Source organism: Pseudomonas sp. BMW13 (assembly GCF_013357275.1).
GTDB classification, from domain to species: Bacteria; Pseudomonadota; Gammaproteobacteria; order Pseudomonadales; family Pseudomonadaceae; genus Aquipseudomonas; species Aquipseudomonas khazarica.
In genome coordinates this window covers 1-54,716 of record NZ_SUKD01000014.1, presented here as the reverse complement: position 1 = coordinate 54,716, position 54,716 = coordinate 1, and the positions used below count along the sequence as shown (strand labels likewise).

The window sequence follows — 54,716 nt, the reverse complement described above, 5'->3', positions numbered from 1 at the left end:
CCCGCTCAGCACTGGCCTTGCTGGCGTACAGGTGGGTGAGGCGCTTGGGGTTGGTCTGGTCGCCGGCGGTGACGGGGTGCTGGGCGCCGGTCTTGTCGTCGCGGTACCAGGCGAGAGCGCCGGTGTAGCCGGCACTGGCGTTGCTGGTGAGGGCGTCGCCGTCTGGTAGCTGGCTGGTCAGCTCCAGGCTGGTGGTGTAGCCGTCGGGGGTGTAGGCGTGCTGCACGTTGCCCCCCAGCCAGACGATGGCGCCGATTTCCGCCTTGATGCCGGTGAGGCTGTAGGTCAGTTCGGGGATCAGTTCGGGGCGGCCCTTGGCGAGCACGTAGCTGAGGGTGGCGGTACCGCGTTGCAGGCGCTGCCATTCCGCCCTTGCTGCGGCCAGGGCGCTGGCCTGGTCGGCATAGGTGTGGCGCAGTTCCTTGAGGTTGTCGCCGCTGCCGGCAATGGCCTCTTTGCGCTGGGCGCTGTTGGTTTCGTAGTAGTAGGCCTTGGCACCGGTGTAGCTGTCGCGGTTGGCGTCCAGGTAGCGGTGCTTGTCGCCGTCCGCCCTTGTCAGGGTGATGTGCGGCAGGGGCAGGCCGCTGGCGGTGCTGGCGGCGCCGGTGGGCAGGAACAGCAGGCGCCCGGCCTTGATGCTGGCGATGGCGTCATGCTCGGCGGCCAGGCGGGTGATGAGGTTGAGGTCGGATTCGCCGGCCTGGTCGATGTGCGGCAGGCCGATGGTGGCGAGGGCGACTTGCACCAGGGGCTGCAGGCCGTACTGGGTGGCGATGGTGGTGAGGATGGCGCCGAGCGTCTGGTCGTGCCAGCTGCGCTCACGCTTCTTGGCCAGCCCCTCGCGCAGATCGGCGCTGCGGGCGCGGATGCTGAGGGTGTCCGGCGCGCCGCTGTGCTCCAGCTCGTCCACCTTGTAGGTGCCTTTGTCCACCAGCCCGGTATCACTCCAGCCGAGCCACAGGCTGATGGTGGCGCCCTTGGGCGGGATGGCGAGCAGCCCGTCGTGGTCGGACAGCTGAATGTCGAGTTGGTCGGCCTCCATGCCGCGATTGTCCTGCAGGTTGATGCTGACCAGGCGGGCGATGACGTCGGCGGTGATGTCGTGGCCGTCGACCACCACGCGGCAGATGGGGTGCGCGTAGGTGAGGGCGGCAGCGGTTTTGCCGGCCTGCTCGCGCAGGATGCGCCCAGCGAGTGGGGCCAGTTCACCGATCACAGCACGCCCCGCAGGATGTCGCCGAGGGCACCGGTGAGGCTGCCGAGCAGATCCACGCGGCTTTCATCCACGCGGGTGAGCTTGAGGGTGAACTCGATACGGCGGGCGGCGCCGTCGCGGAAGAAGTAGGTACGGGTTTCGCTGAGGTCTTCGATGACGTAGATGCCGTAGATGCGCCCGGTGCCCTCGATCAGCGACCAGGCTTTGCCGGTGTCGGCCATGACGCGCAGGGTGTCGAGGCTGAGCACGTTGCCGGCGATTTCGGGCAGCAGCACGCCGGGCAGGGTGATGGTTTCGTCGCCGGGGCCCAGGTACTGGCGCGCCGGGCGGGCGCCGATGCGGCTGGTGCTGCCATGGCGCCAGGCGCTCTGCCGTTGGAACTCCTGGTAGGCAAGGGTTTGCATGCTGAACACGAACATGCCGAGGGCCATCATCATGGCTGGTTACTCCTGGTCGTACAGCGCCGAGCGCATGCGGGCGGCTTTGGCGCGGTCGCGCTCATTTAGCACTTGCTCGAGCATGCGGCGTGTTGCTGCCATATCGCCGCCGCCCTGAATCGTGATGTGGATGGTGTCGCCCTCGACGACGACGGGCCGGCCAGCGTTGCGCCCGGCGCCGGCTGCGGCCAGCGGTGCACGGTTGTCGAAGGCGACTTGACCGCCGATGGTCTGGTTGCCGGCTTGCACCAGGTTGTTGCCGATGCGCTGCAGGGCGCTGAGCGGGTTGCTCTGCTCGGCCAGCAGGCCCTGGCCGTAGCCCTGCATGGTGTAGCCGCCGAGCTGGGCGAACACGCGGGACGGGCTGTGGATGCCGAGTTTCTGCTTGAACCAATCAATGGCGGCGCCGCCGGCGCCGGTGATGGCGTCTTTCACGCGGCCCAGGCCGGCGGTGATGCCGTTCACCAGGCCGTCCATGAGCATGCCGCCGAAGTCGGTGAAGCGGGCAGGGATGTCGACGCCGAAGTAGCTCAGCACGCCCGCCAGCGCGCGGTGAAACAGGCCCAGCGGGCTGAAGTTGAGGATGGTGGCAGCGATGCCGGACAGGCCACCGGAGAAGCCGGCCTTGATTTCGCCCCACAGGCCGGCGAAGTAGGGGCCGATGCGGTCCCAGTTGCTGTAGATGAGCGCGGCGCCGACCGCGATGCCGGTGATGATGGCCAGGATGGGGTTGGCCATGGCCGCCACGGCGAGGGCGCGCAGCCCGGTGGCGACCAGGGGCAGGGCGACTTTGCCGAGGCTGAACAGGGTACTGGCCAGACCGGCGCCACGGATGCCGAACAGCATCATGCCGTAGCGCACCATGGCGAACGGGCCGAGCACGCTGGCCATGGCCAGGGTAAGGCCGCCCATGCCGGCCATGACCAAGCCGAGGCCAGCGGCGGTCTTTACCAGCTGGCTGGCCAATGCGGGGTTCTCAGCGACCCAGGTTTTCACGCTGCCGATAACGCGGGTGATGCCTTGGGTGATGCCGCGCAGGGGGCCGTTCTGCTGCGTCTGTAGCTCAATACCGAAGTTCGCCCAGGCGCTTCCCAGCGCAGTCAGATCGCCTTGTAGGTTGTCGCCTTTGATTCGCGCGACCTCTTCGGCGAGCCCGTTCACCTGGCGTAGGTCAGCGATGAAACCCTGCAGCGCGCCGCTACCCGCCTGATCGACCAGGTAGGACATGCCCTTGACGGCTTCGTCGCCTGCAATCGCCTTGAGGTAGCCGCCTCGGGTCGCTGTGCCCAGCGCCTTGGTCCTGTCGTAGACGTCCTTGAGGATGTCCGGCATGGGGCGCATGTTGCCGGCGGCATCGGCGGTTGTGATGCCAAGCGCTTCCAGCGCTTTGGCCGCTGCCTTGGGTGGAGCCGCCAGGCGGTTCATGATCGCCGAGAGGGCGGTGCCGCCCATGCTGCCCTGGATACCTGCGTCTCCCAGTTTGCCGGCCATGGCAGAGACCGTTTCAAGGTCTACTGCGTAGGTCTTAGCGATGGGGGCGGCGTACTTCATCGTTTCGCCCAGCATCTGCAGGTTGGTGTTGGAGTTGCTGAACGTGGCGGTGAGCACGTCACCGAGGCGCCCCATTTGGTTGGCGCGCATTCCCAAGCCGCTGAGAATGTTCGACGCGATGTCGGCGGTATCGGCGAGCTCTGCGTCACCGGCTTTGGCCAGTGCAAGCATTCCGGGCATTGACGCCAGAATAGAGTCCACCTTGAAGCCGGCCATGGCCAGGAAGCCTTGCGCTTCGGCCGCCTGGACAGCGGTGAACTGTGTGCTGGCTCCAAGCTCACGCGCCTGTTCGCGGAGCGCTGTAAGGCCCGCACTACCTTTCTGTTGCTTCGTTAGCGCCTGCACCTTGCTCATGCTGGCGTCGAAGTCGAGCCCCGGGGCCAGCAGGCGGGCGCCGCTGTAGAGAATGCCGCTACCAGTGGCCAGCCCGCCGGCGCCGGTGGCGGCCATGCTGCCCGCCAGGGCCTGGGTGCGCTGGTATTGGTCCTTTGCCCTGGCCAGGCGTTGCTGCTGGGCGGTGAGGCGCTTGAGCCTGGCCTCTTGTGTGGCCATGGCTTGGTTGGTGGCGGTGACCTTGGCCTTGAGGTCGCGCTCGGCCTGGCCAAGTTGGGCGGTGCTGATGCCGGCGGCACTGAGTTTGCCGCGCAGGCCCTGCAGCTCGCGCTGTTGCTCGGCGTGCTTGGCCTTGAGGCTGGTGGCCTCGCGGATGGCGCGTTGAAACTGCTGGTTGAGCGCCTTGGTTGGCGCCTCGGTGCTGCGCAGCTGTTGCGAGAGTTGCCGCACGCGCTCGCGGCTGGCCTGCATGGCCTTGCCGGTTTGCTCGGTTTGGCCCTTGAGGGCGCGGAAGCTGGAGAGGTCGCTTTGCTGGGCCTGCAGGCCCTTGAGTTCGGCACGGGTGGCCTTGAGGTCGCGGCCCAGGCCAATGGCGCTGCGACCGGCCTCGCGGAAGGGCTTACTGGCGCGGTTAAGCCCTTGTAGTACCACCTGGAGTTTTAGGTCGCGCGCCATGTTGCAGTTCCCATCGTTCTCGGGCGCGCTCGCGCCATTCCATCAGTTCCGCCAGGGGCATGGCGTTCATCTGCTCGGGCCCCCAGTGGAAGACCATGGCGATATCCGCCATGGCATCGTCGACTACTCGGGGGAGGCCTCTGCCGCCGGCTTCTGCGGCGGCGTTTGCAAAAAAACGGCGATTTCATCCGCGCAGCGGGTGAGGTCGTAGGCGTCCAGGGCGGCGGCTTCCTGTTCCACCAGGGTGGGCTGGCTGATGCGGGGCAGCAGGCGGATGACGGCGTTGACGTCGCCCTGCACCAGGTCGGCCAGCTTTAGGCCGCGCAGTTCGCCCGAGCCTGGGCGGCGCAGGGTGATGCTGGTGATCTTGGTTTTGCCGGTGCCGACCGGGGTCGCAAGCTCGATCGGGTCGCTGTAGATGGGTTGGGACATGGGGGGCTCCTTCGATGTTGGGTGCTGGCCAGCGGCGCGGGTGCGCCGTGACCAGCTTCGGGGTGGGTTATGCGGGTTACAGGCCGATGGCGGCGCGTTGTTCGGCGAGGATGTCGACGCCGTTGACCTTGAAGATCATGCCGAGGATGTCGATTTCGATCTCTTCGACGCCGTCTACCACCAGCTTGTAGTAGGTGCAGGCGGTGGTGATGGTGTGCTCGGTGTCTTCACCGGCTTCGGCATCGCCGAAGCTGTAGGTTTCATGCCGGCCACGGGCGACGACTTCGACTTTGGTTACGGCACCGTTGTCGTCTTGCTGGTAGGCCCCGGCCCAGCGCAGGGCCACGCCGCTGGCGTTGGTGATGCCGAACTGGCGCAGGCTGATCAGATCCAGCCCGCCAACGGTCCATTCGATCTTGAGAAGATCGTCACCCATGCCCAAATCGGCGCCGACCCCGCCGTCCATGCCGGCGCCGCGCCACGCTTCCAGCTTGCGGGTGAGGTCCGGCAGGGTGATGGTTTTGGCGATGCCCTGGTAGCTGTTGGCGTCGTTGAAAATGTTCTGATTCTTGAGTTTGCGGGGCATGGCCATGGTCAGGCGCTCCTATGCAATGGTGGCCGATCAGGCGTTGATGCGCGACGGGAAGTCCATCAGGTACGAATCCGTGATGCGCTGCTGGAACACGAGGTTTTCCAGCGGTGGCACGGGGGTGTAGTCGTAGTCGATGGTGAGCTTGCCGACCTGCAGCGTTGCGGCCTCGTTCGATGCGGGGTCGTACCAGCACTGGCCGTCGATGATGTAACCGGCCTGCTTGAGTTCGCGGAATTTGGCGTTGATGCCTTCGATGATGTCGCGCACCAGGGAAGGGTGCATGGGCTTGTCTACGGCCCACATGTGGGCTTCGGCGATGGTGTCGGCCAGCACCTGGGCGGTGCGGGTGGCGCTTTCGAAGGCGAAGAGCGGGTCTTCGCTGCAGGTGCGCGAGCCCCAGAAGCGGAAGCCGCCTTCGCGGATGAGGGTGGTGACTTCGTTCTCGTTGAGGTAGCCGGCGTCGGTCGCTGGGTTCTGCAGATCCCAGAACACCGGTTTGCTGATGCCGGTGACGCCGTTGGCGGCGATGTTGGAGATGGTTTTGTGCCAGCCGACTTGCTCGTCCAGCTTGGCGCGCATGCCGAGGGCGGTGGCGACGGCTGGGCGGATGACGGTGGCGTTCTCGGTTGTGCTCCAGGTTTCGAACTCGGGCCAGATGACCATGACTTCGCGGGCACCGAAGTTGTCGCGGTAGGCGACGGCCTCTTCCTTCGTCGCGCACTCCCAGGCGGAGACGTAGGCGAAGGCGCGCAGCTGCTGGGCGATGCTGATGAGCTCGTTGGCGACGGGCAGGGCGTCGAGCCCCGGCACGCCGAGGATGCGCGGCGTAACGCCGAGTTTGGCCTTGGCGCCCAGCAGGGCCTTGAGGCCGGTGTATTGGCCGTCAGCAGTGACGGTGCCGACCAGCTTGCTGATCTGGTCGGCCTGTTTGGCGGCGTCGTCTGCGCCTTCGCCATCGGCCACACGCACCACGACGGTGAAGGGGCTGGCGTTGGCGGCGATGGCGGCGAGCGATGCGGCGAGTGTACCGAGGGTGCCGGCCTTTCCGATGGCGCTGAGCACGTCAGTGAGCAGTACGGGGGTGTTGAGCGGGAAGAACGCGGCATCAGCATCGGAGGCGGTGGCGACCAGGCCCACGACGGCGGTTGCGATGGTGCGAATGGGGCGGATGCCCTCATTGATCTCGATGACGCGGACGCCGTGATGATATCCGGTTGGCATGGCTGCAGCTCCTGGGCTTGCGGTGATCCAGTGAGCCTTGATGCTGCCGCGCGCGCGTGGCTGCTGCACGCGGCGGGCAGCGTAGCGGGGGGCGGTTCGGCGTGAGGCATAAAAAAGCCCCGCACGGGGCGGGGCAAGTGGTGCAGCAGGCGTGAGGGTCAGGCGTTGTTGCCGATGCCGGCGACGGCGGCCTCGATCGAGGCGATGGTTTGGTCTGCGAGCTGCTGGGCCTGTTCCACCTGGTTGGCGGCCATCAGTGCGCGCACTTGTTCTTTCGCGGCCAGGCGGGTGGTGCGCAGCAGCTCCAGGGCGTTGGTGTAGGCGGCAGCCTCGTTGAGGATGCTGTCGGCCGCTTGCTGCGGCGTGCGGCCGTTGATGGCCCAGGCGGCGACCATGGCAGGCACTTCGCCCTGGTAGTCGGCGGCGGCGAACTGTTCGGCTGCCAGGCGGGCGCGGTCGTACTCCACGGCGCGCAGGGGGTCGCCGGCTACGGCGCGGCGGGCGGCGTCGGCGGCGGTGTCGATGCGTTGGCAGAGTTCGTCGGCGGTCGGTACATGCGCAGCAGGTTCGGTGATGGTTGGGGCGCCGTTGCCGTCAGGATTCAGCTGTTTGCCTGCTGCCAGGGCGTCGAGCAGTTCGATATGGCGGGCGGATTCGATAGCAACGCCGCCGTTGTCGTCAGTGGAGAAGGCAAATCGCCCGTCTGCCTCGATCCATTTTGCATAGATGGTCATGGTTGGCCTCACTTGCCGAACGTAAAGAAGTCGATGTTGCCGGCGATGTTGCTGCCGTTACCCGCCCACTGGTTATCCAGCGTGAAGCCGTTGAGCGTCTTGTCGCGTGGCTGGGCATAGTTGGCGTTCTCTACACGAGTGCCGGTATAGGAGAAGGTGGCAAGCGCCGAGTAGCTCGTTGTGTAAGCGAGCGGCAGCGTCACGGATACGCTTGCGCCGCCTTCCGCCGCAATGGATACCGACCCGCGCTGCAGGATGTAACCGCCCAGCCAGCTGGGCAGTTTGAGGGCCATGTAGGTGCTGGTGACGATTAGGGCGCCGTTGAACAGCTTTTTGGGGGTGACTGCAACGTCATCCAGCGCGCCGGCGTCAACTTCTACCTGCGTAGCCACACGCAGAACGCCGCGCAGCGCTTCGTTGGCGTTGGCAGCTGCTGCGCGCAGGAGCTGCATGCCGCGCAATGGGCTGAGCCAGCGGTTGCCCTGCAGGGCGCCGGCCTCAGCTTCATCTTTTGTCGCTTCCTTGAGGTTCTCCGAGTGCCAGAGTGAGCGCCAGGATGTCCAGATGCCGCCACCCAACAGGCGAAATTTAATAGTTGCAACGCTCGCATCACCTGCCGAGGCATAGGGCATTGCCAGGTGGAGCCTGTTGGTGGAGTGCTTTGCGACCATGTTCCAGTAGTAGTTGACGACACCATTGCCAGTTGCCGGTGCTACTTGTCCATCGGGGTGGTTGGCGTTTCTCGCACCGGCTGCGGCCCCCAGCAAACTGGGGTGCCAGCCAGGCTCCAAGATGGCATCGAAGTCGGTTGCGGCATCTGTCGCCACGGATACGGGCAAGGCGATGCCGCCATCGCTGTCGCCGATTGCCCTGCGCACGAACTCAGTCGTTGCCACCTTCGTTGTTTTGTCGGGGGCCGCTGGCGTTGGTGCTGTCGGTGCTCCTGTGAAGGCCGGTGAGGCGAGTGGCGCGCGAGTCGTATCAGTTGGGTGGCGATGATCAGACCTTGCCGCCTTGGCAGCTGCGCCTGGCGATGCAGCGCCCGCCATGACTGGGTTGGTGTCTGCCAGCAGTGCAGTGACGGTGGTGACTACGTATTCACGGGTGGCCAGCACCACAGACGGGTCGATCTTGAGTTGCACGGCGGCGGTGCTGGCGACGATGAGCACCATGCGCAGCACCTGGGTGCGGCCAGAGCCTTCGGCCAGCAGGGGCTTGTAGCTGGGCGGGCAGTTGGCCACGGCGATCAGGTCCCCATCGGCGTCATAGATGCCCATTTCACGAATCCACCAGCCGCCCACGTTTTCGGGGATTACCAGCTCTGCAATGATCTGGCTGGCGTTGAGCGGGTCGACTTTCAGTTCATTCAGGCCGGCGCGGTACTGCTCGCGCACCAGGGCGGGCTGCAGGCGATCGGGCACGGGCAGGTTGCCGTTGCCATCGCCCACGGCCATGTGGCTGTACTGCACTTGGGTGCCCAGCGCCTGGGCGTTGGCGAGCTTGGCCTCGCCTCGATCAGTGAGAATGGCGAAATAGGTGCTCATGGGTAGATGCTCATGGTGTCGATGGTGTGGGCGGCGCCGCCTAGCAGCACGGCGGGGCTGCTGACTTCAATGGGGCCGGGGGCGTAGGGGTAGACGGTGAGGGTTTCGCCATCGATGGCGGCGGCGCCGATGTAGGTGCGCCCGCGTGTTTCCAGGCCGATGGCCAGGCCGATCAGATGGCGGCTCAGGGGCTTGGCGTCGTCGATCAGGAATGACAGCTCCTGGTACATGGCTTCGGTGATGCCGGTGTCCAATACGCCGATGAGCAGGCGGAAGGTGCCGGGCACGCCGGCCGGCACTTCCTCCCACCATTCGCGGACCTCGATCAGGTAGCCAAGCGGCTCGACCACACGGCGCAGGGCACCGATGGTGCCTTTGCGCGAGTGGATGAAGTAGGCGCTGCGGATGGCGGCGCGCTTGGCGCTCTCGGGCCAGGCCGGCGACCAGCGATCAACTGAGAACGCCCAGGCCAGGTACGGCAGCAGCTCGACGGGGCAGGCGTCCGGGTTCCAGAGGTCGCGCAGCGGAATCGGCACGCGCTCGATCTGCGCCAGGGCCTGGGCGGCGAGGCGCTCCAGCTCGGTGGCGTTGCCGGGCAGCATAGCGACGGCCATTACTCGGCCACCGTGACACTGTAGCCGGTGCAGAACGGGGCCTGCTGGCGGGTGGCGACGATATCGGCCCAACCGACCAGTTCCACGCGCTTGACGCCTTCGATGTGCAATGCGGCATCCAGGGCTGAGCGGTTGACCTCCAGCCCGAGGCGACGGCGCTGGGTGACCAAGGCGGCGAGGCGAGCTTCTGCGGCGGCGCGGATGGGTTCGACTTCTGGTCCTACGGTGTTGAGGTGAAGCACGGCTTCGACCTGGTAGGGCAGCACGGTAGCGCTTTGCACGGTGAGGCGGTCGGCGACTGGGCGGCGGTCTTCGTCTGACAGGTATGCGTCAACGATGGCGAGCAGCTCAGGTGAGGCGGTGCCGTTGCCCAGGGCGCTTTGCACGGTTACCACCACTTCAGCCGGGTTCGGGCTGTCGGCCCAGGCGTCGGCGGCGCGACCGTCCGCACTGCGGGCGTGGAAGATGTAGGCGTTGCGCGGGCCTGCGACTGACAGGCCTTCCATGGCCATTTGGGCGCGCTCGCGCAAGCTGTCGTCACCTTCCATGACGGCAGCCACGGGCGGCACGGCGGTGTTGTCAGCCGGGATGATTACCAGGCGCTGGACGTTGAAGCGGGCGGCGACTTGCTCCAGGTCTTCACCTTCGGCGAAGGCGAGCAGGGTGGCGAGCGCGGCTTCGTTGACGCGCTGTCGCCATACCAGTTCGCGGTAGGCGTTTTCCTGCAGCAGCTTGGCGAGCGGGTCGGACTCCAGCGCCAGCCGGGCGGCGATGGTTTCTTGTTGCTCTGCCGGAAAGGCGCTGACCAGCTCGGCCTTGCGCTCGGCGAGAATCGATTCGTAGTCGAGCGGCTCCACCACGTTGGGGGCGGGTAGGCGGCTGAGGTCGATGGGGGTAAAGCTCATGCGCTGCCCCCAAGTGCGAGGGGTACTTGCAGGTTGATGGCCTCGTTGGTGTCCACGCGGGTGGCCTCCAGATCCAGCACGCCGGCGCTGGCCTCGGCGCCACGTTGCAGCTGTACGCGGGTCAGCCGAATGCGCGGCTCCCAGCGCATGAGGGCCATGGCGGTGGCGGCGTAGATGCGCAGGGTGGTGGCGCCGTGGAAGGGTTGGTCGATGAGGTCCGGCACCTGGCTGCCGTATTCGCGTCGGGCGATGCGGGTGCCGATGCGGGTGCCGAGAATGTCGCCAATCGACTGTTTGATGTGGTCCAGCTCGGTGATGGCGGCGCCGGTGATTCTGTTCATGCTCAGCCCCCCGCGAATACGTTGGCCGAGCCCTGGGCCACGGCGCTGCCGCAGGCGACGGGGTCACCGATGCGGGCGAGCTGCTTGCCGTTGACGCGCACGGTGGTGCTGCCGGCGGCCAGCACGCTGGCATGGGTTTCGGGGATGGTTGGGCAGGTGTGGGCGGCCCAGGCGTCGCCCTGGCGGTGGGCGGCAATGCCGTTTACGCGCACGTTGGGGCTGGCCTCGGTGCAGGGGCGCGGGGGCCAGCAGCCGTGGCCGGTGCAGTTGTCGCCAAGGCGGGAGACGGCAGGCATGGGCGGCCTCAGTTCAGGTCGATGGTGGCGCCGTTGATCTTCACGGCGCCGCTGCAGGTGATGTCGAGGCTGGCCGCGTCGATCTGGACGTGACCGGTGAGCTTGAGGCTGTAGGCGCCGGTTGCGGCGTTGTGCTCGACGTAGTCGCCATTGGCCCACTCGGTTTTGTGGGCTGCTGGGTTGTTGCTGCAGGGCGGGTTGGCGGCGGAGTAGAGGCCGGCCAGCACTTGGCCCTGGGCGAGGTCACCGGAGGGGCTGAGGATGGTGCATTGCTCGCCGACCGATACCGGATTCCATTCGTTGGTAGTGCCGGCGCGGACGGTGAAGAAGGGCAGCCAGCCGGTGAGGATGGAGCCGGTTTTGACGCGGCAGCACGGTAGGCGCCCCTGCGCGGGGTCGCCATGGTCGACTGCGGCAATGGTGCCGGAGCGGATCATGTTGTCGAGGCGGCGGCGGAGTTCGGCAATGGCGTTCATGCGCCGATGGTTACTGCCACGCGCGCGTGATGCACGAAGGCGGCGGCGGAGCGGGGGGCGTTACGGTGCGAGGTGGTCGAGCAGTTCGTCGCGGATCATTTCGAGGTCGGCATCGGCGAAGCCGAGCAGCTCGCGGCGGCTGTATTGAACGTCATCCTGGCCTTTGCCTGGGCGGTCGCGCAGGCCGTACTGGTGAACGCGGGCGAGGCGGGCGGTGCGGGCGAGAAAGCCCAGGGCGATGCTGCTGGCGTCGCTCTGCAGCTTGAGGTAACGGGCCTGGCGCAGCTTGGTGAACATCTTTTGTTTGACGCGCCCCTGTTTGCTGCGCAGGGGCTGGCGGGCTTTGCGCGGTGCGAATGGGGTGCCGTCTGGGTTCTTCTGCGCGGCGATGCGCTGTTGCTGGCTGCGGCGCAGTTTGCGGGCGATGCCCTGGTTGAGCTGGCGGCGCTGCTTGGGATCGAGCTTGGCGAGCAGGGCGCCGGCCCAGTCTTCCATTGCGCGCAGTTCGTCCATCAGAGGTCGCCTAGTTGCGGCTCGAGGGCGTGGGTGATGTCGAGGGCTCCGTCTGGCTGTTTCTTGACGATGACGCGCTCGGTGAGCGGCAGGGTGATGGACATGTCGACCAGGTCGTTGGCGAGGATGTCGGCTTCGAACTGGATGGCGTCCTTGGCTTTGTCCAGGTTCTGCATCAGGTCGGGCTGGTTGATCTTCATCCAGGCAATCACGGGGATGATGACGGCATCCGGGTGGCCGGCGAAGTCGGTGAGGATGGCGTTGAGGGTGTAGCCGTATTCGAATGACAGGCCATCGACAACGGTGGTGCGGGCGCGGCCCTGGTCGATGAAGACGAGCAGTTTGTCCGGGTTGCCATGCAGCTCGGGCACTGCGGCCAGGAGGTGTTGCTTGAGGCTGTTGGCTTTGTTCACGGGTCGGCCCTTGGTTGTTGCTGCTGGTATTCGTAAACCGCGTCGACCTGGGCGGCGCATTCAGCCCAGGCGGACAGCAGGTAGTCGCTGTCGTCGCTGAGGTCAGCGTTGTTCTGTGGCGCTGCTGGCAGCAGGCTGCAGCGCGTTACGACGGGACAGCCAAGTACGGTAAGCGTCTGCTCCGGTGAGGGCGGGGCGCTCATGCAGCCGGCGAGCAGCAGCAGGGAGAGGCTGAGCGCTCCAATCAGCAAAGGTCTGGTCATTGCGGCGGGTCTCCTGTTTCTGGATCTGGCTGGCGGCGTGCTGTTGGCGCACGTCGGCCTGGGCGATCTGCATGGACTGCTGGGCCAGGCGTTGGGAGGCCAGTTCACCGCCCATACGGATGATGGCGTTGGCCTGGCGGGTGTTGCGCTGGGTGAGTTGGTCGATGAGCAGGGCGTCACGCTCGGCCTTTGCCTCGGCGGCCTGGTGCTGCTGGTAGGTGGACCAGAGCAGCAGGGCGAGGGCGCCGAGTAGGGCCAGGCCATAGAGGGATTGGCGCAGGGTGGTCACGCCGCCACCTTCATCTGCCCGCCGCAGCCGCAGCCGGCGTGGCGCTCGTAGGCGCGTTCGAGCTTCACGTCGTAGAGGTTGCGGGCGTAGGCCGGGCCGTTGTAGCGCTTGGCGAACTCGGCCCACTTCTTCGCCTTGAGGGCCTTGAGCAATGCAGCATCGGCTTCGATGTAGCGGACGAAGGCTTCGAACTGCTGGTTTTCGTCCTGGTGCATGAGGGTGATGAACTCGTCGACGCTGTCGTAGCCAAGGCGCTCGGCGTGGTAGCCCATGATCTGGAAGGCGCCCCAGCTGGCGGACTCATTCGCGGCCAGGGTGTCGATGTAGCGGGCATTGGCCAGGCGCTGGTGCTCGGCGGTGCCGCCCGCGTAGCCACCGGGGGCGCGGTTGACCAGGTTGGGTTGCTCAGCGGCGAGCTTGTCGGCGCGGGCGATCAGCGCGGCGCTGTCGTCGCCCTCGCTGCGCACCAGGCACAGGCGGGCGTGCATGACGTGGCGCTCAAACAGGATCTTGGGCTTGCCGTTGGCGAGGAAGCCGGCGCCGTTGCTCTCCACTTCGTTGACGGCGTAGACGGTAGCCAGGTCAGTGCCCAGGCGTTTGGCGGCAGCGACGAGGGTGGCGTTGCTGAGCAGGCGCGAGCAGTCGGCACCGGCCAGGGCACCAAGGGTTTTCTCGCCCGCTACGCCATCGGCGACCAGGCCCACTTTCAACTGGTAGGCGCGGACGGCTTTCTCCGTTGCGTCGCCGAAGTCGCCGTCCGGTACCAGCTTGGCGCCGGCGGCGTTAAGCGCCCATTGCAGTTGCTGGACGGCCTGGGATTTGTCGCCGTGGCGGAGGGTGAGGGGCTTGGTCATAGGGTGTCTACCTTGCGGGCTGCGATGCGGTTCAGGCCGGCGCGCACGCCGTCGGCGCCGATGAGACCGACCATGCCGCCGAAAAATGGGGCCACTTCTACAGGCATGCCGAACAGGGGCAGGCCATTGCTGAGCGCCAGGGTGATAAGGCCGCAGATGAAGCCCTCACCCAGCGCGCGGCGGATGCTGCCGCCGCTGTAGATGAGGCGGGCAGCGGCGAGCGTGGCGGACAGCACGGCGGCGTAGACCAGCGGGTGGTGATGTTCCAGCCAGGCGAGCACCATGGCCCAGGTTTCAGGACGGTCAGGCATATGTGGCATCCGGGTGGCCCTCGTTGAGGGAATGGGCAAGCTGCACGAACGGCAGGCGGTTGATGCGTTCGACTACGCGGCCAATGAGCATGGGGTTGAAGCACTGGCCGATATCGGTGAAGCCGAGGGCTTCGGCACAGAACTCGCTGCAGAACATGCGGGTTTCGCTGTGGATGCCTCGGGCCAGCAGCTGGCTGAGGAAGATGCCGGCCCAGTCGTAGCCGCTGCCTTCGTAGCGGTCGAAAACCTGCTCGATGCGTTTGGCGTTTGCCCAGGGCACGGGGATCAGGTGCCAGTGTTCGGGTTTGTAGTCGATGCGCTTGGCGCGCACGCCACCGTCCATGGCGCTGGCCGAGAGCCAGCGGCCGTCAGGCATGAGCAGTTCGCAGTGGCTGAACTCGGAGCCCGTCCAGGTGCGAATGGCGGCGTTGAACAACTGGCCCTTGCCTTTGTAGAGGGCGAGGGTGATGACGCCGGGTTTCAGTTCCATAGGTTCACCATCTGGCTTTGCTCGGCCTGGGGCGCGGCGGTGGGCAGGTTGATCAGGGTGCCGTTGGGCAGCACGGGGCCGAGGTCGGCCAGGCCGGGGTTGGCGTCGAGCACCAGCTCGACGAGCCCGGCGGTGCGGCCGTAATGGCGCCAGACGACGGCGTCGACGGTGTCGCCCTGGACGGTGCGGAGGGTGTCCATCAGTAGTGTTCCCCGCCGCTGTTGGCCTGGTCGGGGTAGATCCATGGGCCGTCATCGGATACCAGGGCGCCGGGGGAGTTGCCGGTTTCAACCTCGCGGCATACGGCCAGGCCAAGCGGGTGCATGATTTCGCGGTTGATGCGCTCCAGCAGCCCGCGCCGCGAAATTTCGTTCCAGTCGATGACTTGGGGCTTGTTCATCAGAGCAGCTCCACGGTTGTGCGGCTGATGCCGAGCAGGTCGCGGATGGCGAAGCGTTTGTCGCGGCGGTAGTCGTCGGCGGTCAGCTCTTCGGCTTCGCCCCTGGCTGCGCCGGCCTCGGTCGCGGAATAGGTGCGCTTGCGCTCGGCCACTTCTGCGCTTGCCTCGCTGTAAATGGCGCGGCGGTAGGTGTGGACGAGTTCGCTCTCGTTGTTGATCTGGTCGGCGGGTACGGCCTCTAGTGTGTCGTGCCCAAGGGCCATGTAGCGCAGCTTGAGGGTGCGCAGCTCGCGGTTGACGCTGATCATGGCGGCGACGGCGGCTTCTTCCAGGCGGGCGTTGGTGACGTCGCTGCCAATGCGCTGACGCTCGCGCAGGTGGGCGGCGTCGATGTCTGGCCAGAAGCCATCGTTGGTGAGGTTGAATGGCTGCGCGGGTGCGTTGCCTACGAATCCGCTCATTTCAGGCCGCTCGAATAAGTCGGCGGTGGTCGGGGCGTCACAGCGCGGGAAGGAGTTACCTGCTGATCAGCCCCGAGCCGCCGGGGTGCCGGGGGAAGGCTCGGTTAGCTGGCTGAGGTACTGGCTTTTCGGGATGACTTCGTCGACCGGCTCGTCCGGGGTTTCCGGGGAGCTGGTGGCTTCTTGGTCACCGTGGACTCTTGCTTCGCCGGCGTTACCGGCGCTTCCTGAGTCTCCGAGGTTGCCGGTGGTACCGGTGGCTCAGCGTGTTTTTTGAGCTGACGGTCGACGAGCTCCAGGTCGCGCTTGCCGCCGCACTTGTCGTGCAGCTCCAGGGCGCGGGTGAGGAAGTGGCGGGCCACTTCCAGGTTGTGAGCGTCAGCAGTGTTCGGTTTTTCGGGGTCGACCTGGGCGGCAGCGACTCGGCCCATGGCAAGCATGAGCTTGGCGCGTACTTCGTCGGGCATGTCTTCGCCAGCAGTGAGGCGGTCAGCCTCGGCGAGGACGCTGATGTCGAAGGTGCCGCCGGCCTTGAGTGCCTTGAGCGCGGCTTCGGCGATTTCTTCGGCCACCAGGCACGGTACTTTGCGGGCAAAGCGGTCCGGCGGCATGGTGAGGCCGTGTTTCAGCACGTAGGCGGCGATTTCAAGCCCGCCTTGGTAATCGCCAGCGTCGAGGCGCCACACCATGATGGTGGCGACCACTTCGTCCTGAGCGCCCTGGCCGCTGGCAAGCACGCCAGCGATGTAGGGGGCGTAGTCGGGCAGCAGCTTGGCCTTGAGTTCCTCTTTCGCCTGGGTGCTCTGAATGCCTTTGAGCTGCTGGTAGTGCTGGTGCAGCTGGGCCATTTGCAGTTCATAGGCGCCGCTACCGGCCATGGGCTGGTCGGCGGCGGTGCTGGCCGCTTCCTGCGCGGCGGTGACGCGAAGGAAGTGACGTTTGGCGGGACTCATGGCCATGGCTGTTAGGCCTCCAGCTCGATGTTTTCGACCATGCAGCCGAGGCCGTAGTCCTCGACGACGTAATCGTCGTTGCTGGACTCGAAGTTCTCGATGCGGTTCTTGCTCGGGTTCTCCTGGACGTAGCGACGGCGCCCACCGGTCTGCCAGTAGATGGCCAGGTTTTCCAGGCTGGTGATGAGCATGGCGTTGTCCGGCACGTAGGGCACTTCGACCGGCTGCTTACCGCCCATGCGCTTCTGCGAAATGATCATGTCGGTGGCCAGCTTCTCGGTCGCTGGCTGTTCCTTGTTGATCAGCGGGAAGTACTTGTCGTGCACCAGGGCGCTGCCGAGGATGACGACGATGCCGGGGTCTTTGCGGTGCCAAGGGTCGATCATGTTGGCGATGGCGTCGAAGACCAGAGCGTCGAGGTTGTTGTAGTCGGCGTCGACGCCGGTGCCGATGAGGATCTTGCCGGCGGTCTTGCCGTCCTTGAGGACGCGGGCCGGGGCATGGTTGCGGTACTTCTGCAGCCAGCCGATGTTGACGTCCTGCAGCAGCGGGTTGGCTGCGCGGTCGGTGGTGGCTGCGGCGCTGGTGCCGTTGAAGCCGATCATGATGCGGTCGAGCGCCTGGCGCTTGAGGATGGCGTCACGCAGGCGGGCCTGGAAGTCGGGGAACTTGGCCCAAGCGTCGAGCTGCGAGTAGCGGACAGCGGTGTCGAAGTCGGTATGTCGGCATTCATAGCCGTCGCTGGTCAGGTCGGATACGTCGCGCGGGGTGCGTACACCGGCGCCGGTGGTGTCGGTGCGGCCGGCGATGGTGCTGCTGACTCCGAGGCCGACTTTCTCGCCCTTGAGTTCGTCCACCGGGACCATGCCGATGCGGCTGAGGAATTCGCTGGATTCCTGCATGCGGGTTTCCAGCCGCTGCTGGACGGTCGGGTCGACGGCGAAGGATTTGGTGGCGTCAGACACGCCACTGAGCGCGGCGAGTTGGCTCAGGTAGGCGTCGAAGTGTTGGCGGGTATCGTTGCGCATTGGGTTCTCCGGTGTTCCTTGGCTAGGGCGTTGTCCGTTGGGGATCAGCAGTCGGTGAGGGTTTTGCCGTCACCACCGGTTACCGCAGGGCGTTGGCTGTGCTGTTGACTTGGGGTGTTTTCCAGGCGCTTGAGCAGGTCGGCGAAGTCGCCCGCCAGCTTGGTGTGGTCGGCCTGGAGTTTTTCGTGGGCGGTCTTGACGGTGGCGAAGGCTTCGGCCTGCTTGGCGCCGTGTTCGGCCAGGTCTTCGATCAGTGCGGCCAGCGCGTTGAAGTTGGCGGCATCCTTGCCTTCCTTTTCCTTGGTCTTGCCCAGCAGTTCGCCGACCTTGCCGCGCAGGGCCGCGAACATGTTCGGGGTGTCTTCGACTTCCTCGAACTTGATTTCGGTTTCCACTGCCTCGGTGAACATGGAGGTTTCGGAGTAGTGGCGATCCTTGAACGGGCTGGCCTCGGGCTTTTGCGCGGAGAAGGCGAGCACGTCGGTACCGAGGCTGGCGGGCGAGTCGGTGACCGCCAGGCCGACGATGTAGGCCTCGCCAGAGTCGGCGAAGCTGTCGTCGATCTCGATGGAGGTGTAGATCTTCTGCTTGGCCTTGTTCATGGCGACCAGTTCGGGGGTCGGATCGATCTGGACGAACAGGGCCAGTTTCTTCTGGCCGGCAATCTCGACTTCTTCGGTCTTGACGGCGGTGATGTCGCCGTAAGCCTTGAATGGGCTATCGGGCAGCAGGCTGCGGTAGTGCTCCAGCCAGACGCGGGCACCGTAGGTGTTCTGGCTGAAATTCTTGGCGGCTTGCTCCAGCCAGGAACGCTCAATTTTGCGTTTGTCAGTGGTGGCGCCTTCGACGGCGACACGGAACCAGTTGGAGCGGAATTTCTTGGCGGCGGCGGACATGCTTGGGAATCCTCGGTGCGGGTTTCGCGTTGAGGGCATGGTCGGCACGCGGGCAACGAGCGGCAACGCGCTAGCGGCGGAGCGGGGGGCGGTACGACGCCAGCCGGTAACGGCTCACGCGCGCGGGCGGCAGCATCGGCGCCATGAATGCTATCGCTCAGCCCGCACCCTTCACCGACAGCCGCCGCCAGGCCAAGTTTCTGTACTGGACGGGGTGGCGCGTCACCGATATCGCCGACTACCTGGGCGAGAAAGAGCGCACGGTCCACAGCTGGAAGAGCCGCGACGAGTGGGACCGCGCGGACAATGTCGAGCGGATCGGCGGGGCGCTGGAAGCGCGCCTGGTGCAGCTGATTCTGAAAGACGGCAAGACCAGCGGCGACTTCAAGGAAATCGACCTGCTGCATCGGCAGTTGGAGCGGCAGGCGCGAATCCAGAAATACCAGGGCGGCGGTACTGAGACCGACCTAAACCCGGATATCGCCAAGCGCAACGAGGGGCCGAAGAAGGCGCCGGTGCGCAATGAGCTGAGCGAAGAGCAGATCGAGACGCTGGTCGAGGCGTTCCGCGATAGCTGTTTCGACTATCAGCTCGATTGGTGGCGTGCTGGCAATCAGCGCACGCGGATGATTCTGAAGTCTCGCCAGATCGGGGCGACGTTCTATTTCGCCCGTGAGGCGCTGATCGATGCGATCACCACGGGGCGAAATCAGATTTTCTTGTCTGCCTCGAAGGCGCAAGCGCACCAGTTCAAGACGTACATGCAGGCGTTTTTGAATGAGGTGTTGGGGGTGAAGCTGACGGGCGACCCCATCGTGTTGTGGAACAACGCCGAGCTGCACTTCCTGGGCACGAACTTCCGCACGGCGCAGGGGCGGTCGGGCAACTTCTACTTCGACGAATTTTTCTGGGTGCATGGCTTCCCGGAAATCAACAAGGTCGCGTCGGGGATGGCGTCGCAGAAGCGGTGGCGAAAGACGTATTTCTCGACGCCCAGCTCGATGGCGCACCCGGCCTATGTCTACTGGACCGGCGAGCGCTTCAACAAGGGGCGGCCGACTTCCCAGCATATCAAGCTGGATGTGACCCACGACGCGCTGCAGATGGGGCGGCTGTGCGAGGACAGGGTGTGGCGGCAGATCGTGACGATTCTGGACGCCGAGGCGCGCGGGTGCGATCTGTTCGACCTGGAAGAGCTGCGCATGGAGTACGACGCGCCGTCTTTCGAGAACCTGATGATGTGTCAGTTCGTCGACGACGGCGACAGCATCTTCCCGCTCACGATGCTGCAGCCGTGCATGGTCGAGTCGTGGGACTGGCCAGATTACAAGCCGTTTGCAGCCAGGCCCTTCGGTGATCGCCAGGTTTGGCTGGGCTACGACCCTGCCGAGAACGGCGACAGCGCCGGCCTGGTGGTGCTGGCCCCGCCGACTGTGCCGGGCGGGAAATTCCGGGTGCTGGATCGCTTCCAGTTCCGGGGCATGGATTTCGAGGCGCAGGCCGAGAAAATCCGCCAGCTCACGCAAATCTATTGGGTCACTTATATCGGCATCGACACCACGGGCATGGGTACCGGGGTGGCGCAGCTGGTCAAGCAGTTCTTCCCCGGCTTGCGCACCTTCAGTTACAGCCCAGAGGTGAAAACCCAGCTGGTGATGAAGGCGTGGGATGTGGTGCGCAAAGGGCGCCTTGAGTTCGACGCCGGCGCCACCGATATCGCCCAGGCGCTGATGGCCATCCGCAAGACGATGACGCCGAGCGGGAAGAGCTTCACCTATACGGCAGGGCGCAGCGAGGCGACAGGTCACGCTGACCTGGCCTGGGCGCTGTTCCATGCCCTGTTCAACGAGCCGTTGGAAGGCAGGACCTCATCCAACACGGCCATCATGGAGATTTGTTAGATGAGCAGAAATCGGAAGCGCGGCCAGCAGGTGGCCGAGACCAAGCCGCCGCTTGAGGGGGAGGTATTGACCGGGCAGGGTGCTGCAGGTGCTGCCGCGTTCACGTTCGGCGACCCGGTACCGGTGCTTGATGGACGTGAGGTGCTCGACCATCTGGAGTGCTGGGCCAATGGCCGCTGGTACGAGCCGCCGGTTTCGCTTGACGGGTTGGCCAGGGCGACGAAGGCCAGTGTTTATCTGGGTTCCGGCCTGAACTTTCGCCGCAATATGCTGGTGCGGACATTCAAGCCGCACAGACTACTGAGCCGCCAGACGTTTGAGCAGTTCGCTACGGATTTCGGTTGGAGCGGCAATGCCTACCTAGAGAAACGAGACAACATGCTGCGCCAGGCCATGGGCTTGCAGCCGGTGCTGGCGAAGTACGTGCGCCGGGGCGTGGATCTCGACACTTACTACCAGGTGCGCGGCTGGAAAGACGAACACGAGTTCAAGACAGGCAGCATCGGCCATGTGCGCGAGGCGGACATCAACCAGGAAATCTACGGGTTGCCGGAATGGATGGCGGCGCTCCAGAGTGCGCTGCTCAACGAGAGTGCCACGCTGTTCCGCCGCAAGTACTACCAGAACGGTAGCCACGCCGGGTTCATCCTCTACATGACGGATGCGGTGCAGGACGAGAGCTTCGTCACCGATCTGCGCGAAGCTATGAAGAACAGCAAAGGTCCGGGGAATTTCCGTAACCTGTTCATGTACGCACCTGGTGGGAAGAAAGAGGGTATCCAGCTAATCCCGATCAGTGAGGTGGCGGCCAAGGATGACTTCGCGGCCATCAAGAACATCAGCCGCGACGACATGCTCGCAGCGTTGCGGACCCCGCCCCAACTGATGGGCATCGTGCCGCAGAACGCTGGCGGCTTCGGCTCAATCAAGGACGCCGCCGCCATCTGGGCCATGAACGAACTGGAGCCGATCCAGGCCAAGCTGCTGCAGGTGAATGAGTGGCTGGGGGAAGAGGTGATTCGCTTCGACGAGTTCAGGCTCCCCGGCACCAGTGACAGCTGATCGACAGAGCAACTGACCAAGCCGCCTTTCTGGCGGCTTTTTTGTGTCTGGGCGGCCTAAAAAGAAGGCCTCTGTATGTATGAAGTACCCCAGCTAACCATGCCATAACAGGGCGTTTCAGTCCATTTAAAAATGCCTTCAGCCCAGTAAATACGGGGCTTGCAGACGAATGGCGTCCTGCACAAACGGGGTGAGCAGCGCGCCCAGGTCGCGGCAGACCCAGCCGAACGCCACCCGCCGCCCGAGCCAGCTCGCCAGGAGGTGGCAGGGGGTAGCAGCACCCGGCGCGCGCAGTCTTCCCCCCTCCACGCCTGCCCGCTAAACGTGTCGGAATTACTGCATGCCCGCGCTGGGCGCCAGACGGCCCAGGCTGGGGGCTACATGCAGCGTTCAGCCTGTGCCAGGACCCTGCGAATCCCTGCGGCAACGGCCTCATGCAGGGGCGTTTAGGCGCCTTCCTGCTCAAGCTGGCTGAGACGGTATCGAGAATGGGTAATTTTGGTAATGAGATGGTCTGGCAGCGCTGGAGGCCCCGAAAAGCCTGGGCTTGGGCTATTACCTTGGCTGGTAATTTTGGGTAATGGTAAAGGTAATTTTTCTGCAAGCTACTGATTATAAAGGCTTTTCATTTTGCGATTTCTGACCGGTGCTTAGGGTAATCTCCTAACCTTCTGATTACTGATTTATTACCTTTCTAACGTACCTATAACCCATTGAAAATACTGAGGTTCAGCCGCTTCCAGCCGTCGAAATTACCAAAATTACCTTTTTCCTTTGCCTCAAAATAAATCCGTGTAGAATGCCGCCGCCTGCGGTGCTGAGCACCCTTGCTCGTTCTCACTGGGAACAAGCTGGGAACAGATTCACGCTCACGCACACGCGCCCATTCACACAAATCAAGGCCTCCAGGCCTGGCCGCCGGGGTGTGGTGAGTTCGAGTCTCTCCGTCCGCACCATCTTACAAATCCCCCCGCATTGCCGCCTGTTTCTAGGGTGACTTCTTCATATCGACCCTCTAGAATGCTTGGCCTTGATTCGGGGCCGGTTCGAGCCGGCTTATGTCTGTGCAACGAGGAATATCCATGCAAGTTTCTGTTGAAAGCACTTCTGCTCTTGAGCGCCGCATGACCGTCGGCGTCCCCGTCGAGCGCATCGAGACCGAAGTCAACAAGCGTCTGCAACAGACTGCCCGTCGTGCCAAGGTTCCTGGCTTCCGTCCTGGCAAGGTGCCGATGAGCGTCATTCGTCAGCGTTACGAAGACGCCGCTCGTCAGGAAGCACTGGGCGACCTGATCCAGGCCACCTTCTATGAAGCCGTGGTCGAGCAGAAGCTGAACCCGGCCGGCGCTCCTGCGGTAGAGCCGAAGTCCTTCGAGAAGGGCAAGGACCTGGAATACGTCGCGACTTTCGAAGTTTTCCCCGAGTTCGAGGTTTCCGGCTTCGACTCCATCGCCATCGAGCGCCTGCAGGCCGACGTGGCTGACAGCGATGTCGACAACATGCTGGACATCCTGCGCAAGCAGAACACTCGCTTCGAAACCGTCGAGCGTGCTGCTGAGAACGACGACCAGCTGAACATCGACTTCGTTGGCAAGATCGACGGCGAAGCCTTCGCCGGCGGCAGCGCCAAGGGCACTCAGCTGGTGCTGGGCTCCGGCCGCATGATCCCGGGCTTCGAAGAGGCTCTGGTCGGCGTCAAGGCGGGTGAAGAACGCGTCATCAACCCGACCTTCCCCGAGGACTATCAGAACCTCGATCTGGCCGGCAAGACCGCCGAGTTCACCGTGACCGTGAACAGCGTTTCCGCACCGCAACTGCCTGAGCTGAACGACGAGTTCTTCGCCCTGTTCGGCATCAAGGAAGGCGGTCTGGAAGGCTTCCGCGCCGAAGTTCGCAAGAACATGGAGCGCGAGCTGCGCCAGGCCATCAAGTCCAAGGTCAAGAACCAGGTAATGGACGGCCTGCTGGCTGCCAACCCGGTCGAAGTACCGAAGGCGCTGATCGGCAACGAAGTGGATCGTCTGCGCGTGCAGGCTGTTCAGCAGTTCGGTGGCAACATCAAGCCAGACCAACTGCCGGCCGAACTGTTCGAAGAGCAGGCCAAGCGTCGCGTCGTGCTGGGCCTGATCGTCGCGGAAGTGGTCAAGCAGTTCGAGCTGAAGCCTGACGAGGCCCGTGTGCGCGAGCTGATCGAAGAGATGGCCTCCGCCTACCAGGAGCCCGAGCAAGTGGTCGCCTGGTACTACAAGAACGATCAGCAGATGAACGAAGTGCGTTCGGTTGTACTGGAAGAACAAGTTGTAGATACTGTTCTGCAGAAGGCCAACGTGACCGATAAAGCGGTTTCCTACGAAGACGCAGTCAAGCCGGCGGAAGCTCCTAAAGCCGACTGATCGGGTCACCTCGTTCGAGAACACCACCATAAGCCAGCCTCCGTGCTGGCTTATGTGTATTTGAGACATGACTATTAGGGAGTGAGCGCAAGACATGTCCCGCAATCCTTTTATGCAAAACATGCCTGAAATCCAGGCCGCTGGCGGCCTGGTGCCGATGGTCATCGAGCAGTCCGCTCGTGGCGAGCGTGCCTATGACATCTACTCGCGCCTGCTCAAGGAGCGTGTGATCTTCCTGGTGGGCCAGGTCGAGGACTACATGGCCAACCTGATCTGCGCCCAGCTGCTGTTCCTGGAAGCAGAGAACCCGGACAAGGACATTCACCTGTACATCAACTCGCCGGGCGGTTCGGTGACGGCCGGTATGGCCATCTACGACACCATGCAGTTCATCAAGGCGGACGTGTCCACCACCTGCATCGGTCAGGCCTGCAGCATGGGTGCTTTCCTGCTGGCCGGCGGCGCCAAGGGCAAGCGTTTCTGCCTGCCGAACTCGCGCGTGATGATCCACCAGCCGTTGGGCGGCTTCCAGGGTCAGGCCTCGGATATCGAGATCCATGCCAAGGAAATCCTCTTCATCCGTGAGCGCCTGAACGAGTTGCTGGCGCATCACACGGGGCAGAACCTGGAAACCATCGAGCGTGATACCAACCGCGACAACTTCATGAGCGCGTCGCGTGCCGTCGAGTACGGCCTGGTCGATGCGGTGCATGAGAAGCGTCAAATGCCGGTGTAGATGAGGCGCCGGCTGCGGGCATTCTGCACGGGGACGATTCGTGCCCTTGAAAATGCCCGCATTTGCCTTCATCTTGTGTTTCAAGCCTACCGTATTGGATTGATCGAATGACTGACACCCGTAACGGTGAGGACAGCGGCAAACTGCTATATTGCTCCTTCTGCGGCAAGAGCCAGCACGAAGTGCGCAAGTTGATCGCCGGTCCTTCCGTCTTCATCTGCGACGAATGCGTCGACCTGTGCAATGACATCATCCGCGAGGAGGTGCAGGAAGCCCAGGCCGAGAGCAGCGCGCACAAACTCCCGGCACCCAAGGAAATCAGCAGCATCCTCGATCAGTATGTGATTGGTCAGGAGCGTGCGAAGAAGGTGCTGTCGGTAGCGGTGTACAACCACTACAAGCGTCTCAATCAGCGCGACAAGAAAGACGATGTCGAGCTGGGCAAGAGCAACATCCTGCTGATCGGTCCGACCGGTTCGGGCAAGACGCTGCTGGCGGAAACCCTGGCGCGCCTGCTCAATGTGCCGTTCACCATCGCCGACGCGACCACGCTGACCGAGGCCGGTTACGTGGGCGAGGACGTCGAGAACATCATCCAGAAGCTGCTGCAGAAGTGCGATTACGATGTCGAGAAGGCCCAGATGGGCATCGTCTACATCGACGAAATCGACAAGATCTCGCGCAAGTCCGACAACCCGTCGATCACCCGTGACGTATCGGGCGAGGGCGTGCAGCAGGCCCTGCTCAAGCTGATCGAGGGGACCGTGGCTTCGGTGCCGCCGCAGGGCGGCCGCAAGCACCCGCAGCAGGAGTTCCTGCAGGTCGACACGCGCAACATCCTGTTCATCTGCGGCGGCGCCTTCGCTGGTCTGGAGAAGGTCATTCAGGCCCGCTCCACCAAGGGCGGTATCGGTTTCGGTGCCGAGGTGCGCAGCAAGGAAGAGGGCAAGAAGATCGGCGAGTCGCTGCGTGAGGTCGAGCCGGACGATCTGGTCAAGTTCGGCCTGATCCCCGAGTTCGTCGGTCGTCTGCCGGTCATCGCGACCCTCGAAGAGCTGGATGAGGCGGCCCTGGTGCAGATCCTGACCGAGCCGAAGAACGCGCTGACCAAGCAGTACGGCAAGCTCTTCGAGATGGAGGGCGTGGACCTGGAGTTCCGTCCGGATGCGCTGAAATCCGTGGCGCAGAAGGCCCTGGAGCGCAAGACCGGTGCGCGTGGTCTGCGGTCGATCCTGGAGGGCATTCTGCTCGACACCATGTATGAAATCCCGTCCCAGCAGGACGTGAGCAAGGTGGTGATCGACGAGAGCGTCATCGATGGTTCTTCCAAGCCGCTGCTGATCTACGAGAACAGCGAGCCGCCCGCGAAGGCCGCGCCAGACGCGTAACGCCTGTCACACGATGCACGCAAGGGGCCCCCAGGGGCCCTTTGCTTTTGTGGACATTGCGCTTGTTTTTTACGGGCACTGCCCCCATCTTAAAAGCCAAGGGTAATCCCGCCTGTTTACGGCCTTATGGCCGCCGCTGAGCCGAAATCATGAAGACAACCATCGAATTGCCTCTCCTGCCGTTGCGCGATGTTGTGGTCTATCCGCACATGGTCATCCCGCTTTTCGTCGGGCGTGAGAAATCCATCGAGGCCCTCGAGGCCGCGATGACGGGTGACAAGCAGATTTTGCTGGTGGCCCAGAAGAACCCGGCGGTCGATGATCCGGATGATCAGGACCTCTATCGTGTTGGCACCGTCGCCACCGTGCTGCAGCTGCTCAAGTTGCCTGATGGCACCGTCAAGGTGCTGGTCGAGGGCGAGCAGCGTGGCTCCATCGAGCGTGTCCTCGAAGTGGACGAGCACTGCCGTGCCGAGGTGCTGCTGATCGAAGAGGGCGAAACCGCCGAGCGCGAGTCCGAAGTCTTCACGCGCAGCCTGCTGAGCCAGTTCGAGCAGTACGTGCAGCTGGGCAAGAAGGTGCCCGCCGAGGTGCTTTCGTCGCTCAACAGCATCGATGAGCCCAGCCGCCTGGTCGACACCATGGCCGCGCACATGGCGCTGAAGATCGAGCAGAAGCAGGAAATCCTCGAAATCACCTCCCTGTCCGCTCGTGTCGAGCACGTGCTGGCCCTGCTGGACGCCGAGATCGACCTGCTGCAGGTCGAGAAACGCATCCGTGGTCGCGTCAAGAAGCAGATGGAGCGCAGCCAGCGCGAGTACTACCTGAATGAGCAGATGAAGGCCATTCAGAAAGAGCTGGGCGACATCGACGAGGGGCACAACGAGCTCGATGAACTGCGCAAGCGCATCGACAACGCGGGCCTGTCCAAGGAGGCGCTGACCAAGGCCAATGCGGAGCTGAACAAGCTCAAGCAGATGTCGCCGATGTCCGCCGAAGCCACCGTGGTGCGCTCCTATATCGACTGGCTGGTGAACGTGCCGTGGAAGGCCGAGAGCAAGGTGCGCCTCGATCTGGCACGTGCCGAAAGCATCCTCGATGCCGACCACTATGGCCTCGAAGAGGTCAAGGAACGCATTCTCGAGTACCTCGCCGTGCAGAAGCGGGTGAAGAAGCTCAAGGGGCCGGTGCTGTGCCTGGTGGGGCCGCCCGGCGTGGGCAAGACCTCGCTGGCCGAGTCCATCGCTACCGCGACCAACCGCAAGTTCGTGCGCATGGCCCTGGGTGGCGTGCGTGACGAGGCCGAGATTCGCGGCCATCGCCGTACCTACATCGGTTCGATGCCTGGGCGCCTGATCCAGAAACTGACCAAGGTCGGCGTGCGCAACCCGCTGTTCCTGCTCGACGAGATCGACAAGATGGGGCAGGACATGCGCGGCGACCCCGCCTCGGCGCTGCTCGAAGTCCTTGATCCCGAGCAGAACCACAATTTCAACGATCACTATCTGGAGGTCGACTACGACCTGTCGGACGTGATGTTCCTCTGTACGGCCAACTCGATGAACATCCCCGGTCCGCTGCTGGACCGGATGGAAATCATCCGTCTGCCGGGTTACACCGAGGACGAGAAGGTCAACATCGCCATCAAGTACCTGGCGCCCAAGCAGATCCAGGCCAATGGCCTGAAGAAGGGCGAACTGGCATTCGACGAGGCGGCGATTCGCGACATCATTCGTTACTACACCCGCGAGGCGGGTGTGCGCAGCCTGGAGCGGCAGATTGCCAAGGTGTGCCGCAAGGCGGTGAAGGAGCACATGCGCGAGAAGCGCTTCCAGGTCACGGTGACGGCGGAGTCGCTGGAGCACTTCCTGGGCGTGCGCAAGCATCGCTATGGCCTTGCCGAGCAGCAGGATCAGATCGGTCAGGTGACCGGTCTGGCCTGGACTCAGGTGGGTGGCGAGCTGCTCACCATCGAGACGGCGGTGGTGCCGGGCAAGGGCAATCTGATCAAGACCGGTTCCCTCGGCGATGTCATGGCGGAGTCCATGACGGCTGCCATGACGGTGGTCCGCAGTCGCGCCAGAAGCCTCGGAATTCCCAGCGATTTCAACGAGAAGCGCGACGTTCACATCCATATGCCGGAAGGTGCGACGCCCAAGGACGGCCCGAGTGCAGGCATCGGCCTGTGCACGGCGCTGGTGTCGGCGCTGACGCAGATTCCGGTGCGCGCGGACGTCGCCATGACGGGGGAAATCACCCTGCGTGGTCAGGTGCTGGCGATCGGCGGGCTCAAGGAAAAACTTCTGGCCGCTCACCGTGGTGGGATCAAGACGGTGATCATTCCGGAAGAAAATGTGCGTGACCTGAAAGAAATTCCGGAAAATATTAAGCAAGACCTGCAGATTAAACCGGTTAAATGGATTGACGAGGTCCTGCAAATTGCGCTGCAATACGCCCCGGAGCCCTTGCCTGATGCGGCTCCCGAGATGGTTGCAACGGATGACAAGCGCGAGTCTGATTCCAAGGAGCGAATCAGCACGCATTAGCCGGGGGGCTTTCTTGACACAATTTTTCAGCCCTTGTTATAAAGCGGCTTTTATTGTGTCGGCGAGCCATCCAGCACCCGCTTTGCTTACACTAAAAATCAAGAAACAAACTCAACAGAAATAAGGGGACTTAGAGTGAACAAGTCGGAACTGATCGATGCCATCGCTGCATCTGCTGATATCCCGAAAGCTGTTGCTGGCCGCGCGCTGGATGCAGTGATTGAATCCGTCACTGGCGCCCTGAAGGCTGGTGACTCCGTTGTCCTGGTTGGCTTCGGCACCTTCGCTGTCAAAGAGCGTGCTGCTCGCACTGGCCGCAACCCGCAGACCGGCAAGCCGATCAGCATCGCCGCCGCCAAGATCCCAGGCTTCAAAGCTGGCAAGGCTCTGAAAGACGCCGTCAACTAAGCGTCTTCCGGGTTTGCCTCGCCGTCAGGGCCATGCCCAGCGGCTGTTAGGAGGCAGAGCAGGTCTTCTGCACTGACCGCTTAACGCGTTACGAGAAGGCGCATCCAAGGATGCGCCTTTCTTCTATCTGGACATTACCCACACTGCGCGGCTGGTGGCTCTGTACAGTCGTTCTGGGGGAAGCATGCTGCAAAACATCAGGGACAATTCACGCGGTTGGATTGCCAAAACCATCATCGGCCTCATCGTCATGCTGATGGCCTTTACCGGTTTCGAAGCCATCGTCACGGGGACCAGCAATCGCAACAACGCTGCGGACGTGAACGGTGACACCATTACCCTCAACGAGCTGAACCAGGCCGTTGAGATGCAGCGTCGTCAACTGCTGCAGCAACTGGGGCGTGATTTCGATGCCTCGCTGCTCGACGACAAGCTGCTGCGCGAGTCTTCGCTCAAAGGTCTGATCGACCGCAAGCTGCTGCTGCAGGCCGCTGGCGACGCCGGTTTCGCCTTCTCGCAGCCCGCGCTCGACCAGGTCATCCTGCAGACGCCGGAGTTTCAGGCCGACGGCCGCTTCGACGCGGCGCGTTTCGACCAGGTGATTCGCCAGATGGGTTACACCCGCCTGCAGTTCCGCCAGATGCTGGAAGAGGAAATGCTGATTGGGCAGTTGCGCGCAGGCATCGGTGCCAGCAGCTTCGTCACCGAGCAGCAGGCGCTTGCCTTCGCCAATCTCGAGCGTCAGACGCGTGATTTCGCCAGCCTGACCATCAAGGCCGACACCGCTGCGGTCGAACTCAGCGACGGCGACGTCAAGGCTTACTACGACGAGCACGCCAGCGAGTTCATGAGCCCTGAACAGGTGGTGCTGGAATACGTCGAGCTGAAGAAGGACAGCTTCTTCGATCAGATCGAAGTGAGTGACGAGGACCTCAAGCCGGCGTACGAGAGCGAGATCGCCAACCTCGCCGAGCAGCGCCATGCCGCGCACATTCTCATCGAGGGTGATGACGAGGCGGCCCGTGCCAAGGCCGAGGAAATCAAGGCGCGCATCGACGCTGGCGAAGACTTCGCGGCACTGGCCAAGGAGTTCTCTCAGGATCCGGGCTCGGCCGCCGACGGCGGTGATCTGGGCTATGCCGGCCCTGGCGTCTACGATCCGGCCTTCGAAGAGGCGCTTTATGCACTGCAGCAGGGGCAAGTCTCCGCGCCGGTGAAGAGCGCGTTCGGCTGGCACCTGATCAAGCTGCTGGGTGTCCAGTCGCCTGAGGTGCCGAGCTTCGATAGCCTCAAGGATAAGCTGGCGCGTGACTTCAAGGCGCAGCAGGTCGAGCAGCGTTTCGTCGAGGCGACCAAGCAACTGGAAGATGCGGCGTTCGAGGCTTCGGATCTGGCGCAGCCGGCTCAGGATCTCGGTCTCGAGGTCAAGGTCAGCGAGCCCGTTGGCCGCGAAGGCGGCGCTACCGGCATCACGGCCAATCGTCAGGTGCTGCAGGCGGCATTCAGCCCCGAGGTTCTCGAGGATGGCGCCAACAGCTCGACCATCGAGCTGGACCCGAGCACCGTCGTCGTCGTTCGCGTCAAGGAGCACAACCAGCCCGAGCAGTTGCCGCTGGAGCAGGTTGCCGAGAGCATTCGCGGTCATCTGCTGCAGGAGCGTGCAAGCGCGGCAGCCAAGGCCGAGGGTGAGAAGCGCCTGGCCGCAGCCCAGGCTGGCGAGGCCCAGGATGCCGGCTGGCAGGTCCAGGAAGCGGCAACCCGCAGCCAGGACGGCGTGGAGCCCAAGGTACTGCAGGCATTGTTCCGCATGGCCAAGCCGAGCAAGGCGGGTGAGCCGACCTTTGCCGGCGTGACCCTGAACACGGGTGACTACGTGCTGTTGCGCCTGGACGGCGTCAACGTGCCGGAAGAAGCGCTGGCGGCCGAGCAACTGGCCATGTACCGCAACTTCCTGGCCTCGCGCGAAGGCCAGCAGGACTTCGCCGCACTGCGCAAGCAGCTGGCCGCCGAAGCCGATATCGAGCGCTTCTGAGTCGCTCCTCCAGTGCCTCTGGCGAGGCGCTGGAACAGGCAATAAAAAACCCGCACGGTGTGCGGGTTTTTTATTGCCTGCCATCCGGGGATGACAGCGAGACGCTCCTGGCAACTGCTCTGCCGGGAGCGGCGCGGATCAGTCTTCCATGGCGCCCATGGCGGTGGTGTTGAAGCCGCCGTCGACGTACATGATTTCACCGCTGATGCCCGAAGCCAGGTCGGAGCAGAGGAATGCGCCGGCGTTGCCGACTTCCTCGATGGTGACGTTGCGGCGCAGCGGGGTCTGCTTCTCGTTGGCAGCCAGCATCTTGCGGAAGCTGGCGATGCCGCTGGCGGCCAGGGTGCGGATCGGGCCGGCGGAGATGGCGTTGACGCGGGTGCCTTCCGGGCCGAGGCTGCCGGCGAGGTAGCGAACGCCGGCTTCCAGGCTGGCCTTGGCCATGCCCATGACGTTGTAGTTGGGCATGGTGCGCTCGGCACCCAGGTAGGAGAGGGTGAGCAGGCTGCCGTTGCGGCCTTTCATCATCTCGCGACCGGCCTTGGCCAGGGCGACGAAGCTGTAGGCGCTGATGTCGTGGGCGATCTTGAAGCCTTCACGGGTGGTGACGTCGGTGAAGTCGCCGTTCAGCTGGTCACCCGGAGCGAAACCGACGGAGTGGACGATGCAGTCCAGGCCGTCCCATTTCTTGCTCAGCGCTTCGAATACCGCGGCGATTTCCTCGTCGCTGGCCACATCGCAAGGGAAGCACAGGTCGGCACTGGAGCCCCAGCCGGCAGCGAAATCTTCGACGCGACCCTTGAGCTTTTCGTTCTGGTAGGTGAAAGCCAGCTCGGCACCTTCGCGGTGCATGGCGGCGGCGATACCCGAGGCGATGGACAGTTTGCTGGCTACGCCAACGATGAGTACGCGCTTACCGGTTAGAAAACCCATTGTGCTATTCCTCTTCCTGTTTCAAGGATCAGTGAGCCGTTGCCGGGGCCATGAAAGCGGCTTCCAGCAACTGCTGCGTATAAGGGTGTTGCGGTGCACTGAAGATCGACTCGGCAGACCCCTGTTCGACTACCTGGCCCTGCTTGACCACCATCAGCTGATGGCTCAGCGCTCTGACTACCGCCAGATCATGGCTGATAAACAGATAGGTCAGGTTGTACTTGGCCTGCAAGCCGCGCAACAACTCCACCACCTGACGCTGTACCGTGCGGTCGAGCGCCGAAGTGGGCTCGTCCAGCAGGATCAGCGCCGGTTTCAACACCAGTGCTCGGGCAATGGCAATCCGCTGCCGTTGTCCGCCAGAAAACTCGTGGGGGTAGCGATGCCGCGTCTGCGGGTCCAGCCCTACCTCCAAAAGCGCGTCGATGATGGCTTGTTCCTGTTCCGCCTCGTTGCCCATACCGTGAATGCGCAGACCCTCACCGACGATCTGGCTCACCGACATGCGTGGGCTCAGGCTGCCGAAGGGGTCCTGAAACACCACCTGCATCTGCCGGCGCAGCGGACGTACCTGCTGCTGGCTAAGGCCCTGCAGATGCTGACCCTGGAAGCGGATGTCACCTTGGCTGGCGAGCAGCCGCAGAATGGCCATGCCCAGGGTGGATTTGCCGGAGCCACTCTCGCCGACGATGCCCAGGGTCTGGCCCTGGGGCAGGCTGAAGTTGATACCGTCCACCGCTTTGACATGATCCACCGTCCGACGCAGCAGGCCCTTCTTGATCGGGAACCACACGCGCAGGTCGTCCACTTCCAGCAGCGGCTGGCCCACGGGGTTGGCCGCAGGTTCGCCGCTGGGCTCGGCACCGAGCAGTTCCCTGGTATAGGGATGCTGCGGAGCCTGGAACAATTCTTCACACGACGCCTGTTCGACGATGCGACCGCGCTGCATGACACATACGCGATGCGCAATTCTGCGCACCAGGTTGAGATCGTGGCTGATCAGCAGCAGCGACATGCCCAGGCGCGCCTGCAGATCCTTGAGCAGTTCGAGGATTTTCAGCTGCACCGTGACGTCCAGCGCGGTGGTCGGTTCGTCGGCGATCAGCAGTTGCGGCTCGTTGGCCAGGGCCATGGCGATCATCACGCGCTGGCGTTGGCCGCCGGACAGTTCGTGGGGGTAGGCCTTCAGGCGTTTCTTCGGCTCGGGAATGCCGACCAGCTCCAGCAGCTCCAGCGTGCGCGCACTGGCGGCCTTGCCGCGCAGGCCCTTGTGCAGGGCCAGCACCTCGTTGATCTGCTTCTCGATGCTGTGCAGCGGGTTGAGCGAGGTCATCGGCTCCTGGAAGACCATGGCGATACGGTTCCCGCGAATGCCACGCAGGCGACCCTCGCCGAGTTTGAGCAGGTCTTCAGCGGCGTATTCGATGCTGCCGGACGGGTGGCGGGCGAGGGGGTAGGGCAGCAGGCGCAGGATGGAGTGCGCGGTGACCGACTTGCCCGAGCCGCTTTCGCCAACGAGGGCCAGGGTCTCGCCTTTGTGAATGTCGAAGCTGACGCCCTCGACCACGCGCTGGCACTGCTCGCCCATGACGAACTCGACGGCCAGGTCGCGAACTTGCAGCAGGGTTTCGTTCTGGCTCATGTCATTTCCTCGGGTCGAAAGCATCGCGGGCGGCCTCGCCGATGAACACCAGCAGGCTCAGCATGAGTGCCAGCACGGCGAAGGCGCTGATGCCCAGCCAGGGCGCCTGCAGGTTGCTCTTGCCCTGGGCGACCAGTTCCCCCAGCGAGGGCGCGCCCGGAGGCAGGCCGAAACCGAGGAAGTCCAGGGCGGTCAGGGTGCCGATCGCGCCGGTGAGGATGAAGGGCATGAAGGTCATGGTCGAGACCATGGCGTTGGGCAGGATGTGGCGGAACATGATCGCGCCATTGCCCATGCCCAGCGCACGTGCGGCGCGCACGTATTCCAGGTTGCGCCCACGGAGGAACTCGGCGCGGACCACGTCGACCAGGCTCATCCAGGAGAACAGCAGCATGATGCCCAGCAGCCACCAGAAGTTCGGCTGCACGAAGCTGGCCAGGATGATCAGCAGATAGAGCACGGGCAGCCCGGACCAGATTTCCAGGAAGCGCTGGCCGAGCAGGTCGACCCAGCCGCCATAGAAGCCCTGGAGGGCGCCGGCGATGACGCCGATCACCGAACTGGCCAGGGTCAGGGTCAGGGCGAACAGCACCGAGATGCGGAAGCCGTAGATGACCCGCGCCAGCACGTCGCGTCCCTGGTCGTCGGTGCCGAGCCAGTTCTGCGCCGAGGGCGGCGCCGGGGCCGGGACTTCCAGGTCGTAGTTGATGCTCGAATAGCTGAACGGGATCGGCGGCCAGAGCATCCAGCCATCCTTCTCCGCGATCAGGTCCTGGATGTACGGGCTCTTGTAGTTGGCCTGCAGCGGGAATTCGCCACCGAACACGGTCTCCGGGTAGCGCTTGAGCACGGGGAAGTACCACTCGCCGTCGTAGCGCACGGCCAGCGGTTTGTCGTTGGCGATCAGTTCGGCGCCGAGGCTCAGGCCAAACAGGATGAGGAACAGCCAGAGCGACCACCAGCCGCGCTTGTGGGCCTTGAAGCGGTCGAGACGGCGGCGATTGAGCGGGGACAGTTTCATGCTCAACACTCCCGGCTTTCGAAGTCGATACGGGGGTCGACCAGGGTGTAGGTGATGTCACCGATCAGTTTCACGATCAGCCCCAGCAGGGTGAAGATGAACAGGGTGCCGAAGACCACCGGATAGTCGCGGTTGATTGCCGCCTCGAAGCTCATCAGGCCGAGGCCGTCGAGGGAGAAGATCACTTCGATCAGCAGGGAACCGGTGAAGAAGATGCCGATGAAGGCCGCCGGGAAGCCGGCGATGATCAGCAGCATGGCGTTGCGGAAGACGTGACCATAGAGCACGCGGTGGTTGGTCAGGCCCTTGGCGCGGGCGGTGATCACGTACTGCTTGTTGATCTCGTCGAGGAAGCTGTTCTTGGTCAGCAGGGTCAGGGTGGCGAAGTTGCCGATGACCAGTGCCGTGACCGGCAGTACCAGGTGCCAGAGGTAGTCGAGGATCTTGCCGCCGAGGCTGAGCGACTCGAAGTCGTTGGAGGTCAGGCCGCGCAACGGGAACCAGTCCCAGTAGCTGCCGCCGGCGAACAGCACGATCAGCAGAATGGCGAAGAGGAAGGCGGGAATGGCGTAGCCGATGATGATCGCCGAACTGGTCCAGATGTCGAAGGCACTGCCGTGCCGGGTGGCCTTGGCGATCCCCAGCGGGATGGAGACCAGGTACATGATCAGGGTGCTCCACAGGCCCAGTGATATGGAGACCGGCATCTTCTCGATGATCAGGTCGATGACCTGGGCGTCGCGAAAGAAGCTGGAACCGAAGTCCAGCTGCGCGTAGTTCTTCAGCATGATCCAGAAGCGTTCCGGCGCCGACTTGTCGAAACCGTACATCTTCTCGATTTCCTTGATGAGCTGCGGGTCGAGGCCCTGGGCGCCGCGGTAGTTGGAGCCGGCCACCGAGACTTCGGCGCCGCCACCGGCGATGCGACTGGTGGCGCCCTCGAAGCCCTCGAGCTTGGCGATCATCTGCTCGACCGGGCCGCCAGGCGCGGCCTGGATGATGATGAAGTTGATCACCAGGATGCCGAACAGGGTCGGAATGATCAGCAGCAAACGGCGGATGATATAGGCCAGCATGCTTATTGCTCCGCCTGTTCAGCGGCAGGCTGCTGTTCTTCGCTCGGTTGCTCGAGACCGGGGCGTACCCACCAGGTATGCAGGCCGATGTCGTAGAGCGGAGTGACCTTGGGATGCTCGAAGCGATTCCAGTAGGCCACGCGCCAGGTCTTGATATGCCAGTTGGGGATCACGTAGTAGCCCCACAGCAGCACGCGATCCAGGGCGCGGGTGTGACTGATCAGGTCCTGCCGGGAGTCGGCGTTGATCAGCCCTTCGACGAGCTGGTCGATGGCCGGGTCCTTCAGGCCGATGTAGTTGCGGCTGCCCGGGTTGTCGGCGCTGGAGGAGTGCCAGTACTCGCGCTGCTCGTTGCCGGGCGAGTTGGACTGGCCGAAGCCGCCGACGATCATGTCGAAATCACGCGAGCGCAGGCGGTTGATGTACTGCGAGACGTCGACACGGCGGATGACCAGTTCGATGCCGAGGTCGGAAAGATTGCGCTTGAAGGGCAGCAGGATGCGCTCGAACTCGGTCTGCGCGAGGAGGAATTCGAACGTCACCGGCTGGCCGTTGGCATCGAGCATGCGGTCGCCGTCGATGCGCCAGCCGGCCTGTTGCAGCAGCTGATAGGCGCGGCGCTGCTGCTCGCGGATGATGCCGCTGCCGTCGGTGACTGGCACGCGGAACTCCTCGTTGAACACCTCGGGCGGAATCTGGTTGCGCAGCGGCTCGAGAATCGCCAGTTCCTCGTCGCCCGGCAAGCCGCTGGAGCCCAGTTCGGAGTTGTCGAAGTAGCTGTGGGTGCGGCTGTAGGCGCCGTTGAACAGGCGCTTGTTGGCCCACTCGAAGTCGAACAGCAGGCCCAGTGCCTCTCGCACCCGGCGGTCCTGGAACTGCGGGCGGCGGGTGTTGAAGATGAAGCCCTGCATGCCGGTGGGGTTGCGGTTCTGGATCTCTTCCTTGATCAGCTGGCCGTTGGCGACGGCCGGCGTGTTGTAGGCCGTGGCCCAGTTCTTCGCGCTGGTCTCGAGCCAATAGTCGAACTGGCCCGCCTTGAGCGCTTCCAGGGCCACGGTATTGTCGCGGTAGTAGTCGATCTGGATGGCGTCGAAATTGTAGAAGCCACGGGTGACCGGCAGGTCCTTGGCCCACCAGTCCTTGACCCGTTCGTAGCGGATGCTGCGCCCGGCCTGGACCCGGTCGACCTGGTACGGGCCGCTGCCCAGCGGAGCATCGAGATTGCCCTTGGCGAAGTCGCGCTCGGCCCACCAGTGCTTGGGCAGTACCGGCAACTGGCCGACGATCAGCGGCAGCTCGCGGTTGCCGGCATGCTTGAACACGAAGCGCACGCTGTGTGGCGACTCCACCTCGACGTGGTCGACGTCGGCGTAGTAGCCGCGGTACATGGGCGCGCCTTTTTCCATCAGGGTATCGAAGGTGAACTTGACGTCCTCGGCGGTGACGGGGGTGCCGTCATGAAAGCGCGCTTGCTTGCGCAACAGGAAGCGCACCCAGGCATTGTCCGGCGCCTTCTCGATCTTCTCCGCGATCAGGCCGTAGGCGGTGAAGGGCTCATCCATGCTCTGTACGGCGAGGGTGTCGTAGATCAGGCCGATGTCGTCGGCGGCCACGCCTTTGCTGATGAACGGGTTGAGGCTGTCGAAGCCACCGAAACCGGCCTCGCGGAAAGTGCCGCCCTTGGGCGCATCGGGATTGGTGTACTCGAAGTGGGTGAAGTTGGCGGGGTACTTGGGCGGTTCGTCATACAGCGTGACGGCGTGTTGCGGGGCGGCGGAGGCCAGGCCGGCCAGGCCGAGCAGAATGAGGCTGCTGCCGTGAAGCAGGAAACTGCGCAGCGGGTGGGTCATCGAGCGTTCTCCGTTGGCTTCAGCCACCAGGTACGCAGGCCCAGCGTGTAGGGCGGCGTGGTGACGAAGGCGAACCGATTGCGGTACGCCAGGCGGTGATAATTGATGTACCAGTTGGGGATGCTGTAGTACTGCCACAGCAGCACGCGGTCGAGGGCGCGGGTGGCGGCGATCTGTTCGTCGCGGGTCTGCGCCGAGAGCAGTTTGTCGATCATCTCGTCGACCACCGGGTCGTTGATTCCGGCGTAGTTCTTGCCGCCCTTGACGTTCACCTGGCTGGAATGGAAATACAGCGACTGCTCCAGGCCCGGGCTGAGGGTTTGTGGCAGGGTCAGCAGAATCATGTCGTAGTCGAACTGGTCGAGGCGTTGCTTGTACTGGGCGCGGTCCACGGTACGCAGGTTGGCCTGTATGCCGATGCTGGCAAGGTTGGCGGTGTAGGGCTGGAGGATGCGCTCGAGGCTGGGGTTGACCAGCATGATCTCGAATTCGAGACGTTGCCCGCGGGCATTGCGCAGCTCCTGACCGACCGGCTTCCAGCCGGCTTCGGCCAATAGACCGAGGGCCCGGCGCAAGGTTTCCCGGGGGATGCCACGGCCGTTGGTCACCGGCTGGGTCGGTGGCTCGGTGAACAGGCGGGTGGGGAGCTTGTCGCGGTGCGGTGACAGCAGCAGCCACTCGGCGCCCTCGGGCTTGCCGGTCGCCGAGAACTCGCTGTTGGGGTAGTAGCTGGCGGCACGCACGTAGGCGTTGTTGAACAGCGTGCGGTTGGTCCACTCGAAGTCGAACATCAGGCCCAGTGCCTCGCGCACCCGACGGTCGCTGAACAGGGCGCGCCGGCTGTTCATGAACAGTGCCTGGGTCTGGGTCGGGATGCGATGCGGAATCTCGGCGCGAACCACCTCGCCGCGGGCGACGGCCGGGAAGTTGTAGCCGTTGCTCCAGTTCTTCGCCTGGTTCTCGATGTAGAAATCGAATTCACCGGCCTTGAACGCTTCGAAGGCCACGTTGTTGTCGCGGTAGAACTCCACCTCCACCCGGTCGAAGTTGTACTTGCCGCGATTGACCGGCAGGTCCTTGCCCCACCAGTTCTTCACCCGCTCGAACACCAGGCGTCGCCCGGGCACGACTTCGACGATGCGGTAGGGGCCGCTGCCCAGTGGTGGCTCGAAGGTGGTGCTCTTGAAGTCGCGGCCTTTCCAGTAGTGCTGCGGCAGGACCGGCAGTTCACCCAGGCGCAGTATCAGCAGGGGGTTGCCGGCACGCTTGAAGACGAAGCGAATGCGGTGGCGGCCGAGGATGTCGACACGCTTCACCTCCTGCAGGTTGGTCCGGTACTGCGGGTGGCCTTCGGCAAGCAGCAGGCGATAGGAGAAGGCCACGTCATAGGCCGTGATCGGCTTGCCATCGTTGAAGCGCGCCTCCGGGCGCAGGTTGAAGACCACCCAGCTGCGGTCTTCGCTGTACTCTACGCTTCCGGCGATCAGGCCATAGCTGGAGGCCGGCTCGTCGCCCGACGGGTCGTAGGCGCCGGTGCCCACCATCAGCGGTTCGTTCAGTTCATTGACGCCGTACTGCAGGAAATGTGCAGTGGAGATCGGGCTGGTACCCTTGAACGTGTAGGGGTTGAGCGTATCGAAGGTGCCGGACGCCATGACGCGCAACGTGCCGCCCTTGGGCGCGTCGGGGTTGACCCAGTCGAAGTGACTGAAGCTGGCAGGGTACTTGAGTGTCCCGAACTGGGCGTAGCCGTGGCTCTCGCTGATAGTCGCAGAGGCGGGAAAGCTCAAGGCCAGGCTGAGGAACAGCAGGAGGAGGGGTCGCATCGGGAGGTGAGATCCGATCCATGGCGGCGTTTGGGCTTCTTGAGCGGTACAGTAACAGCTTGTATCGGCAGGAAAAAGAGTGGGCTGGCGAGCGAGCAGTCGTGGCGCTTTGACATACACTTGAAGGATACACCTAGAGGGTAAGATTTTGCCGGAACGTAGCCATGGTTTGCAGTCATGGATCGATCGCCTCAACCAAGCCGAACTCCCCGCGCTGGCCGCCGTCGTGCAGGACCTGCAGCGCCTTGCCCAGCAGGACTCCGCCTCGGTGCAGCAACTGGCCGATGTGCTGCTGCGCGACGCGTCGCTGACGTCCAAGGTGCTGCGCGTCGGCAACAGCGTCTATTACAACCCGTCGCAGGAAGCGATCAAGACCATCTCCAGGGCCATCGTCCTGATCGGTTTCGAGAACGTGCGCCTGATCGGCCTGTCGGTCAGCCTGATCGACGGGTTGCTGACCCGAACCCCGCGCGAGCAGCTGCAGATGCTGCTCGCGCGTTCCTTCCATGCCGCCGTGCAGGCGCGCAATATCGCGGGCTACGCCTTGTCCGGGCACGCCGAGGAGGTGTTCATCGCCGCCTTGCTGCATCACCTGGGTGAGCTGGCGTTCTGGGGCTGTGCTGGCGAGCAGGCCGATGAGCTGGTCGCGGTGCTCGAGCGGCCGGGGGTGGACGTCGATGAAGCGGTGCGCGAGGTTCTCGGCACCAGCTTTCGGCAGCTGACGCAGGCCTTGCTGAAGAGCTGGAACCTGGGTGAGACCGCCAGCCTGGCGCAGGCCGGGAGCAATCAGCACGACCCCGCCGCCTATGCCGTGCAGTTGGGCGTGCGTATCAGCGAGGCTGCGCTCGATGGCTGGGATTGCGCAGAGATGGAGGAGGTGCTGGCCAAGGTGGCCAGCTTCACCGCGCTGACCCAGGAGGAAACCCTGCAGCAGGTGCTGGCCAGCGCCGAGGAGGCCGTCAAGGTCGCCTCAACCTTCGGTGCCAGCAAGCTGTGCCGCCTGATACCCAATACCGACCCGGAGCAGATTCGTCTGCAGCAGGAGGAGCGGCGCGCGCGGCTGCTGCAGCCGGACCTGCTGCTGATGCAGCAGGCGCTGCAGGACCTGGGGCTGATGGTCAGTGCGCGAGCCGATGTCGGCCTGGTGCTCGATACCCTGCTCAAGGGCCTGCATCGGGGGGTGGGTCTGGAGCGGGTCATGCTCACGGTGCTGGCCGATGGCCAGAGCCGCTTTCGCGCCAAGCGCGTGGTTGGCGAAGACACCCAGCACTGGCTGGACGACTTCGTCCTGCCAGCGGAGCAGACGGAACAGCCGCACATCTTCAGCTATGTGCTGCGCCATCGCGAAGCGATCTGGATGGGTGTGCCGGCCAGCTACAACCTGGCCGAGCTGGTCACCCAGCCGATTCGCCGCAGCCTCGGCAGTGGCATGTTCTTCATCGCACCGATCGTCGCGGGTACGCGGGAGATCGGCGTGCTCTATGCCGACAGTCGCTTGTCCGGCCGCGCCTTGCGCCACGAGCAGTTCGTGGCGTTCCAGCGTTTTACCCAGCTGACCGGGCGTTGCCTGGAGGCGATCAGCAAACGCTGATCAGGGCAGGTAGAGCGTCAGCATCTGCCCTGGGCGCAGCGTGTTGCTGCGCGGATTCCAGGCCTGCAGGTGCTTGAGCTCGATCTTGAAGCGCTTGGCGATGACGTAGAGCGAGTCACCTTGCTGCACGCGATAGTAGGTCGCCTTGTCGCGTGCGGCGTTCTGCCGGCGTGTCGCGGCGACGGCCTGTGGTGCGCTCTCGGCGGCGGCCAGATTGAGCACCTGGCCAACCTTGAGGTTGTTGCCCTGCAGTGCGTTCCAGCGGCGCAGGTCATGCACGGCAACCTGGTGTTCGCGGGCGATCTGCCAGAGGTTGTCGCCGTTCTTCACCTTGTAGGTGCGGCTTGCCCTGGCCAGCGTGCTGCGTTGCTGGTAGAGCGGCTCGCTCGGCTGGGCGCCGGGTTTGCCCGGAATGGTCAGCACCTGGCCGATGCGCAGGTTGTTGCTGCTCAGGCGGTTGACGTCCTTGAGCATGCTGACGGTCAGGTGATTGCGATTGGCAATGGCATGCAGGCTATCGCCGGAACGCACGGTATAGGTCTGCCAGTCGACCAGCTCCTGGGGCTTCATCAGTGCCAGGTTGGCGCTGAGCATTTCCGCCTTGTCGGTAGGCACCAGCAGATGCTGCGGGCCGTCCAGGGTGATGCCGCGCTTGTAGGCGGGGTTCAGTTGCAGCAGTTCCTCTTCGTCCAGGTCGGCCAGCTTGGCCACGCGGGACAGGTCCATGTGCTGCTTGATGGCGATCTGTTCGAAGTAGGGCGCGTCGGCGATCGGCGCCAGGTTCACGCCGTAGGCCTCGGGGGTGAGGATCACCTGCGACAGGGCCAGCAGCTTGGGCACGTAATCTTCGGTTTCCTTGGGCAGCGACAGGTTCCAGTAGTCGCTGGGCAGGCCGAGTTTCTCGTTGCGTTCGATGGCGCGGCTGACGCGGCCTTCGCCTGCGTTATAGGCGGCCAGGGCGAGCAGCCAGTCGCCATTGAACATCTCGTGCAGGCGGCTCAGGTAGTTCAGTGCCGCCTGGGTGGAGGCGGTGACGTCGCGGCGGCCGTCATACCAGTTGGTCTGGCGCAGATTGAAGTGGCGACCCGTGGAGGGGATGAACTGCCACAGGCCGACGGCGTTCGCCGGGGAATAGGCCTGCGGATCGTAGGCGCTCTCGATGACCGGCAGCAGTGCCAGTTCCATCGGCATGTCGCGCTCTGCCAGTCGCTCGACGATGTAGTGGATGTACGGCGCGCTGCGTTCGCTGACGGCGTTGACGTGCCGGGGGTTGCTGGCGTACCAGAGACGCAGGCGCTCGATGCGCGGGTTGACGCCGATCTCGTCCTGCAGCTGGAAGCCGTCGCGCAGACGCTCCCAGATATCGTTGTACTCGCGCGGCTTGATCTCGTTGCTCAGCCACTCGGGCTCGCGCTCCAGGCCGACGGCGCGCGAGGTATCGGTCGCGCCGTCCGGGCCCTCGCTGGGCAGGCTCTGGCAGCCGGCCAGGGTTATGCAACACATCACCGCGAGCACTCGAGAGCTTCGCGCCAATGCCTTGAAATTCAATGGCTTACGTGACAAAAAAGGCATTGGGTGAGGTGTTTTTCCCGACAAAAAGATCGGGCGATTCTAGGAATCGGGTCAAGGTTGGTCAAGTTTTCACCAGCCAATTGTGACCTGCATCCCTCTCACTTGGTTCAATATGCCTGGGTCATGGCGCCAGAAAACCGCTGCTGGCAAGGCACCAGCGCGTTCGTCGGCGAATCAGAATTTATCCTTCCACGCACGCAGGCTGGCGAACACCGCGCTGGCTTCGTTGAGGGATTCGCCCGCACGGTTCGCAGCCGCCGCGATGACGTCTGGCGCGTCGGTGCGCAGGAACGGATTGGTAGCCCGTTCCAGCTCGATCGAGGAGGGCAGGCTGATGCGGCCCGCCTCGCGCCAGCGCGTCACTTCGGCCAGGCGCTCGCTGAGGCGCAGGTTGTCCGGCTCCACGGCATGGGCGAAGCGCAGGTTGCTCAGGGTGTACTCGTGGGTGCAGTAGACCTGCGTGCTCCCGGGTAGGGCAGCCAGGCGGCCGAGCGAGGCGTGCATCTGTTGCGGCGTTCCTTCGAACAGGCGGCCACAGCCACCGGCGAACAGGGTGTCGCCGCAGAACAGCAGCTGCTGCTCGGCGTTGTAGTAGGCGATGTGGCCGAGGGTGTGCCCCGGAACGGCAAGGACCTGGAAGCGCAGGCCGAGCAGCTCGAGCGTGTCGTTGTCGCCCAGGTCCAGCTCGCGTGCCGGGATCTTCTCTGCCGCCGGGCCGGCCACGCGGGCGCCGGTGGCGTTCTTCAGCGTCTCGACGCCGCCGACATGGTCGAAGTGATGGTGGGTGATGAGAATGTCGCTGAGGCACCAGCCGGGGTGCGCCTCCAGCCACGCCAGCACCGGCGCCGCATCGCCCGGGTCGACCACCGCGCAGCGCTTGCTGGTCGGCTCCTGCAGCAGCCAGAGGTAGTTGTCGTTGAAGGCCGGTAGCGCGTCGATCTGAATCATTGTGGGTCGCTAAGCTGGATATAAAGGTGCATCTTAGACACTGGATGCAGAGACTGTCATGCGGAGGCAGCGATGACCGATCAGGTATTCGCTCAGGCCGATCCTGAGTGGCTCAAGCTCATCAGCGAGGCGCGCGACTGGCTTTCCGGGCCGCTCGGGCAGTTGCTGCTGGAGGAGGAGCGGCGCTTGCTGGAAGACGAGCTGGCGCGTTTCTTCGGCGGCTATCTGGTGAGTTACGGTCCGGGTGCCGAGCGTACGCCGGAGGCCGGGCAGATTCAGCACAACGTGCGCCTGGGGGCGCCGCTGCCCGGTGTGCAGATCGTCTGCGAAGAGCAGTCCTGGCCGCTGGGCGAGCACGCCGCCGATGTGGTGCTGCTGCAGCACGGCCTGGATTTCAGCCTGTCGCCTCACGGCCTGCTGCGCGAGGCGGCGCGCAGCGTCAGGCCCGGTGGGCATCTGCTGATTCTGGGCATTCACCCCTGGAGCGCGTGGGGCGCTCGCCGCCTGTTCGCGCGCGATGGCCTGAGCAAGGCGCGTTGCATCGACCCCGGGCGCGTTGGCGACTGGCTGGCGCTGCTCGGCTTTGCGTTGGAGAAACGCCGGTTCGGGTGCTATCGTCCGCCGCTCGCTTCACTGGCCTGGCAGATGCGCCTGCGCCGGATGGAGCGCTGGGGCGATGCCTGGCAACTGCCGGGTGCCGGCTTCTACCTGCTGGTGGCGCGCAAGCTGGTGGTCGGCTTGCGTCCGCTGCGGCAGGCGCGCCGCGAGCCGATGGGCAAGCTGTTGCCGATGCCGGTGGCGAAGGTCAGCCGGCGCGATCTGGACAGCTAGGCGCTGCGCCCCGGTTGGTCAAACCCGTACAGAGCTGATGAATGTCTGAAACCGATGAAGTGGTGATCTACACCGATGGCGCCTGCAAGGGCAATCCCGGCCCCGGCGGCTGGGGCGCGTTGCTGGTCTACAAGGGCGTGGAGAAGGAGCTGTGGGGCGGCGACCCGAGTACCACCAACAATCGCATGGAACTGATGGCCGCGATTGCCGGCCTGATCGCGCTGACCCGCCCTTGCGCGGTGAAGCTGGTGACCGATTCGCAGTACGTGATGAAGGGTATCCAGGAATGGATGCCGAACTGGAAGAAGCGTGGCTGGAAAACCGCCTCGAAGGAGCCGGTGAAGAATGCCGACCTCTGGCAGAAGCTGGACGAGGAGGTGAATCGCCACCAGGTCAGCTGGCAGTGGGTGCGTGGTCACACCGGGCATCCGGGCAACGAGCGTGCCGACCAGTTGGCCAACCGTGGTGTCGACGAGGTGCGCGCAGCGCGCTGAGTGATGCCCGGCAACCTGGGTTAACATGTCGCGCTTGTGCGGCAACCTGAACGATGAGAGAGACAAGGCGTGACGACCGATAACACCCCCAATCGCTATGTGGTGCTGGATACCGAAACCACGGGCATGCCGGTCACGGACGGGCACCGGATCATCGAGATCGGTTGTGTCGAGCTGCTGGGGCGGCGCCTGACCGGGCGTCACTTCCATGTCTACCTCAATCCGGACCGCGAGATCGACGAAGGCGCCATCGCGGTCCACGGCATCACCAACGACTACGTGGCCGACAAGCCGCGTTTCAGGGAAGTGGCCGATGAATTCTACGAGTTCATCAAGGGCGCCCAGCTGATCATCCACAACGCGGCGTTCGACGTCGGCTTCATCAACAACGAGTTCGCCCTGCTGGGGCAGAGCGAGCGCGCCGATGTCAGTGACTACTGCTCGGTGCTCGATACCCTGATGATGGCGCGCGAGCGCCATCCGGGGCAGCGCAACAGCCTGGATGCGCTGTGCAAGCGTTACGGCGTGGACAACTCCAATCGTGAGCTGCACGGCGCACTGCTCGACTCCGAGATCCTGGCCGACGTCTACCTGGCCATGACCGGTGGGCAGACCCACCTGTCGCTGGCGGGCGAGGGCGGCGATGGCGATGGCAGCGGGCGCCAGCAGGCCACGCCGATTCGCCGGCTGGATGCCGGTCGTCCTCGCACGCGGGTCATCCGCGCCAGTGAAGACGAGCTGGCGGCGCATCTGACGCGGCTCGCCGCCATCGAGAAATCCTCCGGTGGCCCGGCATTGTGGGCCCAGCTGGAAGAGGCGCCGGAATAACCGAACAGCGCAATTGCGACCTTTTCTTATAGCGTGATGCACAGGGGGTTCCGCCGCCAGGGGGGAGCCTCTAACCTGAAGCGATGGGCAGGCCAGGCCTGCCAGCCTTCAGGACGTCACAATGTATAAAGATCTCAAGTTTCCCGTCCTAATCGTGCACCGCGACATCAAGGCCGACACCGTGGCCGGTGATCGGGTGCGCGCCATCGCTCAGGAACTCACCCAGGACGGCTTCAGCATCCTGCCCACGGCCAGTGCGGCCGAGGGGCGCATCGTCGCCTCGACCCACCATGGCCTGGCCTGCATCCTCGTCGCCGCCGAAGGCGCCGGTGAGAACAGCCGGCTGCTGCAGGACATGGTCGAGCTGATTCGCGTGGCGCGGGTCAGGGCGCCGCAGCTGCCGATCTTCGCCCTCGGCGAACAGGTCACCATCGAGAATGCGCCGGCCGAGGCGATGGCCGATCTCAACCACCTGCGTGGCATCCTCTACCTCTACGAAGACACCGTGTCCTTCCTGGCGCGGCAGGTGGCGCGTGCCGCGCACAACTACCTGGAAGGCCTGTTGCCGCCCTTCTTCAAGGCGCTGGTGCAGCATACCGCGCAGTCCAACTACTCCTGGCACACGCCCGGGCACGGCGGTGGCGTGGCCTATCGCAAGAGCCCGGTGGGCCAGGCCTTCCACCAGTTCTTCGGGGAGAACACGCTGCGTTCGGACCTCTCGGTGTCGGTACCGGAACTGGGCTCGCTGCTCGATCACACCGGGCCGCTGGCCGAGGCCGAAGCACGGGCTGCGCGCAATTTCGGCGCCGATCACACCTTCTTCGTGATCAACGGCACCTCCACGGCGAACAAGATCGTCTGGCATTCGATGGTCGGCCGTGACGACCTGGTGCTGGTCGACCGCAACTGCCACAAGTCGATTCTGCATTCGATCATCATGACCGGGGCGATTCCCCTGTATCTCTGCCCCGAGCGCAACGAGCTGGGCATCATCGGCCCCATTCCGCTGAGCGAGTTCAGCCGGGAGTCGATCCAGGCCAAGATCGACGCCAGCCCGCTGGCGCGCGGTCGGGCGCCGAAGGTCAAGCTGGCCGTGGTGACCAACTCCACCTACGACGGGCTCTGCTACAACGCCGAGATGGTCAAGCAGGCCCTGGGCGATTCGGTCGAGGTGCTGCACTTCGACGAGGCCTGGTACGCCTACGCCGCCTTCCACGACTTCTACGCCGGGCGCTTTGGCATGGGCACCCAGTGCGACGAGCACTCGCCGCTGGTGTTCACCACGCATTCGACGCACAAGCTGCTGGCGGCCTTCAGCCAGGCGTCGATGATCCATGTGCAGGATGGCGGGCAGCGCCAGCTCGACCGTGATCGCTTCAACGAGGCGTTCATGATGCACATCTCGACCTCGCCGCAGTACGGCATCATCGCCTCGCTGGATGTGGCCTCGGCGATGATGGAGGGGCCGGCCGGTCGTTCGCTGATCCAGGAAACCTTCGACGAGGCGCTGAGCTTCCGCCGCGCCCTGGCCAACGTGCGCCGCAACCTCAGTGCTGACGACTGGTGGTTCAGCATCTGGCAGCCGGGGGCGGTCGACGGGGCCGATGAGCTGGCCACGGGCGACTGGGTGCTGCAGCCGGATGCCGACTGGCATGGCTTCGGCGAGGTGGCCGACGACTACGTGTTGCTCGATCCGATCAAGGTCACGCTGGTCATGCCCGGCCTGAACGCGGCGGGCAAGCTGGAGCAACAGGGCATTCCCGCCGCCGTGGTCAGCAAGTTCCTCTGGGAGCGCGGTCTGGTGGTGGAGAAAACCGGCCTGTACTCCTTCCTGGTGCTGTTCTCCATGGGCATCACCAAGGGCAAGTGGAGCACGCTGTTGACCGAATTGCTGGAGTTCAAGCGCAGCTTCGATGCCAATCTGCCGCTGATCGACGTGCTGCCGTCCATCGCCCATGCCGGCGCCGGGCGCTACCAGGGCATGGGCTTGCGCGACCTGTGCGATGCGCTGCATGGCTGCTACCGCGACAACGCCACGGCCAAGGCGCTGAAGAGCATGTACACGGCGCTGCCCGAGGTGGCGATCAAGCCGGCCGACGCCTATGACCGGCTGGTGCGCGGCGAGGTCGAGGCGGTGCCCATCGATCAGCTGCAGGGGCGCATCGCGGCGGTGATGCTGGTGCCTTATCCGCCGGGCATTCCGCTGATCATGCCGGGCGAACGCTTCACGGCAGCGACGCGCTCTATTCTCGACTATCTGGCCTTCGCGCGGACCTTCGACCAGGCCTTCCCGGGCTTCGACATCGACGTGCACGGATTGCAGACCGAGGCGGGGCAGTACTGCGTGGATTGCCTGGTGGAATGACCGCAGGGTCGCTCTGCCGGGGATCAGGATTCTCGGCAGATCAAACCCTTACCACGGATATTCAAAGCGTTCGTTAACATCCGGGGCGTGCCCTGCGTCACACTGGCAAGCATCGACTTTTATGGCGTGCTTGTTATAGTTGCTCGGTTATTAATCACAAAATAATTATTGTGCCGAGCTGCGGCTGAGGATGCCTGCCATGTCCGACTACAAAGCCTTCCGCGTCGACCTGGCGGACAAGATCGCCCATGTGCAGATCAATCGTCCGGAAAAGGTCAACGCGATGAACGCCGATTTCTGGCGGGAGATCATCGAGATCTTCCGTTGGGTCGATGCCACCGACGCCGTGCGTGTCGTGGTGCTTTCCGGTGCGGGCAAGCATTTCTCCTCGGGCATCGACCTGATGCTGCTGGCTTCGGTCGGCGCGCAGCTGGGCAAGGACGTCGGTCGCAACGCCGACGCCCTGCGCCGCAAGATTCTCGAACTGCAGGCCTCCTTCAATGCCGTCGACAACTGCCGCAAGCCGGTACTGGCGGCGATCCAGGGTTATTGCATCGGTGGTGCCATCGACCTGGTCAGCGCCTGCGACATGCGTTATTCGACGGTCGATGCACAGTTCTCCATCAAGGAAATTGACATGGGCATGGCCGCGGATGTCGGCACCCTGCAGCGTCTGCCGCGTATCATCGGCGATGGCATGATGCGCGAGCTGGCCTTCACCGGGCGCAGCATCGATGGCAGCGAGGCCGCACGTATCGGCCTGGTCAACCGCACCTATGCCAGCCAGGAAGCGTTGCTGGACGGGGTCATGGGCATCGCCGCGGAGATCGCCAGCAAATCACCGGTTGCGGTACGAGGAACCAAGGAAATGATTCGCTACATGCGTGATCATCGGGTCGACGATGGTCTCGAATACATTGCCACCTGGAATGCCGCCATGCTGCAGTCGGAAGACCTGCGCCTGGCGATGACCGCGCACATGAGCAAGCAGAAGCCGGAGTTCGCCGACTGATGCCGTTCCACTGTCGTTTGATGCGAGCGAACCGCGAGGTGCATAGAGCATGGTAAGTGGAGCCACATCCCTGAGTCTGGTGCGCGACGAGCTGTTCGTCACCATGGAAGAGGCCGAGCAGAGCCTGGAGCATTTCATTGCCGAGCGGCACAACGGCAGCCTGCTGCAGCAGGCGGTAGAGAGCCTGCAGCAGGTGCGTGGCACGCTCAACCTGATCGAGCTGGCCGGAGCCGAGCTGCTGGCCCAGGAAGTGCTGGACCAGGCCACCGACATTCCGGTCGGGGCGGGCGAGGAGCGTGACGTGCAACTGGCGGCGCTGAGCAATGCGCTGCACGTGCTGCGCCGCTACCTGGAAAACGTCGATGCCCATCGCCAGGAAATGCCCGAGCTGCTGCTGCCGGCGATCAATGACCTGCGCCAGGCCGGGGCACAGCAGCCCCTGCCGGAGAGCTTCTTCTTCAGCGTGCGCCTCGATCATGCGCGGCCGCACACCGCGACCCAGCCACTCGATGGCGCGGCCAAGCTGACGGAAGGCAAGCGCCTGCGTCACATGTACCAGGTCGGCCTGCTGGGCTTCATCCGTGAACAGAACCCGCAGGCCAGCCTGAAGCTGATGGTGCGGGCGATGGTGCGCCTCGACAGCCTGTTCGCCAACGAGCCGCGCGGGCGCATGTGCTGGATCGGCGCGGCGGCCATCGAGGCGCAGTGCGACGCGCAGTTGCTGGCGCGCAAGTCCCGCAAACAGCTGTTCTCGCGGGTCGACCGCGAACTCAAGCTGATGCTGGGCAACCCGCAGTACGAAGCCCCGCGCAGCCTGCTGAAGGAACTGCTGTACCTCGTCGCGCTGGCGGACAGCCATGGTCCCCAGGCCAGTGCCATGCGCGAGGTATTCGGCCTGACGCCGCTGCCGTTCACCGATCACCTGCTGGAAGAGGAATACCAGCGCCTGTCCGGGCCGGGCAAGGCGGTGATGCGGTCGCTGTCCTCGGCGATCCGCGAGGAGCTGGCCAGCGTCAAGGACATGCTCGACCTGCTCGAACGCGGCACCCTGCAGGGCGAGACCCTGGGGACCCTGCATGCGTTGCTGGGCAAGCTGGCCAAGACCCTTGGCATGGTCGGCCTGAATTCCGCCGGCAACTCGCTCAGCGCTCAACTGCCGCACGTCGCCGCCTGGAATGCCGAGACACCACCGCAACCGGAGCAGCTGCACAAGCTCGCCGACGCGGTGCTGTACGTCGAGGGCATGGTGGCCAGCCTGGAGCGGGGCGAGGGCCGAGAGGTGCGGCCGGCGGCGGCCGAGCCTGGCAACGAGGCCGACTCCTTCGCCCATCACCAGCTCAACGAAGCGCGCATCGTGGTGGTCGACGAGGCTCAGGCCGGCCTGGCGCTGGCCAAGCGGGCCATCACCGCCTACCTGGAAGCGGGTGGCGACAAGATGCACCTGGCCAACGTACCGTTCAGCCTGCAGGCCGTCCGGGGTGGTCTGTGGTTCCTCGAGCAGCGCCGTGCGGCGAACCTGGTCGGTGCCTGCGCGGACTACATCCAGACGCGCATGCTCGATTCGGGGCAGATGCCCTCCGAGCAGATGCTCGAAACCCTGGCTGATGCCCTCAGCAGCCTGGAGTACTACCTGGAAGCCGGTGCCGTGATGCGTCCGGAAACGCGGCCCAGCGTGCTCGACCTGGCCGAGGAAAGCGTCAAGGCGCTGGGCATGCCGGTGGCCGCCTGATGGCCTGGCGCAATGCCTTTCTCGACCCCGCGCAGGCGGGGGGCTGGGCGCTGCTGTACAACCAGCAGCACTTTCTGGCCGACAGCAACGGCGTCCTGTTTCCGCGTGACTGGATCAAGCGCCAGGACCTGGAGATAGTCGGTGAGCAGGGCATTGGCTACTTCGGCGAGGATGCGGTCTACCTGCTGCAGGTGAAACCGTCGACCCAGCTCGAGGGCTGCAGCTGGCAGAGCCTGCGTCAGTTCATGTTGCAGGGCGAGGCGGAAACCTTCCGCATGCTCGCCTACGCCGCGCAGATCGGCACCTGGTATGCCGAGCACCGTTTCTGTGGCAGCTGCGGGGCTGCGACCCGGCAGTTGCCCGGCGAGCGGGCGATGCGCTGCGACAGCTGCGAATCGCAGCACTATCCGCGGATTTCACCGAGCATGATCGTCCTGGTCACGCGTGGCGACGAGGTCCTGCTGGCGCGCTCGCCGCGTTTCGTCACGGGGATCTACAGCACCCTGGCCGGCTTCGTCGAGCCAGGCGAGTCGGTGGAGCACTGCGTGGCGCGTGAAGTGCGCGAGGAAGTCGGTGTCGAGGTGCAGAACCTGCAGTACATCGGCAGCCAGGGCTGGCCGTTCCCACACTCGCTGATGCTGGGCTTCCATGCCGAGTACGCCGGCGGCGACATCGTCATGCAGGAGGACGAGATCGAGGACGCGCGCTGGTTCCGTGTCGACGACCTGCCACCGCTGCCGGCTTCGCGCTCCATCGCGCGTTACCTGATCGATCTCTACGTGGCACGCCGCCTGGGCCTGCCGGAGCCCCAACTGCAGGCCTGACAGAGCAGGCGCAAGGCCTGCTCGTGCGCGGTGCGAGGTCGCTCAGGCGACCCAGTGTTGCCAGACCAGGCGGGCGGTCAGTGCCAATACCACCAGAATGAACACCGGGCGAATGAACTTCGAGCCGCCCTTGATCGCGGTGCGCGCGCCTAGGAAGGCGCCGATCATCAGGGCTGCGCCCATGCTCAGACCGAGCACCCAGGCCACCTGGCCGAAGGCGATGAAGACTACCAGTGCCGCCGCGTTGCTGACGAAGTTCATGGTGCGTGCGACGCCGCTGGCACGAACCAGATCCAGCGGGTACATCAGCAGGCTGCTGACCGTCCAGAATGCGCCCGTGCCAGGGCCGGCCACCCCGTCATAGAGACCGAGCCCCAGGCCTTGAGGCCACTGGCGGGCTTTGGCGATCGGCAGGTCGTGTTCGGCCGGCGCCTCCGGCATGCGGCCGAACAGCAGGTAGATGCCGCAGGCGAAGACCACGGCCGGCAGCATCTGATTGAGCCAGGCGGCCGGCATCCAGTGGGCGATGACGGCGCCGAGCAGGGCGCCGATCAGGGTGGCCAGCAGGGCGTTGCGCCACTGTTTCGGATCGAACAGTTTGCGCCGGTAGAACGTCAGTGCGGCGGTGCCCGAGCCGAAGGTGGCGCAGAGCTTGTTGGTGCCCAGCACCAGGTGCGGTGGCAGGCCAGCGGTCAGCAGTGCCGGGATGGTCAGCAGGCCACCGCCGCCGGCGATGGCGTCGATGAAACCGGCGATGAAGGCAACCAGAGCGAGGATGGCCAGCGTGCTGGGGTCGATGGCGAGTTCGAGCAGGGGCATATTAAAAATGTCGACTTGTGGGCAAGTGCGCAGCCTGGCGGCTGTTCGTGGCAGGGAGAGCTGCGCATAATGCCGGGATTTCGTCAGAGAAGGAATGCGAGCGATGCAATACGATGGGTTGGCCTGGGCCGTGGCGCTGTTGGCCGTGCTGGCGCTACTGGTGGCATTGCGCGTTCTGCTCAATACAGGCTGGTTCCTCGGTTGGCTGCGCGGCACCTGCGGCCTGGCGTTTCTCGCACTGGCCGGCCTGATTGGCCTGGTGGCCTACGACCTGTATAGCTACGAGCCGCTGGAGCCGGGCAAGCCGCTGGTGACGCTGAGCTTCAAGGCGGATGGCCCGCAGCGCTATCGGGTCAGCCTGCTGGAAGGCGGGCGGGAGCGGGTCGTCACCCTCGAGGGTGACATGTGGCAGCTCGATGGCCGACTGATTCGCTGGAAGGGCCTGGCCGAGCTGATCGGCCTCGAGCCCGGTTACCGCCTGGAGCGCCTTTCCGGGCGTTTTCTCGCCATCGAGCAGCAGGCACTGGCGCAGCATGGCCGCGTGCAGCTGGCCGAGAGTCCCTATGGCGTCGACCTGTGGCGCTGGTTGCGCCTGAGCCAGCGTGACCTGCTGCTGTTCGATCCGCAGGCGCTGCGCGTGACCTACCTGCCGATCGCGGCGGATGCCGTGTACAGCGTGAGCCTGACCCCGACGGGGCTGCTGGCCGAGCCGATGAATTCTGCTGCCGAGGCGGCGCTGAAGGACTGGTAAGCGCAGCGCTCAAATGACGTGAAATGCCCCTGATCCTTGCGAGGATCAGGGGCATTGTTCTTTCAGGGGCGTTTCGGTTGGGTTGTATGCCCAGCGGGCGTTGCGGCTTAGCGCTTGATGCCGATCTTTTCCAGCGTGCGCAGTTCGCGCGGGAGCAATTGCTGCATCGAGGCGCTGGCCTTGATGCGCTGGTAGTGAGCGGCCAGCTTCGGCCAGCGCGCAGTGTCCAGCGTCTCCCCGCCGTGTTCCATGTTCAGCAGCTGGCTGGCCAGCGCCAGGTCGGCCATGCTCGGTTGCTCGCCCAGAAAGTAGGGCGCGTCGCCCAGGGTTGTCTCGAAATAGTCGAAATGGCCGGGCAGCTTGTCCCTGAGCGTCTGCTGCACCTTGTCCTCGTCACAGGGCTGGCCCATGCTGGTTTTCAGCACGCGATGGCGAAACACGGTGAAGGTGCACAAGGGGGCCAGCTCGTAGTCGGCGTACTTCTCCAGCCAGCGTACCTGGGCGCGCTGCTGCGCGTCCGCACCATAGAGAGGCTTGCGCTCGGGGTAGCGTTCTTCCAGGTACTGGCAGATGACGCTGGAGTCGGCCAGCTTGAGGTCGCCGTCGCGAAAGGCCGGAATCCGCCCCAGCGGGTTGAGCTCACGGAACCAGTCGGGTTGGCCGAAGGGCATGACCACTTCGAGCTCGTAATCCAGCTCCTTTTCGATCAGGCACAGGCAGAGTTTGCGGACGAAAGGGGACAGGGGTGCCCCGTAGACGGTCAGGCTCATTGCAGTTCCTTTCTAATCGGCGAACGGTGTTTTCGACTGGGCGGGATGAAGTCGCGCGAGGCTCAGTCGTAGATGTTCTTCTTCTTCCAGTCGTCGTCTCCCAGGTTCTTCAGGCCTTCGGTCAGCTCGCTGGACTCCTCGGCGCTCGGGGCGTTGTTGTTGAGGACCATGGCGTTGGCGCGCGCCAGCTGCTCTTCGAAGCGCTTGAGCTGCGCCTGGTACTGGGCGGGCTCAGGCTGCTTGCGCAGGTACTGGACGCCTCGCTCGAAGGCCAGGCGGGCCTGTCCTGGCTGCTTCTGTTGCAGGGCCGCCTGGCCCAGGGTGCTGAAGAACTCGATATGCACCAGCACCAGCATCTGGCGGATCTGCTTCAGCCAGTGCTTGCCTTCGTTGGCCGGCAGCAGCCCGCCTTGTACCGAACCGGTGACCAGGGCGTGAAGGTTCTCCAGCAGGAAGCGCACATCCTTGGCCTTGGCTTCGTTGGCGATCGGTTGTGGAGGGTTCTTCACCGCGATGGATTCGCCTTGCGCGATCTGCGCCTTCAGCGTCTCGATGTCGGTCTTGAGCGTGGCGTTCTGTTTTTCCAGCGGCAGCAGGCGTTCACTGGCCTGCAGTTGCAGCTTGGCGAGCAGCAGCTTCAGCTGCGGGGTCATCAGTTGGCCTGGCAGGCGTTCGGAGAGATCCTGGCAGCGCCGGATGCGGTCGAGCAGGTCGGCACGTTGGCGCGCCTTCTCCAGCTTGCTGTTCTCGACGGCGTGGTTGATATAGGCAATCACCATCAACAGGGCGATGCCGCCGACGATCAGCAGGGTAATCACGAGTGCGGACACTGCTTGGGACCTCTCGGAAATCGACTTTTCGACCGAGTGTAGTGGCTTGGTCGCATGGCTCCTAGTGCCATGTCAATTTATGGTCTGAAGTCTTTGATTTTAAAAATTTTTTAGAGAGAGGTTGACGGACTCCGAAAGGCTCCATAGAATGCGCGCCACTTCCAGCGCAATGCTAGAAACAGAGCGAAGGAAGCCGGAAAGTTGCTTGATGTTCCGGGGTGTGTCCCCTTCGTCTAGTGGCCTAGGACACCGCCCTTTCACGGCGGTAACAGGGGTTCGAGTCCCCTAGGGGACGCCACT

The 54,716-nt window shown here is 64.2% G+C and carries 55 protein-coding genes and 1 tRNA gene (1 of these 56 running past the window's edge); 18 read left to right on the top strand and 38 right to left on the bottom strand.

Annotation, left to right across the window (positions count from 1 at the left end; all coding sequences use genetic code 11):
* The 27 genes from E4487_RS12290 to E4487_RS12165 all read right to left on the bottom strand — a co-directional run.
* On the bottom strand, positions 1-1,183 hold the 5' portion of the coding sequence (locus tag E4487_RS12290) for a phage late control D family protein (RefSeq protein ID WP_373921524.1). The gene continues 35 nt to the left of window position 1, outside the view; 1,183 of the gene's 1,218 nt are visible here — the first part of the coding sequence; the start codon lies at positions 1,181-1,183; its stop codon lies off the left edge, out of view.
* Between the two features lie 29 nt (positions 1,184-1,212).
* Positions 1,213-1,653 (bottom strand): phage tail protein, encoded by a 441-nt coding sequence (locus tag E4487_RS12285; RefSeq protein WP_175253471.1) that lies wholly within the window; start codon positions 1,651-1,653, stop codon positions 1,213-1,215.
* Positions 1,654-1,659: 6 nt separating this feature from the next.
* Positions 1,660-4,212, bottom strand: coding sequence for a phage tail tape measure protein (locus E4487_RS12280; protein WP_175253470.1), 2,553 nt, complete (start codon positions 4,210-4,212; stop codon positions 1,660-1,662).
* Positions 4,169-4,324 carry a GpE family phage tail protein gene (locus E4487_RS12275; protein ID WP_175253469.1) on the bottom strand — a complete coding sequence of 52 codons (156 nt, stop codon included), beginning with the start codon at positions 4,322-4,324 and terminating at the stop codon, positions 4,169-4,171. Before E4487_RS12275 ends, E4487_RS12280 begins: the two co-directional genes overlap by 44 nt.
* 11 nt (positions 4,325-4,335) lie before the next feature.
* Positions 4,336-4,644 carry a phage tail assembly protein gene (locus E4487_RS12270; RefSeq protein ID WP_175253468.1) on the bottom strand — a complete coding sequence of 103 codons (309 nt, stop codon included), beginning with the start codon at positions 4,642-4,644 and terminating at the stop codon, positions 4,336-4,338.
* A 76-nt stretch (positions 4,645-4,720) separates the two neighbouring features.
* Positions 4,721-5,236 (bottom strand): phage major tail tube protein, encoded by a 516-nt coding sequence (locus E4487_RS12265; protein WP_175253467.1) that lies wholly within the window; start codon positions 5,234-5,236, stop codon positions 4,721-4,723.
* Positions 5,237-5,266: 30 nt separating this feature from the next.
* On the bottom strand, positions 5,267-6,457 hold the full coding sequence (locus E4487_RS12260; protein WP_175253466.1) for a phage tail sheath protein: 1,191 nt from the start codon (positions 6,455-6,457) through the stop codon (positions 5,267-5,269).
* 158 nt (positions 6,458-6,615) lie between these two features.
* Positions 6,616-7,191, bottom strand: a complete 576-nt coding sequence (locus E4487_RS12255; RefSeq protein ID WP_175253465.1) for a phage tail protein — start codon at positions 7,189-7,191, stop codon at positions 6,616-6,618.
* 8 nt (positions 7,192-7,199) lie between these two features.
* Positions 7,200-8,735 carry a phage tail protein gene (locus tag E4487_RS12250; protein WP_175253464.1) on the bottom strand — a complete coding sequence of 512 codons (1,536 nt, stop codon included), beginning with the start codon at positions 8,733-8,735 and terminating at the stop codon, positions 7,200-7,202.
* Positions 8,732-9,349, bottom strand: coding sequence for a phage tail protein I (locus tag E4487_RS12245; RefSeq protein ID WP_175253463.1), 618 nt, complete (start codon positions 9,347-9,349; stop codon positions 8,732-8,734). Before E4487_RS12245 ends, E4487_RS12250 begins: the two co-directional genes overlap by 4 nt.
* On the bottom strand, positions 9,349-10,254 hold the full coding sequence (locus tag E4487_RS12240; protein WP_175253462.1) for a baseplate J/gp47 family protein: 906 nt from the start codon (positions 10,252-10,254) through the stop codon (positions 9,349-9,351). Before E4487_RS12240 ends, E4487_RS12245 begins: the two co-directional genes overlap by 1 nt.
* Entirely contained in the window at positions 10,251-10,595 is a 345-nt protein-coding gene (locus E4487_RS12235; protein ID WP_175253461.1) for a GPW/gp25 family protein, read from the bottom strand. Before E4487_RS12235 ends, E4487_RS12240 begins: the two co-directional genes overlap by 4 nt.
* Before the next feature lie 2 nt (positions 10,596-10,597).
* The gene (locus tag E4487_RS12230; RefSeq protein ID WP_175253460.1) at positions 10,598-10,891 is read right to left on the bottom strand and encodes a PAAR domain-containing protein; all 294 of its coding nucleotides are present in this window, start codon (positions 10,889-10,891) and stop codon (positions 10,598-10,600) included.
* Between the two features lie 8 nt (positions 10,892-10,899).
* Entirely contained in the window at positions 10,900-11,367 is a 468-nt protein-coding gene (locus E4487_RS12225) for a phage baseplate assembly protein V (protein ID WP_175253459.1), read from the bottom strand.
* A gap of 60 nt (positions 11,368-11,427) precedes the next feature.
* A complete protein-coding gene (locus E4487_RS12220; RefSeq protein ID WP_175253507.1) occupies positions 11,428-11,883 on the bottom strand; it encodes a phage virion morphogenesis protein in 456 nt (151 codons plus the stop codon).
* Entirely contained in the window at positions 11,880-12,293 is a 414-nt protein-coding gene (locus E4487_RS12215) for a phage tail protein (RefSeq protein WP_175253458.1), read from the bottom strand. The genes E4487_RS12220 and E4487_RS12215 overlap by 4 nt, the downstream gene beginning before the upstream one ends.
* Positions 12,290-12,496 carry an Rz1-like lysis system protein LysC gene (gene lysC / locus E4487_RS24425; protein ID WP_257229415.1) on the bottom strand — a complete coding sequence of 69 codons (207 nt, stop codon included), beginning with the start codon at positions 12,494-12,496 and terminating at the stop codon, positions 12,290-12,292. Before lysC ends, E4487_RS12215 begins: the two co-directional genes overlap by 4 nt.
* Positions 12,396-12,845 carry a DUF2570 domain-containing protein gene (locus E4487_RS24530; RefSeq protein WP_175253457.1) on the bottom strand — a complete coding sequence of 150 codons (450 nt, stop codon included), beginning with the start codon at positions 12,843-12,845 and terminating at the stop codon, positions 12,396-12,398. Before E4487_RS24530 ends, lysC begins: the two co-directional genes overlap by 101 nt.
* Positions 12,842-13,699, bottom strand: coding sequence for an N-acetylmuramidase family protein (locus tag E4487_RS12205; RefSeq protein WP_175253456.1), 858 nt, complete (start codon positions 13,697-13,699; stop codon positions 12,842-12,844). Before E4487_RS12205 ends, E4487_RS24530 begins: the two co-directional genes overlap by 4 nt.
* Positions 13,696-14,010, bottom strand: coding sequence for a phage holin, lambda family (locus tag E4487_RS12200; RefSeq protein WP_257229414.1), 315 nt, complete (start codon positions 14,008-14,010; stop codon positions 13,696-13,698). The genes E4487_RS12205 and E4487_RS12200 overlap by 4 nt, the downstream gene beginning before the upstream one ends.
* A complete protein-coding gene (locus E4487_RS12195; protein ID WP_175253454.1) occupies positions 14,003-14,500 on the bottom strand; it encodes a hypothetical protein in 498 nt (165 codons plus the stop codon). The genes E4487_RS12200 and E4487_RS12195 overlap by 8 nt, the downstream gene beginning before the upstream one ends.
* Complete coding sequence (locus tag E4487_RS12190; RefSeq protein ID WP_175253453.1) at positions 14,491-14,700, bottom strand: tail protein X; 210 nt, start codon at positions 14,698-14,700, stop codon at positions 14,491-14,493. The genes E4487_RS12195 and E4487_RS12190 overlap by 10 nt, the downstream gene beginning before the upstream one ends.
* Entirely contained in the window at positions 14,700-14,900 is a 201-nt protein-coding gene (locus E4487_RS12185; RefSeq protein WP_175253452.1) for a hypothetical protein, read from the bottom strand. The genes E4487_RS12190 and E4487_RS12185 overlap by 1 nt, the downstream gene beginning before the upstream one ends.
* Positions 14,900-15,361 carry a head completion/stabilization protein gene (locus E4487_RS12180; protein ID WP_175253451.1) on the bottom strand — a complete coding sequence of 154 codons (462 nt, stop codon included), beginning with the start codon at positions 15,359-15,361 and terminating at the stop codon, positions 14,900-14,902. The genes E4487_RS12185 and E4487_RS12180 overlap by 1 nt, the downstream gene beginning before the upstream one ends.
* Positions 15,362-15,465: 104 nt before the next feature.
* Entirely contained in the window at positions 15,466-16,320 is an 855-nt protein-coding gene (gene gpM / locus E4487_RS12175; protein WP_175253450.1) for a phage terminase small subunit, read from the bottom strand.
* A gap of 5 nt (positions 16,321-16,325) precedes the next feature.
* The gene (locus tag E4487_RS12170) at positions 16,326-17,342 is read right to left on the bottom strand and encodes a phage major capsid protein, P2 family (protein WP_175253449.1); all 1,017 of its coding nucleotides are present in this window, start codon (positions 17,340-17,342) and stop codon (positions 16,326-16,328) included.
* Positions 17,343-17,386: 44 nt separating this feature from the next.
* Positions 17,387-18,238, bottom strand: coding sequence for a GPO family capsid scaffolding protein (locus tag E4487_RS12165; protein ID WP_175253448.1), 852 nt, complete (start codon positions 18,236-18,238; stop codon positions 17,387-17,389).
* A gap of 143 nt (positions 18,239-18,381) precedes the next feature.
* Between E4487_RS12165 and E4487_RS12160 the strand changes: the two genes are divergently transcribed.
* The 8 genes from E4487_RS12160 to E4487_RS12125 all read left to right on the top strand — a co-directional run bounded on the left by E4487_RS12160 (position 18,382) and on the right by E4487_RS12125 (position 30,704).
* Positions 18,382-20,139, top strand: coding sequence for a terminase ATPase subunit family protein (locus tag E4487_RS12160; protein WP_175253447.1), 1,758 nt, complete (start codon positions 18,382-18,384; stop codon positions 20,137-20,139).
* On the top strand, positions 20,140-21,201 hold the full coding sequence (locus E4487_RS12155; RefSeq protein WP_175253446.1) for a phage portal protein: 1,062 nt from the start codon (positions 20,140-20,142) through the stop codon (positions 21,199-21,201). It abuts the gene before it with no gap.
* 1,082 nt (positions 21,202-22,283) lie between these two features.
* Entirely contained in the window at positions 22,284-23,594 is a 1,311-nt protein-coding gene (gene tig, locus E4487_RS12150; RefSeq protein WP_037052976.1) for a trigger factor, read from the top strand.
* Between the two features lie 94 nt (positions 23,595-23,688).
* The gene (gene clpP / locus E4487_RS12145) at positions 23,689-24,330 is read left to right on the top strand and encodes an ATP-dependent Clp endopeptidase proteolytic subunit ClpP (protein ID WP_175253445.1); all 642 of its coding nucleotides are present in this window, start codon (positions 23,689-23,691) and stop codon (positions 24,328-24,330) included.
* A gap of 107 nt (positions 24,331-24,437) precedes the next feature.
* Positions 24,438-25,718 carry an ATP-dependent Clp protease ATP-binding subunit ClpX gene (gene clpX, locus E4487_RS12140; RefSeq protein ID WP_037052970.1) on the top strand — a complete coding sequence of 427 codons (1,281 nt, stop codon included), beginning with the start codon at positions 24,438-24,440 and terminating at the stop codon, positions 25,716-25,718.
* Positions 25,719-25,867: 149 nt separating this feature from the next.
* On the top strand, positions 25,868-28,264 hold the full coding sequence (gene lon / locus E4487_RS12135; RefSeq protein WP_152488584.1) for an endopeptidase La: 2,397 nt from the start codon (positions 25,868-25,870) through the stop codon (positions 28,262-28,264).
* A 135-nt stretch (positions 28,265-28,399) separates the two neighbouring features.
* Positions 28,400-28,672, top strand: coding sequence for a nucleoid-associated protein HU-beta (gene hupB, locus E4487_RS12130; protein WP_003239952.1), 273 nt, complete (start codon positions 28,400-28,402; stop codon positions 28,670-28,672).
* A 184-nt stretch (positions 28,673-28,856) separates the two neighbouring features.
* Entirely contained in the window at positions 28,857-30,704 is a 1,848-nt protein-coding gene (locus E4487_RS12125) for a SurA N-terminal domain-containing protein (protein WP_175253444.1), read from the top strand.
* 138 nt (positions 30,705-30,842) lie between these two features.
* Here E4487_RS12125 and fabI read toward each other — a convergent pair whose 3' ends face one another.
* Genes fabI through E4487_RS12095 form a run of 6 tightly spaced genes read right to left on the bottom strand, consistent with a single transcriptional unit; the run spans position 30,843 to position 39,052 of the window.
* Complete coding sequence (gene fabI, locus E4487_RS12120) at positions 30,843-31,637, bottom strand: enoyl-ACP reductase FabI (RefSeq protein ID WP_003461408.1); 795 nt, start codon at positions 31,635-31,637, stop codon at positions 30,843-30,845.
* Between the two features lie 28 nt (positions 31,638-31,665).
* A complete protein-coding gene (locus E4487_RS12115) occupies positions 31,666-33,279 on the bottom strand; it encodes an ABC transporter ATP-binding protein (protein ID WP_175253443.1) in 1,614 nt (537 codons plus the stop codon).
* A 1-nt stretch (position 33,280) separates the two neighbouring features.
* Positions 33,281-34,300: an ABC transporter permease gene (locus E4487_RS12110; protein ID WP_037052959.1), complete on the bottom strand. Its 1,020-nt coding sequence runs from the start codon at positions 34,298-34,300 to the stop codon at positions 33,281-33,283.
* Positions 34,301-34,302: 2 nt separating this feature from the next.
* Positions 34,303-35,376, bottom strand: a complete 1,074-nt coding sequence (locus E4487_RS12105) for a microcin C ABC transporter permease YejB (protein WP_037052957.1) — start codon at positions 35,374-35,376, stop codon at positions 34,303-34,305.
* Between the two features lie 2 nt (positions 35,377-35,378).
* On the bottom strand, positions 35,379-37,226 hold the full coding sequence (locus tag E4487_RS12100; protein ID WP_175253442.1) for an extracellular solute-binding protein: 1,848 nt from the start codon (positions 37,224-37,226) through the stop codon (positions 35,379-35,381).
* Positions 37,223-39,052: an extracellular solute-binding protein gene (locus tag E4487_RS12095; RefSeq protein WP_175253441.1), complete on the bottom strand. Its 1,830-nt coding sequence runs from the start codon at positions 39,050-39,052 to the stop codon at positions 37,223-37,225. Before E4487_RS12095 ends, E4487_RS12100 begins: the two co-directional genes overlap by 4 nt.
* A gap of 148 nt (positions 39,053-39,200) precedes the next feature.
* On the opposite strand from E4487_RS12095, the gene E4487_RS12090 reads away from it, so the two are divergent.
* Complete coding sequence (locus E4487_RS12090) at positions 39,201-40,643, top strand: HDOD domain-containing protein (RefSeq protein WP_150609393.1); 1,443 nt, start codon at positions 39,201-39,203, stop codon at positions 40,641-40,643.
* Here E4487_RS12090 and E4487_RS12085 read toward each other — a convergent pair whose 3' ends face one another.
* Both E4487_RS12085 and gloB read right to left on the bottom strand, forming a co-directional pair.
* Complete coding sequence (locus E4487_RS12085) at positions 40,644-42,215, bottom strand: lytic transglycosylase domain-containing protein (protein ID WP_175253440.1); 1,572 nt, start codon at positions 42,213-42,215, stop codon at positions 40,644-40,646. It abuts the gene before it with no gap.
* 174 nt (positions 42,216-42,389) lie between these two features.
* Positions 42,390-43,163: a hydroxyacylglutathione hydrolase gene (gloB, locus tag E4487_RS12080; RefSeq protein WP_175253439.1), complete on the bottom strand. Its 774-nt coding sequence runs from the start codon at positions 43,161-43,163 to the stop codon at positions 42,390-42,392.
* Between the two features lie 72 nt (positions 43,164-43,235).
* Here gloB and E4487_RS12075 point away from each other — a divergent pair, with 72 nt between their 5' ends.
* From E4487_RS12075 to nudC, 7 genes are all read left to right on the top strand, one after another.
* Complete coding sequence (locus E4487_RS12075) at positions 43,236-43,994, top strand: class I SAM-dependent methyltransferase (RefSeq protein ID WP_037052945.1); 759 nt, start codon at positions 43,236-43,238, stop codon at positions 43,992-43,994.
* Between the two features lie 41 nt (positions 43,995-44,035).
* On the top strand, positions 44,036-44,488 hold the full coding sequence (rnhA, locus tag E4487_RS12070) for a ribonuclease HI (RefSeq protein ID WP_037052942.1): 453 nt from the start codon (positions 44,036-44,038) through the stop codon (positions 44,486-44,488).
* A 69-nt stretch (positions 44,489-44,557) separates the two neighbouring features.
* Positions 44,558-45,316: a DNA polymerase III subunit epsilon gene (dnaQ, locus tag E4487_RS12065; RefSeq protein WP_150609401.1), complete on the top strand. Its 759-nt coding sequence runs from the start codon at positions 44,558-44,560 to the stop codon at positions 45,314-45,316.
* Between the two features lie 121 nt (positions 45,317-45,437).
* The gene (locus E4487_RS12060) at positions 45,438-47,681 is read left to right on the top strand and encodes an Orn/Lys/Arg decarboxylase N-terminal domain-containing protein (protein WP_134675956.1); all 2,244 of its coding nucleotides are present in this window, start codon (positions 45,438-45,440) and stop codon (positions 47,679-47,681) included.
* 199 nt (positions 47,682-47,880) lie between these two features.
* On the top strand, positions 47,881-48,693 hold the full coding sequence (locus E4487_RS12055) for a crotonase/enoyl-CoA hydratase family protein (protein ID WP_134675955.1): 813 nt from the start codon (positions 47,881-47,883) through the stop codon (positions 48,691-48,693).
* A gap of 49 nt (positions 48,694-48,742) precedes the next feature.
* Positions 48,743-50,422, top strand: coding sequence for a hypothetical protein (locus tag E4487_RS12050; RefSeq protein WP_037052934.1), 1,680 nt, complete (start codon positions 48,743-48,745; stop codon positions 50,420-50,422).
* Complete coding sequence (nudC, locus tag E4487_RS12045) at positions 50,422-51,246, top strand: NAD(+) diphosphatase (RefSeq protein ID WP_150609403.1); 825 nt, start codon at positions 50,422-50,424, stop codon at positions 51,244-51,246. The genes E4487_RS12050 and nudC overlap by 1 nt, the downstream gene beginning before the upstream one ends.
* Before the next feature lie 42 nt (positions 51,247-51,288).
* Here nudC and E4487_RS12040 read toward each other — a convergent pair whose 3' ends face one another.
* The gene (locus tag E4487_RS12040) at positions 51,289-52,065 is read right to left on the bottom strand and encodes a TSUP family transporter (RefSeq protein WP_037052932.1); all 777 of its coding nucleotides are present in this window, start codon (positions 52,063-52,065) and stop codon (positions 51,289-51,291) included.
* A 103-nt stretch (positions 52,066-52,168) separates the two neighbouring features.
* Here E4487_RS12040 and E4487_RS12035 point away from each other — a divergent pair, with 103 nt between their 5' ends.
* A complete protein-coding gene (locus tag E4487_RS12035; RefSeq protein ID WP_037052931.1) occupies positions 52,169-52,816 on the top strand; it encodes a membrane protein in 648 nt (215 codons plus the stop codon).
* A 107-nt stretch (positions 52,817-52,923) separates the two neighbouring features.
* Here E4487_RS12035 and E4487_RS12030 read toward each other — a convergent pair whose 3' ends face one another.
* A complete protein-coding gene (locus tag E4487_RS12030) occupies positions 52,924-53,586 on the bottom strand; it encodes a glutathione S-transferase family protein (RefSeq protein ID WP_037052929.1) in 663 nt (220 codons plus the stop codon).
* Between the two features lie 62 nt (positions 53,587-53,648).
* On the bottom strand, positions 53,649-54,416 hold the full coding sequence (locus E4487_RS12025) for a hypothetical protein (protein ID WP_373921521.1): 768 nt from the start codon (positions 54,414-54,416) through the stop codon (positions 53,649-53,651).
* Positions 54,417-54,638: 222 nt separating this feature from the next.
* Here E4487_RS12025 and E4487_RS12020 point away from each other — a divergent pair.
* Positions 54,639-54,714 (top strand) — tRNA-Glu (locus tag E4487_RS12020).
* The last annotated feature ends 2 nt before the right edge of the window (positions 54,715-54,716 follow it).

Excerpts from the sequence above, each read along its gene's own strand:
- E4487_RS12110 (WP_037052959.1), bottom strand. The coding sequence starts at position 34,300 with ATGAAACTGTCCCCGCTCAATCGCCGCCGTCTCGACCGCTTCAAGGCC.
- clpX (WP_037052970.1), top strand. The coding sequence starts at position 24,438 with ATGACTGACACCCGTAACGGTGAGGACAGCGGCAAACTGCTATATTGC.
- E4487_RS12035 (WP_037052931.1), top strand. The coding sequence starts at position 52,169 with ATGCAATACGATGGGTTGGCCTGGGCCGTGGCGCTGTTGGCCGTGCTG.
- E4487_RS12100 (WP_175253442.1), bottom strand. The coding sequence starts at position 37,226 with ATGACCCACCCGCTGCGCAGTTTCCTGCTTCACGGCAGCAGCCTCATT.
- E4487_RS12265 (WP_175253467.1), bottom strand. The coding sequence starts at position 5,236 with ATGGCCATGCCCCGCAAACTCAAGAATCAGAACATTTTCAACGACGCC.
- E4487_RS12055 (WP_134675955.1), top strand. The coding sequence starts at position 47,881 with ATGTCCGACTACAAAGCCTTCCGCGTCGACCTGGCGGACAAGATCGCC.
- E4487_RS12125 (WP_175253444.1), top strand. The coding sequence starts at position 28,857 with ATGCTGCAAAACATCAGGGACAATTCACGCGGTTGGATTGCCAAAACC.
- E4487_RS12285 (WP_175253471.1), bottom strand. The coding sequence starts at position 1,653 with ATGATGATGGCCCTCGGCATGTTCGTGTTCAGCATGCAAACCCTTGCC.
- E4487_RS12160 (WP_175253447.1), top strand. The coding sequence starts at position 18,382 with ATGAATGCTATCGCTCAGCCCGCACCCTTCACCGACAGCCGCCGCCAG.
- E4487_RS12205 (WP_175253456.1), bottom strand. The coding sequence starts at position 13,699 with ATGACCAAGCCCCTCACCCTCCGCCACGGCGACAAATCCCAGGCCGTC.
- E4487_RS12060 (WP_134675956.1), top strand. The coding sequence starts at position 45,438 with ATGTATAAAGATCTCAAGTTTCCCGTCCTAATCGTGCACCGCGACATC.
- clpP (WP_175253445.1), top strand. The coding sequence starts at position 23,689 with ATGTCCCGCAATCCTTTTATGCAAAACATGCCTGAAATCCAGGCCGCT.
- E4487_RS12275 (WP_175253469.1), bottom strand. The coding sequence starts at position 4,324 with ATGGCGGATATCGCCATGGTCTTCCACTGGGGGCCCGAGCAGATGAAC.
- E4487_RS12155 (WP_175253446.1), top strand. The coding sequence starts at position 20,140 with ATGAGCAGAAATCGGAAGCGCGGCCAGCAGGTGGCCGAGACCAAGCCG.
- E4487_RS12270 (WP_175253468.1), bottom strand. The coding sequence starts at position 4,644 with ATGTCCCAACCCATCTACAGCGACCCGATCGAGCTTGCGACCCCGGTC.
- E4487_RS12185 (WP_175253452.1), bottom strand. The coding sequence starts at position 14,900 with ATGAACAAGCCCCAAGTCATCGACTGGAACGAAATTTCGCGGCGCGGG.
- fabI (WP_003461408.1), bottom strand. The coding sequence starts at position 31,637 with ATGGGTTTTCTAACCGGTAAGCGCGTACTCATCGTTGGCGTAGCCAGC.
- E4487_RS12105 (WP_037052957.1), bottom strand. The coding sequence starts at position 35,376 with ATGCTGGCCTATATCATCCGCCGTTTGCTGCTGATCATTCCGACCCTG.
- E4487_RS12075 (WP_037052945.1), top strand. The coding sequence starts at position 43,236 with ATGACCGATCAGGTATTCGCTCAGGCCGATCCTGAGTGGCTCAAGCTC.
- E4487_RS12240 (WP_175253462.1), bottom strand. The coding sequence starts at position 10,254 with ATGAGCTTTACCCCCATCGACCTCAGCCGCCTACCCGCCCCCAACGTG.
- E4487_RS12245 (WP_175253463.1), bottom strand. The coding sequence starts at position 9,349 with ATGGCCGTCGCTATGCTGCCCGGCAACGCCACCGAGCTGGAGCGCCTC.
- E4487_RS12040 (WP_037052932.1), bottom strand. The coding sequence starts at position 52,065 with ATGCCCCTGCTCGAACTCGCCATCGACCCCAGCACGCTGGCCATCCTC.
- E4487_RS12195 (WP_175253454.1), bottom strand. The coding sequence starts at position 14,500 with ATGGAACTGAAACCCGGCGTCATCACCCTCGCCCTCTACAAAGGCAAG.
- E4487_RS12230 (WP_175253460.1), bottom strand. The coding sequence starts at position 10,891 with ATGCCTGCCGTCTCCCGCCTTGGCGACAACTGCACCGGCCACGGCTGC.
- E4487_RS12280 (WP_175253470.1), bottom strand. The coding sequence starts at position 4,212 with ATGGCGCGCGACCTAAAACTCCAGGTGGTACTACAAGGGCTTAACCGC.
- E4487_RS12255 (WP_175253465.1), bottom strand. The coding sequence starts at position 7,191 with ATGACCATCTATGCAAAATGGATCGAGGCAGACGGGCGATTTGCCTTC.
- gloB (WP_175253439.1), bottom strand. The coding sequence starts at position 43,163 with ATGATTCAGATCGACGCGCTACCGGCCTTCAACGACAACTACCTCTGG.
- gpM (WP_175253450.1), bottom strand. The coding sequence starts at position 16,320 with ATGGCCATGAGTCCCGCCAAACGTCACTTCCTTCGCGTCACCGCCGCG.
- E4487_RS12085 (WP_175253440.1), bottom strand. The coding sequence starts at position 42,215 with ATGCCTTTTTTGTCACGTAAGCCATTGAATTTCAAGGCATTGGCGCGA.
- E4487_RS12115 (WP_175253443.1), bottom strand. The coding sequence starts at position 33,279 with ATGAGCCAGAACGAAACCCTGCTGCAAGTTCGCGACCTGGCCGTCGAG.
- E4487_RS12250 (WP_175253464.1), bottom strand. The coding sequence starts at position 8,735 with ATGAGCACCTATTTCGCCATTCTCACTGATCGAGGCGAGGCCAAGCTC.
- E4487_RS12235 (WP_175253461.1), bottom strand. The coding sequence starts at position 10,595 with ATGAACAGAATCACCGGCGCCGCCATCACCGAGCTGGACCACATCAAA.
- lysC (WP_257229415.1), bottom strand. The coding sequence starts at position 12,496 with ATGAGCGCCCCGCCCTCACCGGAGCAGACGCTTACCGTACTTGGCTGT.
- E4487_RS12170 (WP_175253449.1), bottom strand. The coding sequence starts at position 17,342 with ATGCGCAACGATACCCGCCAACACTTCGACGCCTACCTGAGCCAACTC.
- E4487_RS12165 (WP_175253448.1), bottom strand. The coding sequence starts at position 18,238 with ATGTCCGCCGCCGCCAAGAAATTCCGCTCCAACTGGTTCCGTGTCGCC.
- rnhA (WP_037052942.1), top strand. The coding sequence starts at position 44,036 with ATGTCTGAAACCGATGAAGTGGTGATCTACACCGATGGCGCCTGCAAG.
- E4487_RS12030 (WP_037052929.1), bottom strand. The coding sequence starts at position 53,586 with ATGAGCCTGACCGTCTACGGGGCACCCCTGTCCCCTTTCGTCCGCAAA.
- E4487_RS12050 (WP_037052934.1), top strand. The coding sequence starts at position 48,743 with ATGGTAAGTGGAGCCACATCCCTGAGTCTGGTGCGCGACGAGCTGTTC.
- E4487_RS12180 (WP_175253451.1), bottom strand. The coding sequence starts at position 15,361 with ATGAGCGGATTCGTAGGCAACGCACCCGCGCAGCCATTCAACCTCACC.
- nudC (WP_150609403.1), top strand. The coding sequence starts at position 50,422 with ATGGCCTGGCGCAATGCCTTTCTCGACCCCGCGCAGGCGGGGGGCTGG.
- lon (WP_152488584.1), top strand. The coding sequence starts at position 25,868 with ATGAAGACAACCATCGAATTGCCTCTCCTGCCGTTGCGCGATGTTGTG.
- E4487_RS12200 (WP_257229414.1), bottom strand. The coding sequence starts at position 14,010 with ATGCCTGACCGTCCTGAAACCTGGGCCATGGTGCTCGCCTGGCTGGAA.
- E4487_RS12190 (WP_175253453.1), bottom strand. The coding sequence starts at position 14,700 with ATGGACACCCTCCGCACCGTCCAGGGCGACACCGTCGACGCCGTCGTC.
- E4487_RS12260 (WP_175253466.1), bottom strand. The coding sequence starts at position 6,457 with ATGCCAACCGGATATCATCACGGCGTCCGCGTCATCGAGATCAATGAG.
- E4487_RS12095 (WP_175253441.1), bottom strand. The coding sequence starts at position 39,052 with ATGCGACCCCTCCTCCTGCTGTTCCTCAGCCTGGCCTTGAGCTTTCCC.
- tig (WP_037052976.1), top strand. The coding sequence starts at position 22,284 with ATGCAAGTTTCTGTTGAAAGCACTTCTGCTCTTGAGCGCCGCATGACC.
- E4487_RS12225 (WP_175253459.1), bottom strand. The coding sequence starts at position 11,367 with ATGAACGCCATTGCCGAACTCCGCCGCCGCCTCGACAACATGATCCGC.